Origin of the sequence: Kitasatospora phosalacinea, assembly GCF_000717185.1 — a bacterium.
Taxonomy (GTDB): Bacteria; Actinomycetota; Actinomycetes; order Streptomycetales; family Streptomycetaceae; genus Kitasatospora; species Kitasatospora phosalacinea_A.
Map to the genome: position 1 here is coordinate 1 of NZ_JNYE01000063.1, position 55,540 is coordinate 55,540.

Consider the following 55,540-nt stretch of genomic DNA (forward strand, 5'->3'; position numbering starts at 1 on the left):
GTCCTGGCCGCCCCGACCCCGGCCCCGCCCCCGCAGGCCCCGTCGGCCGCCCCCACCGCCCCGTACCCGGCGCCGCCGCCGTCCTTCGGCCCGCCGCCGAACCCGTACGCCGGGCAGACGCCCCCGGGCGCGTACCCGGCCCCGATCCCGAACCCGTACGCCGGGCAGACGCCGCCGGGTGCGTACCCGTACCCCGTGGTGGTGCAGCAGCCGTCGAGGCGGCGGGTGGGGCCGCTGGTGGCGACCGGGGTGGTCGCGGCGGTGCTGGCGGGGTTGGGGGTGTGGGCCGCGACGGGCGGGCCGGGCGGGTCGGGGAAGCCGTCGGCGGAGGCGTCGGGGAAGGCGTCCACACCGGCCGGGCACGACAGCGGGCGGGCCGAGGCGCCGCCCTCGCCCTCGTCCTCGGCGGAGGAGGACGGCGACGCGGTCGCGGAGGCGTTCCTGGGCACCTTCGAGGGGACGGTCAGCACGGCGGGCAACGGGCTGCAGATCGTCATGCGGTTCACCGTCCACCAGGGCGCGGTCGGCGACTCGATCGCCTACGTGGAGACCGACGGCGGCCTGGGCACCGGCCAGGTCATGTGCACCAACGAGGCGTCCCTGGTCTCCGCGACCCAGACCCGCCTGGTCGCCCGGACGGTCGTCGACACCCTCAGTGTGGGCTGCACCCCGCTCACGGGCGACGGCGTCGTCACCCCGAACAAGGACGGCTCGCTGCACTTCGTCCAGCAGGGCTTCACCGGCGACCTGGAGCGCGACTCCTGACGCCGGCGGGCCCGTTCGCGCATCAGATCGTCGTCCAGACCGGGTCGGTGACCAGGGCGGACAGCTGGTCGAGGGTGAGGACGGGCTCGCCGGGGCGTTCCCCGTCGCGGCCGGTGTCGGAGTTCCACAGGCGGATGTTCACCCGGGTGCCGTCGGGGAGCAGGGCGTCGGCGAGGTAGCCGCCGTCGGCGGTGCCCGGGGTGCTGCCGAGCGGGGTGGTGCTGACCATGGTGCCGTCGGGCCGGCGGTCGACGCTGCGGTGGGTGGCGGGGAAGGCGACGGCCGGATCGGTCGGGTAGCTGCGCCGCCAGCCGGGGGTGACGCCGAGCAGCAGGGCGCTGGTGCGGCCGTTCACCGTGACGTCGACCCGGATCCGGCCGGGCAGGTCGGTGCTGGTGCGGCCGGTGTCCAGGTGGGCGCCGTGCAGCAGCGGGGTCAGGGCGGCGAGCATCCGTTCCCCGCTCGGGGCGGGCCGGGCCGGGGGCCGGGAGGGGACGTCGCCGAGCGAGCCGAACACCCACTGCCACTGCGCGGCGGTCACGATCTCGGTCAACTTGGCCGTGTCCAGCGGCAGTTGCTGGACGCTCCGGTCGGCGGCGACCTCCTGGACGACCACCTGGCGGCCGGTGGCCGTGGTGTACGCCACGTTCAGGCTGTGCTCGTCGGTGCCGGAGCCGCCGTAGCTGCTGGTCAGCAGGTGCGAGCCGTCCGGCCGGGCGGCGGGCCGGCAGGTGGCGTTGCCGGGGACGATCGGCTCGTAGCAGAGCAGGCGCTGTGCGTCGGTGGTGACGGGGGTGGCCACCAGGTCGGTGGCGAGCAGGAGTTGGGCCTTCCCGCCGTGGCCGTCGTCGTAGTTCAGGAACGCCTGCGGGGCCTGGCCGGGCCCGTTCTGGTCGGGGCCGGAGCCCTGTCCGTCGCTGACGGTGCCGCCCGGGGGCAGCATCGCGGTCAGGGTGTCGAGCATGAACGCGCCGTCGACCCGGGGCGGCGTCGAGGCCGGGACGTGGGCGGCGGGCTTCCCGCGGTCGGGCAGCAGGGCGGGGACGAGCCCGGCTGCGGCGACCAGGGCCACCGTCGAGGCGATGCCCGCCCGGCGGCGCAGCACGCGGCGGCGGCCGCGGCGCTCGGCGCCCAGGGCGAACTCCTCGGTGGGCACCAGGGGCGCCAGTTCGGCACCGGCCCGCAGCGCGCGGGCGAAGTCTTCTTCGGAGGGCGAGGACGAGGGCGACGGCGAGGGCATGGGCGGGGCTCCGTGGCGTGCGACGGGAAGGTGCAGGGGCGGACGGACAGGCGAGCAGGCAACGAGCGGACGGGCGAGCGGACAGACGGGCGAGCGGACAGACGGGCGGACGGGCGGGCGGACGGGCGGGCGGACGGGCCCGGTTCAGGGACGGGCGAGGTCGTCGAGCTGGTCGCCGAGGCGGGCGCGCAGCCGCGCCAGGGCCCGGGAGGCGCGCGAGCGGACGGCGCTGGGGGTCAGCCGCAGCGCGGCGGCGGTCTCCTCGACGCCGAGGTCCTCCCAGTAGCGCAGGATGAGCACGGCCCGGTCCTGCTGCGGGATTTCGGCGAGCGCGCCGAGCAGGGCGATGCGCAGGGCGGGGTCGTCCCCGCGGCCGGGGGTCTCGACGAAGGTGTCGGTGACGTGCTCGCTGCTGCTGCGGCGCCGCCGGTGGCTGAGGAAGGTGTTGACCAGGACGGTGCGGGCGTACCCGGCCGGGTTCTCCATCCGGGAGACCCGGCGCCAGCCGGCGTACAGCTTGCCGAGCGCCTCCTGCGCGAGGTCCTCGGCGAGGTGGGCGTCGCCGCCGGTCAGCAGGTACGCGGTGCGGACCAGGTGGCGGGACCGGCCGGCGGCGAATTCCCGGAACTCCAGGGGGCCGCTGTCGGTGCCGGTCTTCGTCGGGCTCTCCATGCCCCTCTAACGCGGCAGGCCCGTCGTCTTGTCGCACCATCGGCTGATCATGCATCGGCTGGCCGGGGTGTCGGATCGGGCAAACCAGGACGAAGTGTGACGATGCCAGGGTGACCACCTCCAGCGAAGTCAGCCAGGCCGCCCCGCCCGTCCTCGACCGGCGGCAGCGGAACGTCGTGTTCGGCACCATCATGCTGGGCATGCTGCTGGCCGCACTCGACCAGACCATCGTGGGCACCGCGCTGCCCACCATCGTGGCCGACCTCGGCGGGGCCTCCCACATGTCGTGGGTGGTGACTTCCTACCTGCTCGCGGAGACCGTCACCACCGCGCTGGTCGGCAAGATGGGCGACCTGTTCGGTCGCAAGGTGGTCTTCCAGGTCTCCGCGATCGTCTTCATCGTCGGCTCCTTCCTGTGCGGCCTGTCCACCAACATGCTGCTGCTGATCATCTGGCGGGCCGTCCAGGGCATCGGCGCGGGCGGCCTGATGGTCACCTCGATGGCGCTGATCGCCGACGTCATCCCGCTGCGCGAACGCGGCAAGTACCAGGGCGCGATCGGCGCGGTCTTCGGCGTCGCCACCGTGGTCGGCCCGCTGCTCGGCGGCCTGTTCACCGACCACCTGTCCTGGCGCTGGGCGTTCTACGTGAACGTGCCGATCGCGATCGTGGTGGTCGTCGCCGCAGCCCGGAACATCCCGGTGGTCAAGTCCGGCATCCGCCCGGTCATCGACTACCTGGGCATCACCCTGGTCGCGATCGGCGCCAGCGCCCTGATCCTGGCCACCAGTTGGGGTGGCAACGAGTACGCCTGGGGCTCGGCCGTGATCATCGGCCTGTTCGTGATCGGCGTGGTCGCGCTCGCCCTGTTCTGCTGGGTCGAGACCCGGGCCCCCCAACCGACCCTGCCGATGCGGCTGTTCCGCAACCAGGTGTTCACCGTCTGCTCGATCCTCAGCTTCATCGTCGGCTTCGCCATGCTCGGTGCGCTGACCTTCCTGCCGACCTTCCTGCAGTACGTCGACGGAGACTCGGCGACCGTCTCCGGCGTCCGCACCCTGCCGATGGTGCTCGGCCTGCTGATCGCCTCGATCTTCTCCGGCAACGTGGTCTCCAAGACCGGCAAGTACCGGCTCTTCCCGATCGTCGGCTCGGTGGTGATGGGCGTCGGCCTCTACCTGCTCTCGCTGCTGGACGTCGGCACCAGCGCCTGGCTCGCCAGCCTCTACATGTTCGTGCTCGGCACCGGCATCGGCCTGTGCATGCAGGTGCTCACCATCGCCGTGCAGAACACCGTCGACTACACCGACCTGGGCACCGCCACCTCCGGCGTCACCTTCTTCCGCACCCTCGGCTCCTCCTTCGGCACCGCCGTCTTCGGCACCATCTACACCAACTCGCTGAAGACCAACCTGACCGCGGGCGTCGCCGAGGCCGCCCGGGCCACCGGCGCCGACCCGCAGCAGCTCGCCACCGCCGCGCAGAGCCCGCACGGCGTCCACGAACTGCCCCCCGAGCAGGCCGCGCCGGTCATCCAGGCGTACGCCGACTCGCTGCACACCGTCTTCCTGTGGACCGTCCCGGTCGCCCTGGTCGGCTTCGTCGTCGCGCTCTTCCTCAAGCAGGTCAAGCTCCGCGACTCCGCCCGGGCCAGCTCCTCCGACATGGGCGAGGGCTTCGCCCAGCCGTCCTCCGGCGACTCCGCCAAGGTCCTCGAACTCGCCGTCGCCAAACTCCTCGGCAGCGCCGGGCTCGACACCGCCCGACAGGTCGTGGGCTTCTCCGGCACCCGCCTCGACGTGGCCGGCAGCTGGGCCGTCATGCAGGTCGAACTCTTCACCCGCACCGTCGGCCACGCCAGCCTCAACCTGATCGCCGCCCGCCGCCGGATCCCCCCGGAGGTCCTCCAGCCGGTCTTCGACCGGATGGTCGTCGAAGGCTTCCTGGAGGCCCACAACGGCTTCTACCAGCACACCGAGGCCGGACGGCGCGAAGCCGCGACCATCACCCGGGCCTGGGCCGACTGGCTCAACCGACGCCTGGAGGAGGACCGCGGCCGCCCGCGCAGCGCCGAACTGCGCGCCGCAGCCGACACCATCGCCAAGCGCATGATCGCCGAGGACCTCGCCGAGGGCCTCCCGGAGAAGGGCGGCGCCCTCTCCGGCCGCCGCTGACGCCACGCCGCCGCTGACGCCACGTCACCCGCCCCGCGGAGGCCCACCGCTCCGGCCGCCGCTGACGCCACGCCGCCGCTGGCGCCACGTCACCCGCCCCGCGGAGATCCACCGCGGGGCGGCCCCGTCTCCTAGGCTTGCCCCCATGCTCCTGTACGCCCTCGCGCTCGTCTTCCTGCTGCTGTTCGGGGTCGGCGTGCTGCGCGACCGGCGACGCTTCGGCAACGCCGTGTGCCTCGGACTCGCCGTCGCCCTGTTCGCCCTCGCCCTGCTCGGCACCCTCCACCGGGCCGACTCGGTCGCCGCCGAGACCGTCCTGATCGTCGTGGTGCTGACCCCCGCGCTGGGCAGCCTGGTGCTGGCCGGGCTGCTCATCGCCAACGGCCTCAAGATGGTCCGCCGGGAGGGCCGCAGCCTCGGCAACCTGCTCGCCCTGCTGTCCGGACTCGGCATCCTGGCCGTCTTCGCCCTGCTGCTGGCCGCGACCCGCACCGACTCCGAGGCGCTGGTGGTGACCGCCCGCACCGTCTTCGTGCTCGCCTGCTACCTCTCCTTCCTGTTCACCTGCTTCGTCGGCTACGCCTACCTCTACGGCCGCCTCACCCCCCGCGAGGACGTCGACTACGTGGTCGTCCTCGGCACCGGCCTCCTCGACGGCAGCCGCGTCCCGCCACTGCTTGCCAGCCGCCTGGAACGCGGCCGCCGCCTGTACGACCGGCAGGTCGACCGCGGCCGCTCCCCGCTGATGCTCGTCTCCGGCGGCAAGGGCTCCGACGAGCAACTCCCCGAGGCCCAGGCCATGGCCGACCACCTGGTCGAACGCGGCTTCCCCGCCGACCGGATCATCCGCGAGGACCGCTCCCGCACCACCGAGGAGAACCTCCGCTTCAGCCACGCGATCATGGCCGCCGCCGACCCCGACTACCGCTGCGTCGTCGTCACCAACAACTTCCACGCCTTCCGCGCCGCCGTCTTCGCCCGCCGCGAGGGCGTCCGCGGCCACGTCGTCGGCTCGCCCACCGCCGCGTACTTCTGGCCCAGCGCCACCATCCGCGAGTTCGTCGCGGTGCTCGTCATCTACCGCTGGGCCAACCTCGCGGTGGGCGCACTGCTGGTGCTGGAGTCGCTGAGCCTCTGACCCCCCGCCGCGGCGGGCCCGGATCACGCCCCCTCCCAACCCCCGGCGAGGCGGCGGCGCCACCAGCGGTCGGCGCGCCACTGCCGCCGGGCGGCGAAGGGATCAGGCAGGGTGCGCCGGAGGTACGCGGCGTCCAGCACGGCCACCCGCCGCCCCAACTCGGCCCGGGCCCCCGGCGGCAGGGCCCGCAGCACCCCGTCGAGCACGTCCCGGGCGTGCCGCACGTCGTCGAAGGAGCACCCGCGGCACGAGCACAGCGCGTCCTGCGGGTAGCGGGGGCGGCGCCCCGGCGGCAGGGTGAACGCCCGGTACCGCCGCAACGCCCGGTCCGTGGCGCCGGGGTACACGTAGTAGTCGTCCGAGCGCCGTTCCACCCGGTGGACCGCCAGGCTGGTGCGGGTCGAGAGCCCGTGGAGGCGCCCAGGGGGCGGCTCGTCCCGGGCGAGCGGGGCAGGTCGCTGGTCGGCCCGGAGCCGACCGGGCCGGTTACGCGGCACGGGCCTTTCGGTCTGCGGTCATGCGGATCATGGTGCCAGTACCCCGGCGTGACGGTCCAGCCCCCGGGCCCGCTCGCCCGGCTAGGGCCCGCTCGCCCGGCTCAGGCCGGTTTGCGCAGCTCCAGCATCGACACCGGCAGCCACGGGCCGCCGTACCAGTACGCCGGGCCGAGGTCGCGGACGGTGCCCGCGCCCAGGTGGGCGGCGTAGCGGCGGACCATGGGGGAGATGTCGGCGAGCAGCAGTCGGCCGCCCGGGCGCAGGACGCGCAGGGCCTCGTCCACGGCGCGCAGGCGGGCGGGCACGGTGGGGATGTTGTGGATCACCAGGGCGGAGGTGACCAGATCGAAGTCCGCGTCGGGGAAGGGCAGTTCGGTGATATCGGCGGTGTGCACCTCGATCCGGTCCCGGACGCCGGCCGCGGTGGCGTTGGCCAGCGTCGCGGCCGGGGTGTTGCCGCTCTGGTCCTTCGACGCCCACAGGTCCACCCCGACCGCCCGGCCGCGCGGCAGCCGCCGGGCCGCCCCGATCAGCACCGCGCCGCGGCCGCAGCCCAGATCCAGCAGCCGCTCGTCGCCGCGCAGCTCCAGCGCGTCCAACTCGCGCTCCCACACCCGGAACTTCCCGTGCAACGTGGTGTGCAGGTACACCCCCGCCTGCACCAGCAACCCGGCCCCCAGCGCCGCCACCACCGCCCGGCCGCGGAACGGCCGGGCAGCGGCCGCGAGCGCGCAGGCCGCACCGAGCGCGGAGGTCGAGCCGACGAAGCCGGGCGCGTCGACGCCGTACCGGGACAGGGAGGTGAACAGGTTCTCGGTCATGCCCGCAGTCTCCCGGCGCGGGCCGGGCCGGGTCTTGGACGAATGTTCCGCGGCGTCGCGGGGCACGGTCCGGCCTCGGCGGGGCGGTCGCGTCGCGTCGTCCGTGGCCGCTTTCGACCCGGGCGATGGTTTTTCCGGGTTCGGGATCCGGTGCCACGACGCTGCCGAATAGTCTTCGGACGTATCGGACTCGTTTAGGCGGGGCGGTATTGCGGTGAAGTTTCCGGGACACCGCGTATGCCCGGTCGGCCCCTGCACCCGTCAGCCAGCAGCCCCTTGCATGCCGTGACCTTCATGTTTGGCTGATCTAGCCTCGGTTCAACTGTTTTGTCCAGATTATGACGCTTGGTCATTGATGGTCGTTTTCATGATTTGGACTTTCGTTTCGCATTCTGGAAGTTTCTACCTTTGACGGTCTTCTCATTGTTGGATGGCTCGCGATCGGCCATTGCCGACCCGGTAACGAAAGAACTGATCACGGACATCGACGTGTTCGAAGGGAGGGTCCTATGAGAGGGAAGAGCGTCGACGCCGACATCGGATTCTGGCTTACTGATCGTTTCAGAATGAATTGAGCCGTGGGTCTTGCACTGCATGTTCTTGGTCGGCAGGGTGCCCTCGTGAGTGTTGATCTTGTTCCGGACGGCCTGTGGGAGCGCCTGGCTCCGCTGCTTCCGCCCAGCCCCGAGCGGCGGCATCGTCATCCCGGGCGTCTGCGTGTTCCCGACCGTGCGGCACTCGCGGGCATCTTGTACGTGCTGCGGACCGGTGTCGCATGGCGCGATGTCCCTGCTGAGACTGTGGGTTGCTCGGGCGTGACGGCCTGGCGGCGGCTCCGGGACTGGACCGAGGCCGGTCTCTGGCCCCGCCTGCACGCCGCGCTGCTGGGCGAGCCGCGTCGTGCCGGCCTACTCGACCTGGACGACTGCGCCGTTGACGGCTCGCACGTCCGGGCGCGCAAAGGGGGGGATCATGTCGGTCCGTCGCCGGTCGACCGTGCTCGTCCCGGCTCGAAGCACCATCTGATCGTAGACTGCAGCGGAATCCCGCTTGCCGTGACGCTCACGGGCGGGAACCGGCACGACGTCACCCAACTCCTCCCGCTCCTGGACGCGGTGCCGCCGATCCGGGGCTTGCGAGGGCGACCGCGCCGCCGACCCCGACGGCTGTTCGCGGATCGGGGCTACGACTTCGACAAGTACCGCCGCCCGCTGTGGAAGCGCGGCATCAAGCCGGTGATTGCCCGATGCGGCGTCGCCCACGGATCCGGGCTGGGCAAGGTCCGTTGGGTGGTCGTGCGGACCTTCGCCTGGCTTCACCAGTTCAAACGGCTCCGTATACGCTACGAACAGTACGCCCACCTCCACCAGGCACTGCTGGAACTGGCCTGCGCCTCATCTGCCTCCGGCGTCTGCGAGCCGCCTTTCGAAGTGGCCGATGGGCACCGGCCGCCGACGGGGCGGCTCACGGCCGCTGGCTTTTCTTCCCTTTCGGGAGGGGAAGTTCGATGCCTCGCAAGGACGGCAGCAGCAGGGGCAGCAGCATGGCCAGCACCGTTACGGCACCGCCGGCAACGGCCACTGTTGCGGTGCCGAACACCCCGGCGAGGAGCGGAACGGAGATCTGGCCGGCGGGGATCGACGCGAAGGACCCGAACTCGTCGTAGGCACTGACCCGGGAGAGCAGCCGTTCGGGGACGTGGACGTGCCAGACCGTCGACCAGGCGACCGTGAAGAACTCGGCGGCCACCCCGGCGGCGAATGCCGCCGAAGCGAGCCAGGCGGTGCTCGCGTGAACGCCGAGGAGGACCATGGGCGCGCTGGCCAGGGTCATCAGGCACAGGGCCGGTGCCATCGGCCGCCGGACCAGCAGTTTCAGCGTTGCCACGGTGGCGAGCAGTGCTCCGGCGCCGCGGGCGCTGAGCACCAGGCCCCAGCCGTCGGCGCCGATTGTCTCGGAGGCGATGACCGGGCCCAGAATGTTCCAGACGCCCATGTTGACGGCGTTGAAGACGGCGAAGGCCAGGGTCACCGACCAGATCCACGGCCTGGCGCTGAAGTAGCGCCAGCCCTGCCGCAGTTCGCCGGACATGGTGGGGGAGTCTTCGCCGCGGGGCGGCGGATCGGGCAGTGACATTCGGGAGAAGCAGCCAGCCGCCAGCAGGAAGGAGCAGGCGTCCGCGGCGATCGCCCAACCGCCCCCGACGGAGACGGTCAGCAGCCCGGCCGCGCTCGGGCCGAGCAATCGGGTGGCGTTCCTGGCGGAAGCCAGCAGGGAGTTGGCCTGTTGGATGCCGCTCCCGCTGGTCAGTTGCGGGACGATGCCGCGCATCGTCGGGGTGGTCAGGGCTTGGAAGACGCCGTTGGAGGCAGACAGTGGGAGCAGCAGCGCGGGGTGCTGGTGGGTGAGGAGGACGAGTGCGACTCCGGCCTGGCTGGCGGCCGCGCCCAGACTGGTGAGGCACAGTACCGTGTCGCGGCGGTAGCGGTCGGCGATGCCGCCCGCGAGGATCATTGTTGCGATCATCGGGGCCATGGAGGCGATGAGGACCGCGGACAGCCAGGCGGTGCTGCCCGTGAGTTCCAGGACACCGAAGGCCAGTGCAAGGGGAGACATGGCGCTGCCCGCCACGGTGATCGACCAGCCGGCGAGGAACCACCGGAAGGTGGATGAACGGAGCGGTTGCTCTGATACGAGAGAGCTGCAGGAGGTCAGTGTTGCAGCGGCTTCGGAGGGGTTGGGATTTTGGTGTCCAGGCGCGTCTGCTTCGGGCACAAGAGGCGATGGTTCCAGTACCCGCGAAGTTCATCAAGCGGTTTCAGCGAGGACCAACCCCTCAACCTGACGGGCAGTTACACCTCGTGCGGACATGCTTCACAGCCGGAGCAAGCCCACGGGGACGATCGTGCGCAAGTCAGCGCCCGACCTTATTCTGAAACGATCAGTTACTCGCCCGAACCAGGACCAACGGTTCATCGACCTGGCCGAGAACCACATCCAGAAGCTCCGGGAAGCGAATCCGGGAGTCACCATCGTGACGAGGTGGGCGTAGTGGGACACCCTTTCCAGACCGCTGACGGATCGAAGATCCTGTGGTACCCGGCGTTGAGGGTCGGTCAGCTCTACGCGGCGTTCGCCGCCGAAGCCGGCACCCTGATGGGCGTGCCCACAGGGCTGACGGACAACGAGAGACTCGGTGGCACGGACGTGGACGTGGCCGTCTTCCAGCAGTTCACCCAGGCCCTCTACGACCGGCACCGCCGCAGTAACCACTTCGTCCTGCACGGGCTCCTGCGTGGAGTGCTCCTCCCGTCGATCGTGATGCTCGAGAACGGCGGAGGCTCGATCACCCGGACATTGCAGGGCGAAGCCGGTCTCTTCGATGACCACGACACCTACAAGCGGGGGATGTAACCAAGAACACCAGGTCGGGGGTCCGGCGGGCACCGAACCCACCAGGCCCCCGACCAGGGTGCGGTAGGTCAGCGCCCCCTCGCTGTCCTTTGCCGTTCCGGACGAGCTCCCGGCATCGCGGTGCCGCAGGTCTCATCACCTGTGTGGTTCAGTGCGGGCAGCGGCCCTGCTGGTGCTGCTCCAAGGCGGCCACCAAGTCCAGTGCCGCTTGTGCATGGCCGGACCATTGCCGACGCTCGGCAGCGGGTCCGGCCCGATCCCGCGGGTGCTGCTGCGGTGCTGTGCCCTCACGGAAGGAGGTTCTCGGGCCCGGCCCGTCACAGGGCGCAGGCCGGGCCCGGTGCTGCTTCACCGGCCGCTTCGCCTCGGTGCATGCGGGATGCCTCGAGCGGGGTGAGGGGCGGTCAGTTCCAGCCGGTGTCGGCAACAGGGCTGAACCCGCCCCCGTGGGCGTCAGCCTGTGCGATCCCGACCCAGGGGCTACCAGCCGGGACCGCGGGCCTCCGGAGACATCCCCGCCCGGGGCGATCCCGACCCAGGTGCTGTCGGCCGGCGCCCGGTTGTCCTCCGGGCGGTGAGTCGCGGCGCTCTTCCTGGTGGTGCGGTGGATCGTGGGCAGGCGACCGTAGATCTGTCCTGCCCGTTTGTCACCCCTGCTGCCCGCAGCTCAGCTGCTTAGGCGGCTGTCTTATTCGGGGTTGCTGTTTCGGACGGCTACGGGGTGAGGTCGAGGACGCGTACCGGCTGGCCCTTCCAGCGCTGCGGGTCGACGGTGGCGACGACCGCGCCCGCCGGGCGTTCGGGGGTCGGGGCGGCGGCGTAGCGGGTGTGGGCCTGGGCCCAGGTGGTGTCGGCGGCGAGGGCGAGGGCGAGGGCGGTGGGCAGGTCGAGGTCGAGGACGGTCAGGGCGGGCAGGGCGGCGAGGTGTTCGGCGGTGCCGGGGCGTTCGCGGTCGGCTTCGACGAGGGCGCAGGCGGGGGCGTAGAGGTGCCAGCCCGCTTCGGCGTGGGCGCGGTGGATGAGGCGGGAGGCCAGGAGGTTGCCGCGGCCGGCGGCGACCATGGCGGTGTCGTCGAGGACGACGTGCGTGTCGGTCACAGGTCGGAGGCCTGCCCGCGGCGGCCGCCGGTGCGGTGCCGCAGGAGCAGCCGGTCGCCCTCCTGGCTGCCGGGCCGCCCGGCAGCGGCAGGACCAGCGTCGCCGACCTGCTGCACGCGGTGTTGAACCGGCGCGGCGGTGCGGTGAGGACCGGCAGCGACCTCTACGAGGACGTGCCCCCGGCCTACCGGGCGCTGCGCGGGCGGGACGTCCGGGCGGCCGGGGCGGGGGTGCGGGCGGACGTGCGCTGGTGGCGGGCCGGGGTCGAGGAGTACGTCCGCGCCCACCACTCGGACGTGCTGATGGAGACCCGCGCTCGCCGATCCGGACACGGCCGCTCGCCGACCCGCAACGCGGCAGTGGTGTCTCTGCTCCCCTGCCCGCATCCGAAGCGTTCCGTCGAGTTCCGTCGAGTTCAGCCGCGCAGGTAGCCGGGGGACGACCAGGCGACGCCGTCGACCGAGAGCCACGGTTCGCGGGCCACTGCGGAGGGTGTCAGGCGGGCGAAGTCGGCGACCTCCCGGTGCAGGTGGGACTGGTCCGCGTAGCCCGCTTCCGCTGCGACGGCTGCCGGGTGGCCGCCTGCGGCGAGGCGGTGGGCTGCGTGGTCGAAGCGGACCAGTCGGGCCGCCTGCTTCGGGGGCAGGCCCACCTGGGAGCGGAAGCGTGACCAGAGGCGTTTGCGGCTCCAGCCGACCTCTGCGGCCAGTGCGTCCACCCGGGCGGTGCCGTGCGAGCGTGCCAACTCGCTCCAGGCGTACGCCACTTCCTTGTCCACCGGACGGCCCTCCGGGCGGCGGGCGGCCAGCGCCCCGGCCATCAGGGCGAAGCGCTCCTCCCAGGATGCGGAGGCCCGCAGCTGCTCCTCCAGCCGGGCGGCGTCCCGGCCCCACACCTCGTCCCACCCGGCGAGCGGGCTGCCTTCTGCGGCGAAGCCCTCCAGCACCGTGTGCGCCACCACCGGGGACAGGCGCACCTGGAGGCACTGCACCTCCCGTCCGCCGCCCCACAGGCCGCCCGGCGCCAGCCCGATCACCGCGCTGCCGCGCACCTGCCGCCCGCCGTCCGCGACCAGCAGCGGCTCCGGGCCCAGGTCGATGGCCAGCGTCACCGCCGGGAACGGCACCACCCCCAGGTCCGCCGTGCCCCGCGCCCGGAACCCGGCCATCGCGACCCCGGGCAGCCGCCAGGACGGCGACGGCGTCGCGATCTCCCACGGGGTCGGTGGCTGCACCCCTCCAGCCTAGGCAGGCGCAGCGGGAACGAACAGGGCCCGGGGAACGGCGCGGGCGTCCTGCTGCCTGTATTTGACGGAACCCGAGGCCGGTGCGGGCCTCGGCAGTGCACCCTCAGCAGTCCCGAACCCGCCGCTCCCCGGGCTCCTGATTTCGCAGGGCGGCCGCCGCTGCGCCGATCAGGCCCGCGTCGGGGCCGAAGTGGGCGGGGTGGAGGTGGATGCCGCGAGTGAAGGGGAGGCCGGCGTAGTGGGTGAGGTGGCGGGCGAGGGGGTCGAAGAGGAGCGGGCCGGACTGGGCCACGCCGCCGCCGATCACGACGGCCTGGAGTTCGACCAGGGCGGCGGTGCCCGCGATCGCGGCGGCCAGGGCCCGGGCGGCGAGGTCGAAGGCGGTCAGGGCGGCGCCGTCGCCGGTGCGGGCGGAGTCGGCCACGGCGCGGGCGGTGAGCGGGCCGCCCTCGGTGGGGCGCCAGCCGGCCGCGCGGGCGTGGCGGACGATCGCGGGGCCGCTGGCCAGCCCCTCCAGGCAGCCGCGTCCGCCGCAGGGGCACGGGTCGCCGTCCCACTGGATGCTCAGGTGGCCGATGTGCCCGGCGTTGCCGCTCGGGCCCGGGTGCACCCGGCCGTCCAGGACCAGGCCGCCACCGACGCCGGTGGAGACGACCATGCACAGCGCGTCCCGGTACCCGGCGGCGGCGCCCAGCCAGTGCTCGGCCTCGGCGAGCGCCACCCCGTCGCCGAGCAGGCGCACCGGCAGTGCGGTGCGCTCGGCGATCCGCCGGACCAGCGGGAAGCCGCGCCAGGACGGGATGTTGACCGGGGAGACCGTGCCCGCCACCGTGTCGACCGGCCCCGCGCTGCCCACGCCTACCGCCGCGATGCCGGGCCAGGCCGGGTGCCCGGCGAGCTCGTCCAGCACCCGGGCGACGCCCGCGAACACCGCCTCGGCGTCCCCGTCCGCGGCCGTCGGGCACTCGGCGCGGGCCAGCAGTTCGCCGGTGCCGGTGACGACCGCCCCGGCGGTCTTCGTCCCGCCCAGGTCGACGGCGGCCACCAGCGGGGACGAGGACGAGGGCGGGGGCGGGGAGGGATCGGCGGCCATGGTGCAGCGCTCCTGACATGTCCGACTCGGGGTGACTTGTCGGCCTGGCCAGGCTACCGGAAACCGCAGGTCGGCGGCCGGTTACGGGCCGGGACGGGCGCCTCGGCGGGCGGGCGGGCGGGCGCGGCCAGGGGCGAGGGGCGGCGGTGCCGTGCAGCAGGTGGACGGGGACGTCGCGGGTGGCGGTGCGCAGGTCGTCGAGCGGGACGGTGCGGGTGCTTGCCGCGGGGGTGTCGTACGAGCCGGTGAGGGCCGCCACCGCGTGCGGGCGCACCCCGTCGAACGCGGCCGGGTTGAGCGCGGCGGCGGCCCGGGTCGGCGGGGCCAGCACCTCGCGCTCGTCGGGGCCGCGGCCGGGCCGGAGCAGGACGGCGGGCAGCGGGCCGGGCGGGGTGTCCGGGGGTGCGGGCGGTGGACGTCGACGGCGTTGCGTTCGGGGCCGTAGGCGGGGGGGGTCGTGGTGGGGGCGGTGGGGGCGGTTACGGGGCGAAGGATGCCAGGTTGCCGATCCGGACGGCGGTCAGGGTGGCGCGCAGGCGGCGGTAGGCGGGGGCGTCGAAGTGGCCGGCCCTGGGGTGGAGGACGGTGGCGGCGGAGAGGGCGACCGCGTCGGGCAGGACGGCGGGCCAGCCCGCGTTGCCGGAGAGCCCCGCGGCGAGGGCGGCGACCACGGAGTCGCCCGCGCCGGTGGGGTTGCCGGTGACGGCGGCGGGCGGGGCGCAGCGCCAGGCGCCCTGGCGGTCGACGGCGAGCAGCCCGTCGGGGCCGAGCGAGGCGAGCACCGACTCGGCACCGCGGCGGATCAGCACCCGGGCGGCGTCCCGGGGGTCGGGCAGGCCGGTGGCGGCGGTGAGTTCGGCGGCGTTCGGCTTGATCACGGTGGGCCGGGCGGGGAGTGCGGCGAGCAGCGCCGGACCGTCCGCGTCGAGCACCACTGGCAGGTGGAACTGCCGTCCGAGGGCGACGAGTTGGCCGTAGCCGTCGGCGGGCGCTCCGGGCGGCAGGCTGCCGGCCAGGACCAGGACGGCGGCCTGCGGCAGCTGCCGGGCGGTCTCGCCGAGCAGGGCGTCCCACTCGGCGGCGGTCAGCACCGGGCCGGGTTCGTTGAGCACGGTGGCGTCGGCGCCGTCCGCGACGGTGACGGTGCGCCGGGTGTCGCCGCCGACCGGCACGTCGACGTGGTCGAGCCCGGCGGCGGCCAGATCGGCGCGCACCGTCTCCCCGGTGGGGCCGCCGAGCGGCAGGACGCAGCGCACCGGCCGTCCCAGCGCGGCGAGCACCCGGGCCGCGTTGACGCCCTTGCCGCCCGCCTGGGCGGCCACGTCGGCGACCCGGTGGCTGGTGTGCGGGCGGAAGCCGGGGACGGTGTAGGTGACGTCCAGTGCCGGATTCGGTGTGACGGTGAGGATCACGGCGGACGCCCCCCAGGATGTGCGTCGGAACGGTCATCGGAATGGCCGTCGGAATGGCCGTCCGATGGGATGAGTGAGTGAAGCTGCGTGATCATATCGGGTTTCGCGCAGCTTCGAGCACTAATGGGGGATTTGTGGAGATCGGGGAGGAGGGTGGTGGGGCTCAGGCGAGGGAGTCCAGGGCGGCGCCCAAGTGGCGTGCTGCGGTGGTGAGTTGGGCGTGGGTCTCGGCGGCGGCGAAGCCGGCCCGGATGCGGGGGGCGGGTTCGGCGGTGAAGTAGTTCGGGCCGGGGGAGAGGACGACGCCGTGGCGCAGGGCGGCGGTGGCGAGGGCGGCCGGGTCGAGGTGGGCGGGCAGCGGTAGCCACAGGTGGAAGCCGCCGCGGGGCAGGCGGGGCGGCAGCAGGGCGGGGGCGTGCCGGGTCAGGGCGGTGGCGAAGAGCTGGCGGCGGTCGGTCAACTCCCTTGCCAGGGTGCGCAGGTGGCGCGGCCAGTCGGGGGAGGTGACCAGTTCGAGGGCGGCCTCCTGGAGCGGGCGGGGGACGAAGAAGGAGTCCACCGCCTGGACGGAGCGCAGCCGGGCCAGCGCCGGGCCGCGGGCCACCAGTGCGCCCACCCGCAGGCTCGGCGAGGCCGCCTTGGTCAGCGAGCGGACGTGCACCACCGTGCCGTCCGGGTCGTCCGCGGCCAGTGGCGGCGGCAGTTCGCCCGCGTCGGCGTGGGCGAGCAGCCGGGCGAAGTCGTCCTCCACCACGAACGCCCCGGCCCGCTTCGCCGCCGCCAGCACGGCCCGCCGCCGCTCGGCGGGCAGAACGGCGCCGGTCGGGTTCTGGAACAGCGGCTGGCAGACGAACAGCCGCGCCCCCGACACCGCGAACGCCTCCGCCAGCCGCTCCGGGATCACCCCGTCCGCGTCCACCGGTACCGGCACCGGCCGCAGCCCCGCCGCCCGGGCGATCGCCAACAGGCCCGGGTAGGTGGGGGATTCGACCAGGACGGGCGCGCCGGGCGGCGCCAGCGAACGCAGCGCGCAGGTCAGCGCGCTCTGCCCGCCCGCGGTCACCAGCACCTCCGCCGCCGTCACCCCGCCGCCCAGCTCGCGGGCGAACCAGCCGCGCAGCTCCGGCAGCCCCTCCAGCGGCGGCCGCCCCCACGCGCCCGGGCGGCGGCCCGCCCGGGCCAGCGCGCCCGCCAGCGCCCGCTCCGGCAGCAGCGAGGCGTGCGGGTAGCCGCTGTTCAGGTCGACCACCTCCGGCGGGGCCATCGCCAGCGCCGCCAGCACCCCCGAGGCGTCCACCACCCGGGCGGGCGGCGCGCCCGCCTCCGCGCTGAGTGCCACCTCCTGCCAGGAGAAGTCGCCCTGCGCGGCGGGCGCGGGCCGGGGCTCGGCCCGGAACACCCCCGCGCCCGGCCGGGACACCACCACGCCCTCCGCGACCAGCTCCCGGATCGCCCGCGACACCGAGACCGGGCTGACCCGGTAGCGCTCCACCAGCTCCCTGCTACTGGGGATCCGCTCCCCCGATGAGTAGCGCATCACGGTGGCGCGCAGCGCGTCCGTCAGCTCCTGCACGCTCATTGACGACCCTTCCGGCGCGCGGGCGGCAACTGCTACCGTCCTGTATGACAGCACAGAATAGCGCTACCGGACTTCGCCCGATAGCGGTCGGCACGGCCGGGCCGCTCGGCGGCGCCGTGCAGGCCGCCCTCGGGGTGCTCGCCTTCTCCTTCAGCTTCCCCGCCACCGCCTGGGCCCTGGAAGGCTTCGGCCCCTGGACGGTCACCGGCCTGCGCGGCGTCCTCGCCGCCCTGCTGGCGGGTGCTTGCCTGCTCGCCAGCGGCGCCCGCGTCCCGCCCCGCTCCGCCTGGCCCGGCCTGGCGGCCGTCGCGGTGGGCTGCGCGGTCGGCTTCCCGCTGCTGTCCACGCTCGCGCTGCGGCTCTCCTCCACCGCGCACTCCGCCGTGGTGATCGGCCTGCTGCCGCTGGCCACCGCCGCGGTCGGCGCCCTGCGGGCCGGGTCCCGGCCGCCCCGGGCGTTCTGGCTCGCCGCGCTCGCCGGGGCCGCCGCCGTGCTCGCCTTCACCGTCCAGCAGAGCGGCGGCGCCGGGCTGACCACCGCCGACCTGTACCTGTTCGGGGCGCTGCTGCTCTGCGCCTTCGGCTACGCGGAGGGCGGGCGGCTGGCCCGCGACCTGCCCGGCTGGCAGGTGATCGGCTGGGGCGTGGTCGCCGCGCTGCCCGTCACCGCGCTCACCGGCGCGCTCGCCCTCGCCGTCGAACCCGTGCACTGGAACTGGCACGGCGTCACCGGGCTGGCCTACCTGGCCGCGGTCTCCCAGTTCGGCGGCTTCGTCGTCTGGTACCGCGGCATGGCCGCCATCGGCGTCCCCCGGGCCAGCCAACTCCAGCTCGCACAGCCCCTGTTGACGCTCTGCTGGGCCGTCCTGCTGCTCGCCGAGACGCTCCCCGCCACCGCCCTCCCGACCGCCCTCGCGGTGCTCGTCTGCATCGCGCTCACCCAGCGCGCGGGACGGCGGGAGGCAGGGCGCGCGGGACGGCGGCAGTAGCGGCGGCAGTAGCGGGGGCGGGAGCGGGGCGGGAGGGGCTCACTCGGTCAGGGCGCAGTACAGGTGCTGGCCGTCCTTCTGGGCGCGGCGGGCCAGGACGCCCAACTGGTGGATCAGGCGCATGAGTTCGATCCGCTCCACGCCCTTCAGCTCGTCGGTGCGGTTCCACTGGCTGGTCAGCTGGGGCAGCCGCTTGCGCTGGATGCCCGCCAGGGCGTCGCGGGTCTCGTCGGAGAGTTCGACCACCCACGGGCCGGTCATCCAGGGGTCCTCGAGGTCGACGGCGGCGGCCGGGGCCTCTGGGTGCCAGGGCTGCAGGCCGGTGGGCCACACCGAGCGGTCCGGGCCGTCCTTGACCGGGGAGCCCCCGCCCCGCAGGGCGGCCACCAGGTGGGGGAGCGAGACGGTCGGGTCGACCCCGCGGGCCTGCACCGATTCGAAGGCCTCGGCGGGCGGCTGCTGCCCGTGCTTCATCACCCTCTGCACGGCGGCCTCGTCGGCGGCTCGGAAGTAGTCGGTCCGCAGGTCCATGTCGCACGCTCCCCATCGCTCGGCAAGGCGCCCAGTGCATCACAGTCCGCGCGGCGGCGGGTACCGGGTCGCCGTCCTGTGATCTGCCTCGCAACCGTCAGCGGGGCTTTCCGCCACGGAAGTTCGGGTACTGGCTTTCGGTCGTGAGCCCTGTGCCGACGGCCTGGCGGAGCCCCGCGGGCCCCGCGAGCGGCCCGAACCGCCCGAGCGGCCCGAACCGTCCGCTGCGCGTCCTGCTGGGGGCGTCCGTGCTGGCCAACACCGGCGACGGCCTGCTGCGCACCGGCCTGCTGCTGGTGGTGGCGGCGCACCTGACCGGATCGGTGGGCGCCTCCTCGCTGGTGACGGCGGTGACCACGGTGCCGTGGCTGCTGTCCGGGATCCCCGCCGGGATGCTCGCCGACCGGGCCGGCCGCAATGTGTCGATGGTGGCGGCGGACGGGGCGCGGGCGGCGCTGGTCCTGGCGATCGGGGCCGCGGCCTGGGCCGGGGTGCGGTCGCTGCCGCTGCTGGGCCTGGCGTTCCCGGCGCGGCACCGGGCGCTCCGGGTGATCACCCTCGCCAGGGCGCTCACCACGCTCGCCAACACGTCCTTCCTGGCGCTGTTCGTGGTGTACGCGACCACCGGCCCGCTGCACCTCGGCGACGCGGCCCTCGGGGTGCTGCTCAGCTCGGTCGGCGTCGGCACCGCGGTCGGCTCGCTCACCGCGCACCGGGCCGAACGCCGCTTCGGCGCCGCGCCAGTGCTGTGCGCGACCCGGCTCGGCCGGGCGCCGGACCGGGCGCGGGGCCGGCCGCCGGGCCGGGCCCGGCGGAGGAGCGGGCGGGGCGGCACCCCCGCACAAGGAGCCGCGCCGCCCGCTCCGGTCAGTAGGTGCCGGGGACCCCGGCGTCCCTGCAGGCCTTGGCGAACTGCGGGGTGCAGATCTCCTCGGCCTTGTAGAGGCCGCCGTCGATGATCGTCTCGACGACCTTGGCCTTGGTGACGACGATCGGGGTGAGCAGCATCGAGGGGATCTGCAGGCCGTCCGACTCGGTCATGGTGGAGGCGACCGCGGTGATGTCGATGCCCTTCACCAGGTAGACCGCCATGTTGGCGGCCGCGTCGGCCTCCGGCTGGTACGGCTTATAGATGGTGTACGCCTGCTCGCCGGTGAGGATCCGGCGGACCGCGTCCAGCGAGGCGTCCTGCCCGCCGACCGGCACGTCGGTGCGGCCGGCCTTGTGCAGCTCGTCGATGATCGCGCCGGCCATGCCGTCGTTCGCCGAGTACACGGCCTGGAAGCCGTTCTTGCCGAGCTTGGAGATCGCCTCGTCCATCTTCGCGGCGGCGATCTCCGGCTTCCACTCGCCGGACTGCTCGTACGCGATCCGCTTGACCTTGCCGTCCAGCGACTTGTGGGCGCCGGCCTTGAAGTCGGCCGCGTTGGGGTCGGTCTCGGCGCCGTTGATCATGACGACCTCGGCGTCGGCGGCGTGCTTGCCCAGCGCCTCCAGCAGCGCCTGGCCCTGGAGTTCGCCGGTGCGCTGGTTGTCGAAGGAGATGTAGGCGGCGACGTTCCCGGCGGCCAGCCGGTCGTACGCGATGACCTTGGTGCCCTTGCGGTTGGCCTCCTCGACCCACGGGGCGGTGACGGCGGCGTTCACCGGGTCGAGCAGGATCACCTTGACCCCGCGGGAGAGTAGCGCGTCGAACTGCTCCTTCTGCACCTTCTCGTCGCCGTCGGCGTTGGCGTAGTCGAGGGTGCACTTGGTGCACATCCCGTTGACGGACGCCTCGATCAGCGGCTTGTCGAAGGCCTCGTAGCGGGTGGAGGAGGAGCGTTCGGGCAACAGCAGTCCGATGGACTGGTTGCCGTTGGACGACGAGGGCTTGTCGTCCCCGCAGGCGGCGAGCGACATCGCCATCGACACGGCGGCCGTGCCAATGACGAGTCGACGCGTCATCGAGTTCATGGTGGGTGGTGCCTCCCTGACAGCGCCGTGTCCCTACGGCGAGGTGAGGGGAGTCAAGCCCACCCGTCGTATGTCGTCAAGAAGTAAATCATTGGTCGAGAGGATTCGACCAAGTCGTTACCTTCTTGAATGCATAACGGGAGATTCGCTCACGGAGCGTTCAGCGCTCGTTACGTGCCACCAGGAACACCCCGCCGACCACGATCCCGCCGCCGAGCAAGATCGGCCAGGTCAGGGTCTCGGCGAGGAAGAGCCAGCCCAGGAACACCGCCACCACCGGATTGACGTACGCGTAGGTCGCCACCAACGGAAGCGGTGCACGCTGCAACAGCCAGGCGTAAGACGTGAACGCGACAATAGAGCCGAACAGCACCAGGTACACCAGCCCGCTCCACGAGGCCGCCGACACCGCCCCCGGATCGAAGCCGCCCGGCTCGCCGCGCGCGAACGACAGCGCCAGCGCGCCCAGCGAACCCGCCAGCATCTCGTACACGCTCGCCACGAACGGGTCCGCCGGCATCGGCAGCCGGCCCGCCAGCACCGAACCCAGCGCCCACACCACCGCCGCGCCCACCACCAGCAGCAGCCCCGACAACCCCACCTCGCCGGTCAACCCCGGCGCGGTCAGCACCACCAGGCCCGCCAGGCCCAGCAGCACGCCCGCCAGCGTCGCCCCGCCCGTCCGCGCCCCGAACGCCCGGCGCAGCAGCACCACCCACAGCGGCACGCTCGCCACCATCAGCGCCGCCAGCCCCGACGGCACCGTCCGCTCCGCCAGCACCACCAGCCCGTTGCCGCCGACCAGCAGCAGCACGCCCACCAGGAAGGCGGAGGCGAACTGACGTCGCGTCACCCGCAGCGCCCCCCACCCCTTACGGACCGTCAGGCCCGCACCGAGCAGCAGCGTCGCCGCGCCGAAGCGCAGCGCGCCCGACAGCAGCGGCGGCATCGTCTCCACCACCACCCGGATCGCCAGGTAGGTCGACCCCCACACCACGTACACGATGCCCAGCGCCGCCCACACCGCCGCCCCGAGCCCGGCCGGACGGGCGGCCGCGGCGGTGGTGGCGGTGGCCGCGGCGGTGGTGGTGGCGGCGGTGGCGGCCCGCGGTGCCGCCGCCACGGAGGGACAGTCGGGGTCGGCGTCGGCGGGGGACTGCGGAGCGGGCGTGGACACGGGTGTCTCCTCGTCTTGGTCCTGACAGGCGGTGTACGGCGGAATGACACCACACTCCGTCCGGCCCCGGAAGGCGCTTCCACCACCCGGTACGGCCCCTACGGGCAGACGCCGCCCGCCGCACGCCGGGCAGGGCCGACCGGATGAACCGGCGCACCACCGCGCCCCAGCCGCCCCGCACCGAGCGCGCCGAATGGTAGGGATGGGGACGGCCGAGCGCAGCCGACCAGAGGAGCGGCCGCATGGCGTGGTTCGCCGCCCCCGAGTACCGGCTCGCCCGCGAGCTGTTCCTGCGCCTGCTCGCCCTCGTGTACGCGTGCGGGTTCCTCGCCGCCGCCCGGCAGTTCCGCGCCCTGCTCGGCAGCCGCGGCATGCTCCCCGTCCCGCGCTTCCTGGCCCGCGTCCCGTTCCGCCGGGCCCCCAGCCTGTTCCACTGGCACTACAGCGACCGCCTCTACGCCGCCCTCGCCCGGACCGGCCTGCTGCTCTCCCTCGCCCTGCTCGCCGGAGCCGCGAACCTGCTCCCGCTCGGCGCGGCGATGGCCCTGTGGGCGCTGCTCTGGGTGCTCTACCTGTCGATCGTCAACACCGGCCAGACCTGGTACGCCTTCGGATGGGAGTCCCTGCTGCTGGAGGCCGGGGCCCTCGCCGTGTTCCTCGGCAACGACCGCGTCGCCCCGCCGCTGCTCCTCCTGTGGCTGCTGCGCTGGCTGCTGTTCCGGGTCGAGTTCGGCGCCGGACTGATCAAGTGGCGCGGCGACGAGTGCTGGCGCAAGCTCACCTGCCTCTACCACCACCACGAGACCCAGCCCATGCCCGGCCCGCTCAGCTGGTTCTTCCACCACCTGCCCCGCCCCCTGCACAAGGCCGAGGCCGCCGCCAACCACGTCGTCCAACTCGCCGTTCCCTTCGGCCTGTTCCTCCCCCAGCCGATCGCCTCCGGCGCCGCCCTGCTGATGATCGCCACCCAGCTGTGGCTGATCGCCTCCGGCAACTTCGCCTGGCTCAACTGGCTCACCGTCGCCCTCGCCCTCTCCGTCCTCGACACCGGCACCCTGCGCCACGCCCTGCCGCTCGGCCCCGACCCCGACCTCGCGTACGGGCCCCAACCCGCCTGGTACCAGGGGGCGGTGGCCGCCTACGTGTTGCTGGTGCTCGTCCTCTCCTGGCGCCCCCTGCGCAACCTGCTCTCCCCGCGCCAGCAGATGAACCGCTCCTGGGACCGCCTCCACCTGGTCAACAGCTACGGCGCGTTCGGCTCCGTCAACCGCGACCGGTACGAGATCGTCCTCGCGGGCACCCGCGACGCCCGCGGCACCGACGGCTGGCAGGAGTACGAGTTCCACGGCAAGCCCGGCGAACCGCGGCGCCTGCCACGCCAGTTCGCGCCCTACCACCTGCGCCTCGACTGGCTGATGTGGTTCGCCGCGATCTCCCCCTCCTACGCCCGCCCCTGGTTCCTCCCGCTGCTCGCCCGCCTGCTCACCAACGACCCCGACACCCTGCGGCTGCTGCGCCGCAACCCCTTCCCCGACGCCCCGCCCGCCCTCGTCCGCGCCGAACTCCACCACTACCGCTTCACCGACGCCCACGAACTCCGCACCACCGGAACCTGGTGGCACCGCCGCCGCGTCCGCACCTACCAGCGGCCGGTCGGAATCGACGACCTGCGGGCGTACGCCCCCGCGGCGGAGGGGCCGGGCGGCGGGCGACCGGGTGACGGGCGGTCCTGGCCGGGCGGCGGGCCGGGCGGCGGACGGAAGGGGTGGAAGGGGTGGAGGGGGCGTGGAGGACCGTGACCACCCCACCCAACTCCCGGCCCCCACCCGGCCGGGGCGTACTGTCGGTGCCGCTCCCTACCGTACGGACCGTGCGGACGGGCCCCGCGCCCCCCACCAGCGGTCCACCACGGGCCACCGCGGCCCGGCGGAACCCACGGAGGTCCGGTGCGTGCACGGCTCGAACGCGCACCCGTATTCTGGCCTCCCGCGACGCCACCGCCGCCGCAACCACCCCACCCGCCCCGCCAGTCCCACTGCCCGCCAAACGCCACGAACCGGACTTTCACATGACAGTGCGCACCCTGAACGACGCCGACGACACCGCGTCCGACACCGCGGCCACGACGGACGGCGAGACCCGCCAGAGCACCCGTGAGGAACTCGGCCGCTTCGCCGAGCAGGGCGGCTTCGCCCTCACCGCGGACACCAACCCCTGGCTGGAGGCCGCCGAAACCGTCACCGGCCCCGAGGACGCCCGCGCCGCCTCCACCGTCCTCGCCGAACTCCGCAGCCGCGACACCCGCGCCGTCGGCCAGGCCGCCAACGCCATCGCCACCAAGGCCGGCCTCGACATCCCCGACACCCTCGGCGGCCTCACCACCCTGCTCGACCTCCTCCAGCGCGTCCACGCGACCTCCGCGACGCTGCGCACCGAGGCCTACGAGCAGGACCTCGCCGAACTCGCCGCCGCCACCGGCAGCTCCGCCTACCGCAAGGAGAACGGCGCCAAGCTCGGCTGGAACCGCCGCCGCCAGCTCCGCGGCCGGGCCCGCGCCCTCGCCGCCGCGGGCACCCGCCCCGGCCGCGCCGACCTGCACACCGCCCTGGTCGCCGCCGCCGACGCCCACCGCGACTGGACCGCCCTCTCCAACGGCACCTCCCGCCCCTCCGTCCCCGTCGACGGAGCCCTCCTCACCGAGACCGCCAACGTCGTCGAATCCCTCGCCGACGCGGTCCGCTCCCTCACCCGCCTCCTCCCCGAACGCGCCCTCGACGCCCTCCCGCTCACCGAACTCGCCGACCTCGTCGACCGCCTCGCCGCCGACGAAGGCACCCTCTACCGGCTCTCCGCGCTGCGCCAGCTGCGACTGGAACTCGCCGAGCAGGGGCTCACCGAGCTGCTGGGGGAGCTGAACGAGCGGCAAGCCGACAAGGACGCTGCGCTGGCCGCGTACGACCGGCACGTCGCCGCGAAGGCCGCGCTGGCGGCGGGGCCGCGCCAGGGCGAGGCCCCGGTCGAGGAGACGGTGGCCGAGACCGAGGTCGTCGAGGACGAGCCCATGGTTGAGGTTGAGGTTGCTGTCGAGGAGCCGGTGGCTGAGGTTGAGCCGGTGGTCGAGGCTGTGGTGACTGAGGAGCCCGAGGTCGAGCCGGAGCCCGAGGCTGCGGTGGAGGCCCCGGCTGTTGAGGTTGAGGTCGCTGTCGAGGAGCCGGTGGCCGAGGCTGCGGTGGAGGCGCCGACCGTTGAGGCTGAGGCTGCTGTCGAGGAGGCGGCGGCTGAGGTCGAGCCGGAGCCCGAGGCTGCGGTCAAGGCCCCGGCTGTTGAGGTTGAGGTTGCTGTCGAGGAGGCGGTGGCCGAGGTCGAGCCGGAGGTTGTCGTCGAGCCGGTGGCCGAGGTCGAGGTTGCCGTTGAGGAGGCGGCGGCTGAGGTTGCCGTTGAGGCGGAGGCTGTCGTCGAGTCGGAGCCTGAGGCTGTGGTGGAGGCCCCGGCTGTTGAGGTTGAGGTTGCTGTCGAGGAGGCGGTGGCCGAGGTGCGGCTGAGGTTGCCGAGCCGGCTGCTGTCACGGTGGTGGCGGGGTGGGCCAAGCCCGAGCTGGTGCCGGGGAAGCCGATCACCGGGTACTCCGCGGAGGAACTGGTCGCGCTGGTGGGCTGGTTGGACTCGGACGGGGAGGAGCGCAGCGATGACGAGTTGCTGCGGGCGGCGATGAAGGAGCTCGGGTTCGCCCGGCTCGGGCCGCGGATCAAGGAGGCGCTGGGCGCCGCGGTGGCTTCCGTCCGCGCCTGACGTTTCGTCAAGTAGGGTGCTTCCGCCCGCCGTTGTGCTTCGTGCGCAGCGGCGGGCGGTGTCATTCGCCGATGTCCTCGTGCCAGAGGTCGGGGCGGGCGGTGACGAAGTCGGTCATCAGGCGTACGCAGCGCGGGTCGTCGAGCAGGGTGATGCCGGTGCCGTGGGCGGCGAGCCAGTCGTGGCCGCCGGTGAAGGTGGTGGATTCGCCGATGACGACGTGGCCGATGCCGAACTGGCGGACCAGGCCCGAGCAGTACCAGCACGGCGAGAGGGTGGTGACCATCACGGTGTCGCGGTAGCCGCGCAGGCGGCCGGCGGCGCGGAAGGCCGAGGTCTCGGCGTGCAGGGAGGGGTCGCCGTCCTGGACGCGTCGGTTGTGTCCGCGCCCGAGCAGTTCGCCGTCGAGCCGGAACAGGGCCGCCCCGATCGGGATGCCGCCCTCGGCGAGTCCGGCTTCCGCCTCCGCCACGGCGACGTCCAGCCACGCCCGGGCCCGTTCCGCCGTCACCTGACCGTCCATCGGTCACCTCCTCGCCGTTCACTCTCCCCACCCGCCTGCCGTGGTGCACCCCGCCACGCCGTCAGGGGATCGGGGCGGTGTCCGGCGGGTTTGACGTTTCCTTTAAGGTGCGGGGATGCGAGATTTCGGGGCGGGACTGCGGTTCCTGTTCAGCGGGCAGCGGTGGGTGGCGCGGCACGGGCGGTGGTGGGGCTTCGGGATGATCCCGGCGCTGATCGCCCTGGTCGGGTACGTGGCCGCGCTGGTGGTGCTCGTCGTGTACGCGGGGGACCTGGCCGAGTGGGCCACGCCGTTCGCGGACGGGTGGAGCGAGCTGTGGCGGGACGTGGTGCGGACGGTCGTCGCGGTGGTGGCGGTCGGCGCGGGCGGGCTGCTGGCGATGCTGACGTTCACGATGGCGACGCTGCTGATCGGCGAGCCGTTCTACGAGTCGCTGTCGGCGAAGGTCGAGGAGACCGAGGGCGGCGGCCCGCCGGAGCTCGACCTGCCGCTCTGGCGGGAGCTGTGGGTGGCGGCGCGGGACAGCCTCGCGGTGCTGCTGCGAGCGGCGGCGTTCGGGATCGTGCTGTTCCTGTGCGGGTTCATCCCGGTGGTGGGGCAGACCGTGATCCCGGTGCTGGCGGTGTGCGTGTCCGGGTTCTACCTGACCGTCGAGCTGACCGGCACGCCGCTGCAGAAGCGCGGCCTGTCGCAGAAGGAGCGGCTGCGGCTGCTGCGCTCCCGGCTGTCGATGACGCTCGGCTTCGGGACCGGTCTGACGCTGCTGTTCCTGGTCCCGGGCCTGACGGTGCTGGCGATGCCCGGCGCGGTGGCCGGTGCGACGCTGCTGGCGCGGGAGGTCTCCCCGTACGAGGTGGCGGGCGCGGACGAGGACGGCGACGGCGACGGCGGCGACGGGGAGGACGGCGAGCAGCCGAATCCGTACCAGCAGGGCCCGTACCCGTACCAGGGCGGGAATCCGTACCAGGGCGGGAACCCCCATCAGGGCGGGAACCCGTACGCCGTTGACCCGCAGGTCGGATGATCGAACCTGCTACCGGACGCTACCGGGATTTGACGTAGCGTCACCGACTGCGCGATAACGTCCCCATGGCCGTATCCGTATCCGTGGACGCCGCCTCGCGCGGCGTCGATCTCGGTGACCCCGTGTTCTGGCGGTTGCCCGAGGAGGCGCGGGCCGTGGCGTTCGCCCGGCTGCGCGGGCGTTCCGGCCCGGTGGGGTTCACCGACCGGGCGACGGGGCGGCGGTGCTGGGCGCTCGTCCGGCACGCGGACGTGACGGCGGCGAGCCGGGCGCCCGAGGTGTACCTGTCCGGGCCGGGGGTGACCACGCCGGAGCCGGCCCGGTGGGTGCGGGCGGTGTTCGGCGACTCGATGGTCAACCTGGACGACCCCCGGCACGCCGACCTGCGCCGGGTGGTCGGCCGGGCGTTCGCGCCGCGGCTGCTCGCCGAGGTCGAGCGGGACATCCGGGAGACCGCCGTCGAGCTGGTCGACCGGCTGGAGCGGGAGCGCCCCGCCGACTTCGTCACCGCCGTCGCGGCCGAGCTCCCGTTCCGGGTGATCTGCACGATGATGGGCATCCCGCCGGAGCAGCGCCGCCGGATCCTGGCCCGGATAAACCTCGCCGCCGCCCCCTCCGGGGTGGCCCGCCGCGGGCTGCGGGTGCCCGGGCGGGGCCTGCGGGCGCTGGCCGCGATGCAGCTGACGGTGGCCGCGCTGGGCCGCGAGCGGCGCCGCCGCCCGACCGGAGACCTGATCTCCGCCCTGGTCACCGCCGACGTGGACGGCCGCCGCCTGAACTCCCGCGAGCTCGGCGCGTTCTTCTCGCTGCTGCTGGTCGCGGGCGTGGAGACCACCCGCAACGCGCTCGCCCACGGCCTGCACCTGCTGACCGTCCACCCCGAGCAGCGGGCCCTGCTGCTCGGGGACCTCGACGCCCGCCTGGGCGGCGCGGTGGAGGAGGTCGTCCGGTACTCCACGCCGATCGTCCAGTTCCGCCGCACCGTGGCCGTCGACCACCGGCTGTCCGGGATCCGGCTCGCCGCGGGAGACAAGGTGGTGCTGTTCTACGGCTCCGCCAACCGCGACGAGGCGGTCTTCCGCGACCCCGACGCCTTCGACATCACCCGCTCGCCCAACCCCCACCTCGGCTTCGGCGGCGGCGGCCCGCACTTCTGCCTCGGCGCCCACCTGGCCCGCCAGGAGATGCGGGTGCTGCTGCGCGAGCTGTTCACCCGCCTCCCGGAGATCCGCTCCACCGCCGCGCCCGAGACCGTCCCGTCCTCCTTCGACCACCGCGTCCGCTCGCTGCCGTTCACGTTCTGACGGCGGCGAGCGGCGAGCGGCGGATCGGGATCTAGGACGGGTGGCTGCCCACCGTGTCGTGGATCTCCGCGCCCATCACGCTGTTGGCGCGGGCGCAGTGGGCGCCGCAGAAGAAGCGCCCGGCGACCTCGACGCCGTGGCCGACGATGCGGACGGTGCACTGCTCGCAGCGTGGGGCGAGCTTCTCCATCGCGCACTCGAAACTGTCGAAGACGTAGGTGTCGCCGGTGATCGTCTTGATCTCGAAGGACAGCCAGTAGTCGTTCTGGCACACCACGCAGACCGCCATGTCGGGCTCCTCTCGTCGTACGGGTCCACCGCCGAGTCTCCGGTCGCGACGCGCGGGCGGCAATCGGCGGCGGTCCGAACGGACAGATCGGGGCGGATCCGGACGAAAAACCGGCGCGCCGTCCGATAATGGTCAGCAGGGTCCGGGGTTCAGCCGAGGAGGCCGAGATGATCATCCGAATCTGGGAGGCGCAGGTCGCCCCGAACCGCGCCGAGGACTTCTGCGCCAGGCTCGCCACGACCGTGCTGCCCGGCCTCGGCCGGTGGGACGGCTTCCTCGGCGGCGAACTGCTCCGGGCCTGCTCCGACGGCGACCACCGGGTGCAGATGATCACCCGCTGGCGCGACGAGGAGGCCCTGCGGGCGTACGCCGGACCGATGTGGCGGATCCGGCCGGTCTGGTCCGAGGGCGAACTGCACGAACTGGAGCACCCGCCGACGGTCGTCCACTTCCACTCGCTGAGCCGACTCGACCACGCCTCCGAACGACCCACCGCCGCGGCCTGACCGGCCCCCGGGGGAGTCAGGACACGGGGATGCCCGTGTCGGCCTTCACCTGCTTCATCGTCAGGTGCGAGTGCACCTGCGCGATCCCCGGCAGCCCGGAGAGCACGTCCGTGACGAAGCGCTCGTACGCGGCCAGGTCGGCCACCGCGACCCGCAGCAGGTAGTCCGGGTCGCCGAACAGGCGGTGCGCCTCCACCACCTCCGGCAGCTCCGCCACCCGGCGCTCGAACTCGCCGACGGTGGCCCGGTCCTCGTGCCGCATCACCACCGTCACGAACGGCTGGAAACCGCGCCCGACGGCCACCGGGTCGAGCAGCGCCCGGTAGCCGCGGACCACGCCCCGCTCCTCCAGGTGACGCACCCGGCGCAGGCACGGGGACGGGGTCAGGCCCACCCGCTCGGCCAGCTCGGCGTTGCTGATCCGGCCGTCCTGCTGGAGCTCGTGGAGGATTCTGCGGTCAAGGCGGTCCATGGCGCAACATTCTGCCAGAAGGTGCCCTTGACCAGCGAAAACGGGACATCGGCTGCCAGGCGTGGACCGCTAGCGTCCAGGGGCTGGGATTTCCCCCTCCCGTTCCCCGACCCGAAGGTGCCATGGACCCGCACGCCCTGCTGCTCTTCCTCGGCGTCGACGTGCTGCTGGTCTGCACGCCCGGCCCCGACTGGCTCCACATCGCCGCCCGCGGCCTCGGCCAGGGCCGCCGCGCCGCGCTCACCGCCGTCATCGGCGTCTGCGCCGGGTACGCCGTCCACACCCTGCTCTCCGCCGCCGGCCTCGCCGCCGCCCTGCGCGCCGTCCCCGCCCTGCTCCCCGCGCTGCGCCTGGCCGGCGCGGGCTACCTGGCCCTCCTTGCCGTCGGCATGCTGCTCGCCCTCCGCCGCGGCGGCACCGGCCGGGCCGTGACCGCCGCGAGCGGGCCGCAGCCGACGCGGACGGTGCTGCGGCAGTCGCTGCTGACCGCCCTGCTCAACCCCAAGGGGCTGCTGCTCTACCTCTCGCTCGTCCCGCAGTTCGTCACCCCGGACGGGAGCCTCCCCGTCGGCGGGCAGGTCGCGGCGCTCGGCGCGCTCAACGTCCTGTGCTGCGCCGCCGTCTACTCGGCCGTCGCCCTGGGCGCGGCCCGCCTCGGCGGGCGGCTCGGGTCGACCCCGGCGGCGGCGCGACGCCTGTCGGCGGTCTCGGCGGTCCTGCTGCTGGCGGTCGCGGGGGTCACCGCGGCAGCCTGACAGCAGGCGGGGCGGAGGCGCATGCAGGGGCCCGGGGAACTGTCGGGCACACGGGCATGCACGTCAGGGGCCCGGGGAACGGCGGGCTCGGGGCTGCTGGCGGTGCACTGCCGGTGCGTGCCGTTGCTCCGGGTTCTGTTCAGGCGGCCCGGAGCAGCACGGACGCATCGGTGGGCTCCGGCCGTCAGCAGCTCGGAGTCGCCGTTCCCCGAGCCCCTGACGGGGCTCCTGTGTCGTGGGCGGCCAGGGCCGCTCGCAGGGTGAGGAGGTCGGGACCGCGGACGGCGTCGAGGCCGGTGAGGTCGGCGGCGCGGCGCAGGCGGTAGTCGACGGTGTTGGGGTGCACCTGCAGCCTCGCGGCGGTGCGGCGGCGGTCGAGGCCGCTGGTGAGGAACGCCCTCAGGGTGGAGAGGAGTTCGGGGCGTCCGGCGAGGGGGGTGAGCAGGGCGGCGAGGGCGTCGCGGGCCGGGCCGGGGCGGCTGAGCTGGTACTCGACGAGGACGTCGTCGAGCAGGTGCGGGCCGGGGCCGCGGCCGGTGGCCTCGGCGACCCGGCGGACGTCGGCGGCCAGGCGGGCGGCGTCGGCGACCTCCGCGGGGGCGGCGGTGGTGGCGGCGGCGGTCAGTTCGGCGCCGCAGGCGCGGGCGAGGCGGTCGAGCAGGGCGGCCAGGGCGGTGCGGTCGGGGGCCGGGGCGGGGGAGTCGTCGGGGAGCAGGACGGGGCCGCCGTCGGCGGCCAGCGCGGCCAGTGGCACGCCGTCCGTGCGGCGTTCCAACTCGGCGCGCAGGCGCCGGAGTTTGCGGCGGGCGGCGACCGAGCGGTTGACGCCGGGGCGGGACTCGTCGGGGTGCGGGCCGATCGCGAGGGAGAGCACCAGGTAGCGGGCGGGCAGCCGGATCCCGGCCCGGTCGGCGGCGGCGCGCGGGTCACCGCCCTCCAGCAGGCGGGAGAGCAGGGCCTGCCGGGAGACCTGTTCGTCGCCGAGCGCGGCCTGCCGTTCCTGCACGTACCCGGCGGCGACGGCGCAGCTGACCACCCGCAGGTAGCCGAGCAGGCGGTCCTGGGCGGTGGCGACGTCGGGCAGGTCGGCGGGGGCGGCCTCGGCGAGGAGGCGGGCGGCGCACAGCTGGGCGCCCAGGTGGTAGGCGCCGACCACCGACTCCAGCGGGACGCCCTCGTCGGCGCGGCGGGCCGCGGACTCGCGGATCCGGGCGAGTTCGGGCTCGCCGGGCAGCACGCCGGTGCGCATCACCTCGACGAAGGCCCGGATGCCGCGCTCGACCTGGCGGGTGATCTCGCCGCGCAGCTGCTCGGGCGGCAGCGCGTGGTAGTCGGGGAGCCGGTCCAGCAGCCGGACCATCACCTCGGTGGCGAGGGCGGGGGCCAGGGCGAGCAGCCGCCGGTGGACCGGTCGGCCGCCGAACCTGGGCCCTTCGGTGGGGAGTTCGGCGTTGGGTGCGGTCACAATCCACCTCGCGAATCTCTGGGCGGCGGCCCGGCGACGGGGGCGGGCGGCGCGTTCATCATGGTTCCCCGGAGGTTACCTACCCGTAGGTAACTCCCGTGATCCCCCACCTTGTTCAGGTCGCGCGCCCCCACCCCCCCCAGTCAGAGACGGGAACCGCCATGAACCGAGCCGCCCGGTTGATCGCCGCCGCCCTCGCCGCGGCCGCGGTCGCCACCGCCGCCCCCGTGGTCACCGCCGCCACCGCCACCGCCGCGAGCGCCACCGACCCGTTCTACGCGTACGACGGCATCGTCCCGCTGTCCTCGATCGCGCCCGGCACCGTGCTCAGGACCCGCACCCTCTCGTACCACCTGCTCGGCCTGCCGACCCCCGTGCAGGCCGTCCAGCTGCTGTTCCGCACCACCGACGCGCAGGGGCGCCCCAGCGCGGGCGTCACCACCGTGGTGCGCGGGCTGGGCAGCGACGGCAGCCGGGCCGTCTCGTACCAGTCCTTCTACGACTCGCTGAACCCCGCCGACGGCCCCTCCCGGGCGGTCGCGGGCGACGTCAGCCTGGGCGGGGCGATCGCCAACGCGGAGGCGCTGTTCGTCGTCCCGTTCGTGCTGCAGGGCTACGACGTGGTGATCCCCGACACCGAGGGGCAGAGCGCCGACTTCGCCGCCGGGCCCGAGTACGGCACCACCACGCTCGACTCGATCCGGGCCGCCTCGGCCTCCCCGGCGACCGGCCTGCGCGCGGACACCCGGTTCGGCATGATCGGCTACTCCGGCGGCGCGATCGCCACCAACTGGGCCGCCGCCCTCGCCCCCTCCTACGCCCCCGACGTCAACCGCCGCCTGGTCGGCTTCGCCGAGGGCGGCCTGCTGGTCGACCCCGCGCACAACCTGAAGTACGTGGCCGGGGGCGTGGTGTGGCCCGGCGTCATCCCGATGGCGATCACCGGCGTCGCCCGCGCCTACGGCTTCGACCTGCAGCCCTACCTGAGCGACTACGGCAAGCAGGTGTTCGCGAAGATGCAGGACGCCTCGATCGTCAACGCGCTCGGCCAGTACCCCGGCCTGACCTGGCAGAAGCTCGCCAAGCCCGCCTACGCGAACCCGAACTCGATCCCCGAGTACCTGGCCGCCGTCAACAAGGTCAACCTCGGCTCCGCCCCCACCCCCACCGTCCCCGGCTACATCGCCCAGGGCAACGGCGGCGTCCTGGAGGGCACCTTCAGCAACGTCCCCGGCATCGGCACCGGCGACGGCGTGATGGTCGCCGGGGACGTCCGCGCCCTGGCCCGGCAGTACTGCGCCACCGGCAACGGCAGCATCAGGTACCAGCAGTACGACCTGCTCAGCCACCTCGGCGCGGCCGTCCCGTGGGCGCCCACCGCCGTGCTCTACCTGAACGACCGCTTCGCCGGGAAGGCCGCCCCGTCCGACTGCGGCCGCATCCCGGCGGGCAACTCGCTCGCCCCCGAGCGGCCCGCCGCCGCCGGGCAGTGAACCACCGGGCCGCCCCGCCCCGACCCCCGCGCGGGGCGGGGCGGCCCGTCGCGCGGCCCGCTACCAGACGACGGCGACCACGACCTCGGCCGCCGTGAGCGTGGCCACCGTGAAGAACGGCCACGGCTTGCGGTTGCGCATCCCGACCAGGGCGACCGCCGCGACCAGCACGTCCAGGGCGAGCTTCACGCCCATCTTCGGGTCCGACACCGGCAGGTCCAGCGCGTGCCGGGTCCAGATCAGCCCGACGCCGGTGACCAGCTGCACCACCGCGCTGGTCACCACGTAGCCGCCCGTCACCGGGTCCTTCCCGCGCAGCTGGTAGAAGATCCCGCCCAGGATCGCGGCGAACCCGAACAGGTGGAACACCAGGAACACGTACCGCAGGATCTCCATGCCAGTGAATCCCTCTCCAGGACCGGAACGAGGTTGGGGCCTCCGGTGCATGAGAGGGGCCGACGGCCCCGGGTGTGACATCCCCGGGGCCCGGCGGCACGAGAGCTGCGTCACACCGCGTCGGCGGCGCCGCGCGGCCGGGCGCTCACGCGGGGTGCCGGAGGCCCGCGACGGTGCGGGCGAAGCCCCCCGGCCCGCGACGGTGTGGTCGCCGCCGTCGACGACCTCGGCGCACCCGGCGAGCCCGCCGGTCACCGCGGTCGGCCACGGTGCGGCCAGCGCCGCGGAGCGGCCCGCGGACACCCCCGCCGGTGCCAGCACGGCCGCACCCTGCTCGAACCCCGCGAAACACCACGTACACCGCCGACAGCGGCGCGAAGTCGTGGAGCGACGCCAGCCCCGCGTCCTCGCCGAAGCAGGTGCTCTCCGCCCACCGGTCGAGCAGCGCCGCGTGCTCGCGGAACACCGCCTCAAAACCGCTGTACAGGGTGGAACGGTACGGACCAACAAGTCGGGTACCCACCGGAAGGCGGGTACCCGGGGTGGGAGCTCGGGTGGCGGGAGGCGCTCAGAGGTCCCGCGGGTACTGCTTGGCCCCGCTGCGGATCCGCAGCGCCGCCACGATCTCGGTGATGCCGATCAGCAGCAGGCCGCAGGCCGCCAGCACCGCCAGCGCCGTGATCGAGTGGGCCGGCCAGACCATCAGCACGATGCCCGCCACCACGCTCAGGCCGCCGACGAAACCCTGCCAGCCGCGGGCCGGCATCATCGGGTCCGAGGCCACCGCCGCCAGGTGCGTGATGCCGCGGAACAGCCAGCCGATGCCGATCCACAGCGCCAGCAGCAGCACCGACTGCGCCGCCGACCGGAAGCACAGCAGGCCCAGCAGCACGCAGATCGCACCGCTGATGAACGCCAGCACCCGCAGCGCCGTCGACGCGTGCGTGCCGAACGCCCCCACCAGCTGCACCACGCCGATCACCAGCAGGTACAGGCCGAACAGCACGCCGATCACCCACAGCGTCTGCTTCGGCCACACCAGCACGATCACCCCCAGCGCCAGCGAGATCAGCCCGCCCGCCAGCACCGCCTGCCAGGCCACCCGGGCCAGCTGCTGGAACGGCCCGGGCAGGTCGTCGCGGGAGTCGATCCGGTACGGGGCACTCATGGCTCCTCCGAGGGGACGGGACGGAACGGACACGGCACAACCCCAGCCTCCGCGCCCCACCACCCCCGCGGCGCGGCGGGTTCCGCCGGACGGACGAACCGGGCCGCCCCGTTCGCACCCGGATCCGCTACCGTCCGTTCACCCGTGGGTGCTGACGGGCGGTCTACCATCGGACGCTATGACGGACCAGGGGCGGGGGAGCCCGGCGGACGGGGCGGGAACGGTCGGCGGGGCGGCAGGCGGGGCGGACGAGGGCGCGGGCGGCGGGACGGCAGGCGGGGCGGTGGCCGTTCCCGGGCAGCGCGGGGCGGCAGGCGGGGCGGACGAGGGCGCGGGCGGCGGGCACTACATCGTGTGCGGCGGCAACTCGCTCGCGCACCGGCTGATCCTGGAGCTCACCGAGCAGTACGAAGTCCCGGTGGTCGCCGTGGTGCCGGACCGCTCCCGCGAGCACGGGCCCGCGATCGCCGCGCTCCCCGGCGTCCGCGCCGTGCTGGAGCACTCCACCGTCACCGGCGAGGCGCTCGCCGCGGCCGACGTCGAGCACGCCCGCGGGATCGCGCTGATGGACGGCACCGACCAGGAGAACATCCACGCCGCGCTCGCCGCCGAGAACCGCAACCCCGGCGTCCGGATCGTGCTGCGGATCTTCAACCAGCGCCTCGGCGAGCACCTGGAGAAACTGCTGCCCAACTGCGCGGCGCTCTCCGGCTCCGCCACCGCCGCCCCCGCCTTCGCCAACGGCGCCCTCGGCCGCCCGCACACCGTCGAGGTCGGCGGACGGCAGCTGTACGTCGCCCACGACGGCGACATCCGGCCCGACCAGCTCTGCCTGGTCGCCGACCGGATCGACCGCCGGGACCTCAGCCGGCTCCGGCTGCTGCCGGAGACCGGCGGCCGGGCCGCCGACTTCATCCGGATCGCCGAACTCATGGGCGGCGGCGAGCGGTTGGGCGACACCGGCCGCCCCGACCCGGCCTCCGGCCGCTCCGGCCGCGAACCCGGCGGCCTGGCCGCCCTGCAAGCCCTGGACGCCGAACCGCCGCTGCGCCAACCGCTGCGCAAGCGGCTCAAGTGGTGGCTGCTCGACGGCCTCAAGCACTTCACCAACACCCGGCTGCGAATGATCCTGATCACCGCGTTCGCGGCGATCGTGCTCGGCGGCCTGGTGCTGGCCCGGCACACCACCCACTCCGGCGGCTTCGGCTGGACGGTGTACTTCACGCTGCTCGACGCGGCCGGCGCCGTCCAGCCCGACGTGCCCGGACAGCAGGTGCTCGGCGACTCCTGGGCCCGGGCCGCCCAGGTGCTGATCACCTTCTGCGGCATCACCTTCGTCCCCGTCGCCACCGCCATCGTGGTCGAGGCCCTGGCCAGCGGCCGCCGCGGCGTCCCCCGCCCGCCCGGGGCCCGGACCAGGGACCACGTCATCGTGGTCGGGCTCGGCAACGTCGGCACCCGGGTCGCCGCCCTGGTGCACGCCACCGGCCTGCCCGTGGTCTGCCTGGAGCGCGACCCGCAGGCCCGCGGCATCGCCGCCGCCCGCGCCCTCGGCATCCCCGTCCTGATCGGCGAGGGCCCGCTGGAGGCGCAACTCAAGCAGGCCCGGGTCAAGCACGCCCGCGCCGTGGTCGCCGTCACCTCCGACGACGCCGCCAACCTGGAAGCCGCCCTGGAGGCGCGCGCGGTGCGGCCCGAAGTCCGGATCGTGGTCCGGCTGTTCGACGACGACTTCGCCCACCACGTGTACGCCACCCTCGGCAACGTCGCCTCCCGCTCGCTCTCCTACCTGGCCGCGCCCGCCTTCGCCGCCGCCCTGATGGGACGCGAAGTCCTCGGCACCCTCTCGGTCTTCCGGCACGTGCTGCTGATCGCCGAACTCACCGTCGAGGAGGGCTCCGGACTGGACGGCCGGAACACCGGCGACCTGGAGGGCCCCGGCGGCGTCCGCGTCCTCGCCGTCCGGCTGAACCGCCGCCCGCAGGACCACCTGTGGAACTTCGCCGACCGCTCCCGGCGGCTGGTCCCCGGCGACCGGATCGTGATCGCCGCCACCCGGGCCGGACTCGCCCGCGTGATCCAATGACGGCAGGATCCCGCGGAGCGGATCGTTCGGTGGCGGACAATTCGCTGACGCCTCGTCACGTACTGTGCTCCTGAGGGGCCTCGGCCGTTCTGCTCGCCCACTGGTGCGCGCGGCCAAGGCTGTTCACCGTCCTGTGCGGCGTCGCGCCGGCGGCCGGGCCCGTCGGTGCCGCCGGTTAGGGTGCCGGTCGACCGTACCGCCGACGCCGTGGAGAGCGCCCGTGCCGCCCCAGCAGCCCACCGACCGACTGGCCGCCGTCCGGAAACTCGCCGACTCCGGAAGCCTCCAGGCCCTCGACCGGTACCTCTACCGGGAGAACGCCGACCACCGCGGCGACTGGACGCTGGACGGCGGCGGACTGGTCCGGCTGCTGCAGGGGATGCCGGTCGAGCGCCGGGTCGGGCTGCTGTGCCGGATGAGCGAAGGGCTGGAGGAGACGGCCGTGCACGCCCCACCGGCGTGCCGCGGCCTGGCCACGCTCAACGTGCTGCTGGCGCAGGGGCTTTCGGCCGAGCAGCTGGCGCCGTGGCGGGAGCCGCTGATGGCCGAGGCGGCCGGGAGGCTGGTGGTCTGGGAGGGCTGGCGGCTGACCGCCCTGCTGGAGGCCGACCTCGCCGCGGGGCGGGAGCTGCCCGCCGCGGTGCTGGCAACTGCCCGGCGCACGGCCCTGATCGCCGGTGTGCCGGGCGGACTGCCGTCCGTGGTGGGTCAGTTCAGCGGCCCGGTGCTCAACCCCGGTGAGCCGTGGGCCGACCGGGCCCTCGCGGACCTCGCCGGGGAGCGGGACGACGCCGACTGGCGGGCCCTGCTCGGCCACGCGCTGACCGCCACCGGGGCCAGGCCCGGCGCGAAGTGGCTGCGGGCCGGGGGGCCGCTGGTCGACGCGGTCGGGCCGCACCGGCTGCGGGCGGCCGCCGCGCGGTGGTTCGCCCTGGTCGGGCAGCCGCGTCGACAGGCGGTCGCGGCCTTCGCGCACTCCGGCCCGGCCCTGCACGACCCCGACCCGTACAACTGGCGCGCCCTGCAAGGCCTGGCGGCCCTGCTCGCGCTGACCCCGCCGCACCCCGAGGCGGCCGAGGCCCTCGGCGCCCTGGTGGAGGCCGCCCTGATCCGGATCCGCGGCTTCGGCCCGCGCTCCCCGCTGACCGCCTCCGCCGCCGTCCGCGCCCTCACCGCGCTCGGCGGCCCGGACGTCCGCGCCGAACTGGAGCGCCTCGTCCCGGTGGTGACGGCCGGGCCGCTGGCGTACAGGCCGACGGCCAAGGCGGTCGCGGCGGCGCTCTCCGGCGGGTGAGCGCCGCGGGCCGGGCGGGCGGCCGGATTCCGTCACTTTCCGCACCCGCGCGCGCACGTCTTGTTAGTATCCGTACGGTTCGATGCGCGTCCACCCGTACCCGAGGAGTCTGCGTCATGCTGAAGCGACGGATCGCCGTGGCCGTGGGAGCCGCCGTGCTGGCCCTGACGGCCGGTGCCGTGCCCGCCCACGCCACCAACGAGGTCAACTTCGTCGAGTGCCTGTTCGTCGGCGACTACTTCACCCTCGGCATCACCAACGACAACGGCACCGGCTTCCGGCGGTGCTTCGCGAACGCCGGCGACATCTGGATCGACCAGTCGTCGGTGACGAGCTTCAGCAGCGGCAACAACGCGGGCTACTTCGAGTACGAGCCCGGCGACGGCTACCTCTACCGCCACGCCTTCGGCAAGAACGAGGCCCTCACCAGGAACTACGGCACCATCACGACGCTCCACATCAACTGACCCCCCGGCCCCGGGTCCTGCGCGGTGCGGAGCGCGGAGGGCCCGGGTCGGCGGTGAGGTCAGCCGTTGGTGAAGGCCGCGGGGCGCTTCTCGGCGAAGGCGGCCATGCCCTCCTTCTGGTCGGCGGTGGCGAAGGCGGCGTGGAAGAGGCGGCGTTCGAAGCGGACGCCCTCGGCGAGGGTGGTCTCGAAGGCCCGGTTGACGGACTCCTTCATCATGACGGCGGCGGGCAGCGACATCGCGGCGACGGTCTCGGCGACGGCGAGGGCCTCGGCGAGCAGCTGCTCGGCGGGGACGACGCGGGAGACCAGGCCGGCCCGCTCGGCCTCCTCGGCGTCCATCATCCGGCCGGTCAGGCACAGGTCCATGGCCTTGGCCTTGCCGACGGCGCGGGTCAGCCGCTGGGAGCCGCCGATGCCGGGGATGACGCCGAGCTTGATCTCGGGCTGGCCGAACTTCGCGGTGTCGGCGGCGATCAGGACGTCGCAGAGCATCGCCAACTCGCAGCCGCCGCCCAGCGCGTAGCCCGCGACGGCGGCGACGACCGGCTTGCGCAGGCGGCCCAGTTCGTCCCAGGGGCCGAGCCAGTCGTCGAGGTAGACGGCGGGGAAGCGGTTGTCCTGCATCTCCTTGATGTCGGCACCGGCCGCGAAGGCCTTGGCGGAGCCGGTGACGACCAGCGCGCCGATCTCCGGGTCGCGGTCGAAGTCCTTGGCGGCCGCGACCACTTCGTTCATCAGCCGGGTGTTGAGCGCGTTGAGCGCCTCGGGCCGGTTGAGGGTGATGATGCCGACCCGGCCCTTGCGGTCCACCAGGATCGTCTCGTACTCGGTCATCGCCGCTTCTTCCTCTCCACGCTGAGCGGAACCTCTGACGGTGGATACGATCTCCGAACACCGCCCCGGACGCCAGTCTCGACAGGCGAGACGATGGTCACCCCGCGAGCCCCAGGTCGCCGTCGGCGGGGGTCTCGAAGAAGCGGGCGACGTCGGCGGCGGTGACCTGCTCCGGGGCGGCGGGGTGCCAGTGCGGGTCGCGGTCCTTGTCGACGACCTGGGCGCGGATGCCCTCGACCAGGTCGTGGTGGGCCAGGGCGGCGCAGGAGATCCGGTACTCCTGGTCGAGGGTGGCGGCCAGGGAGGGCAGGGTGCGGGCCCGGCGCAGCGCGGCGAGGGTCACCTTGAGCATGGTGGGGGACTTGCCGAGCAGCTGTTCGGCGGCGTCCTTCGCGGCGGGCAGGCCGGTGGCGCGCAGCCGTTCCAGGACCTCCTCGACGCTGTCGGCGGCGTAGCAGTGGTCGATCCACTCGCGCTGGGCGGCGAGTTCGGAGGCCGGGGCGGGGGCGGCGAGCGCGGCGACGGCGGCGGCCGGGTCCTCGCCCGCGGCGAGCCGGGCGGTGAGGGCGGGCAGCGCGGCGGAGGGCAGGTAGTGGTCGGCGAAGCCGCAGTGCAGGGCGTCGGCGGCGGTCATGGTGGCGGCGGTGAGGCCGACGTGGGTGCCGAGCTCGCCGGGGGCGAGGGCGAGCAGGCGGCTGCCGCCGACGTCGGGGACGAGGCCGATCCGGGTCTCCGGCATGGCGACGGCGGAGCGCTCGGTGACGATCCGGGTGTTCGCGTGCGCGGAGAGGCCGACGCCGCCGCCCATGGTGATGCCGTCCATCAGGGCCACGTACGGCTTGGGGTAGCGGGAGACCAGTTCGTTGAGCGGGTACTCGACGCGGAAGAACGCCCGGGTGCCCGCGCCGCCGAGCTTGGCGTCGTCGTGGACGGCGCGGATGTCGGCGCCCGCGCACAGGCCGCGCTCGCCGGCGCCGGTGAGCAGGACGGCGGTCACGGCGTCGTCCGCGGCCCAGGCGTCCAGGGCGGCGCGGACGGTGACGAGCATCGCGCGGGTGAGGGAGTTGAGGGCGCGCGGCCGGTTGAGGGTGATCCGCCCGAGCGGGCCGGTCCGCTCGATCAGCACGTCCTGCTGGGCCGCTGGGGTCGCCATGGTCGTCACTCCCGCCTGTCGGTTGGTACGAAGATCCTCCGCTGCACCGTACCGGGCCCGCCCGACGGGTCGGCAGGCCCGGTACGGCGGCGGGCGGCCGGTCAGCAGGGGCGCAGCGGCGTGGCCAGCAGGACGGGGGCGGCGGGCAGGTGCGGGCGCGGGGCGAAGCCGCAGAGCGTCACGGGGTGCGGGAGCAGCGGGACGGCCTGGGCCTGCGGGACGGGCATCAGCAGGTTGGCGGCGGCGAGCGCGGCTCCGCAGACCAGGGTGCGCAGCTTCATCATCGGGGTCCTCCGGGGAAGAGAGTTGTCCACGAACGGTTGCGGCCCGCCCCTTCGGCGCCGGGCGTGGGCGGCCCGGCTCGGGGGGAGGTCGCTGGTTTTCTGTCGGGACAACTTCTAGTGGCGGAGGGGTTTGCGGCCCCGGAATCTCACCCGTTCGGCGGCGTGCTGCGGACGCGCCATTGACGGTTCGGGGCCGTCGTGGCGCGTCCGCGCGGGAGGTCAGCCGGTGATCGTGCCGGTGACCTCGCCGAACCCGACCCGCAGGACCCCCGGCCCGGGGGCGGTCGCGGTGATGGAGACCTCGTCGCCGTCCTCCAGGAAGGTGCGCACGGTGCCGTCGGGCAGTTCGAGGGGCTGCTCGCCGTTCCAGGTCAGCTCGATCAGCGCGCCCCGGGTGTCCGGCTCGGGGCCGGAGACGGTGCCGGAGGCGTACAGGTCGCCGGTGCGCAGGCTGGCGCCGTTGGCGGTCAGGTGGGCGAGCTGCTGGGCGGCGGTCCAGTACATGGTGGCGAACGGCGGCCGGGAGACGAGGTGCCCGTTCAGCGACACCTCCAGCGCCAGGTCCAGGCCCCAGGGCTCGGACTTGCGGTCGTCCAGGTACGGCAGCGGCTCCACCTCGCGCTCCGGCGGGGCGACCCGGGCGTGCTCCAGCGCGTCCAGCGGCACCACCCAGGGGGAGAGCGAGGTCGCGAAGGACTTGCCGAGGAACGGGCCGAGCGGCACGTACTCCCAGGCCTGGATGTCGCGCGCCGACCAGTCGTTGAGCAGGCAGACGCCGAACACGTGCTCCGCGAAGCCGTCCAGCGCGACCGGGCTGCCCATCGCGCTGGGCGTGCCGACCACGAAGGCGACCTCGGCCTCGATGTCCAGGCGGCGGGACGGGCCGTGGCTCGGCGCCGCGTCGGAGGGGGCCTTGCGCTGGCCGTGCGGGCGGACCACCGGGGTGCCGGAGACCACCACGGTGCCGGAGCGGCCGTGGTAGCCGATCGGCAGGTGCTTCCAGTTCGGGGTCAGCGGCTCCTGCCCCGGCCGGAAGATCTTCCCGAGGTTGGTGGCGTGGTGCTCGGAGGCGTAGAAGTCGACGTAGTCGGCGACCTCGAACGGCAGGTGCAGCCGGACGTCCGCCAGCGGCAGCAGGCAGGGCTCGACGGCCGCCCGGTGCGCCGGGTCGGTCAGCCAGGAGGTGAGCGCCGCGCGCACCGCCCGCCAGGTCGGACGGCCGGACCCCATCAGCGGGTTGAGGTTCTCCGCGTCCAGCAGCACGGACGGCGCGCCGACCGCCCGGGCGGCCGCCCCGGCGTCCAGCACCAGGTCGCCGATCCGGACGCCGATCCGCCGTCGGCCGGGCCGGTCGGCGGCGGTGAACACGCCGTAGGGGAGGTTGTGGACGCCGAACGGGGAGTCGGCGGGCAGGTCGAGCCAGGTGGTGGTGCTCAAGGGGTCTCCAGGAGGCCGAGTCGGGCGAGGTCTTCCAGCGGCTCGGCGATGCTACAGGTGCCGAAAGAAGTGAACGAGGCGCGGACGGACGCGATCTGATGCTCCGTCAGGGACTCGACGGCGGTGGCCAGTCGGGCGCCGTCCCGCTCGGCGAGCAGCTCGATGGCCTGCGAGCGGTCGGAACTCCCGGCCGCCAGCAGCAGGTTGAGGAAGCCGTGGTGCTCGTACCCGGTGCCCAGGTCGGTGTGCCGCACCGCGTGGTGCAGCCCCGCCGTGCACTTGTACGGCAGCGCGCGCTCGGCGCAGCCCAGCAGGAAGGCGGCCAGCTCGGTGACGGACGGGAAGGACGCGTAACCCAGGCCGCCGGTGCGGTACTTGGCGCGGTAGCGGGTGCCGGCCAGGGCGTCCAGCCCGTCCTCCGGCCGCTCCGAGCGCGGCAGTTCGACGGCCGCGCCGACGCCCTCCGGCAGCAGCGCGTCCAGCTCCGCCACCGCCGCCCGGACGTCCTCGCCCGCCGCGTACTCGACGGCGGCCACCCGCAGGCCGTCCGCCGCCTCCAGAGCCTCGGCCAGCCGGCCCGGGCCGACCACCAGGCCGACCGCGAACTCCGGCTTCAGGGAGCGCAGTTCGGCCAGCTTGTCGACCGGCGCCAGCAGCGGGCCGACCGCCTCCGCGTACCAGGCGGCGCGGTGCGCCCGGTGCGCGGGGACGGCCCCGGCCAGCGGCAGGTCGCCGGGCGGGAAGACCGCCGCGTCGTCGAACAGCCCCCGGTACAGCTCGGGTACGTTCATCGCCTCGCCCAGGTCCACGCGTAGTCCGGGTCCTCGCTCGCGGTGGCGGCCTCGCCGAGCTCCAGCGGGCGGAAGGTGTCCACCATCACCGCCAGCTCGTCGAAGAACTCCACGCCGATCGAGCGCTCGTACGCGCCCGGCTGCGGGCCGTGGGTGTGGCCGCCCGGGTGCAGCGAGATCGACCCCTGTCCGATGCCGGAGCCCTTGCGGGCCTCGTAGTTGCCGCCGCAGTAGAACATCACCTCGTCGCTGTCCACGTTCGCGTGGTAGTACGGCACGGGGATCGACAGCGGGTGGTAGTCCACCTTGCGCGGCACGAAGTTGCAGATCACGAAGTTGGTGCCCTCGAACACCTGGTGGGCCGGCGGCGGCTGGTGCACCCGCCCGGTGATCGGCTCGTAGTCCGCGATGTTGAACGCGTACGGGTACAGGCAGCCGTCCCAGCCCACCACGTCGAACGGGTGGTTCGGGACGGTGTAGCGCGTCCCGGCCACGCCGCCCGGGCCGCGGTGCTTGACCAGCACGTCCACCTCGCCGCCCTCGACCAGCAGCGGGCCGTCCGGGCCGCGCAGGTCCCGCTCGCAGAACGGCGCGTGCTCCAGCAGCTGGCCGAACTTCGACAGGTAGCGGCGGGCCGGGGTGATGTGGCTGTTCGCCTCGATGCAGTACGCGCGCAGCGGCCCGTCCCCGGTCGGCACCCAGCGGTGGGTGGTCGCCCGCGGGATCAGCACGTAGTCGCCCGGCCCGGCCGTCAGCGTCCCGAACACCGTCTCCAGCACGGCCGTCCCGGACTCCACGTACACGCACTCGTCGCCCAGCCCGTTGCGGTACAGCTCGCTGGGCGCGCCCGCCGCGACGTAGGAGATCCGCACGTCCGCGTTGCCGAGGACGAGCCGGCGGCCGGTGACCGCGTCCGCCGACTTCCACTCCTCGCCCGGGAACAGCCCGTGCAGCTTCAGGTGGCGGGGCAGCAGCGGGAGGTTGGCGGTGGTCGACTGGTCCGGCAGCTCCCAGACCGCGGCGGCCGTCACCGCCGAGGGGATGTGCCGGTGGTACAGCAGCGAGGAGTCCGAGGAGAAGCCCTCCTCGCCCATCAACTCCTCGTAGTACAGCCCGCCTTCGGGGGTGCGGTGCTGGGTGTGCCGCTTGGGCGGCACCGAGCCCAGCTGCCGGTAGTACGCCATCGCCCTACTTCTCCCTGTCGCCCGTCGTGCTCCGTCAGAGGTTGCCGCGCCGGTCCTGCTCGCGCTCGATCGCCTCGAACAGGGCCTTGAAGTTGCCCTTGCCGAAGCCCAGCGAACCGTGCCGCTCGATGAACTCGTAGAAGACCGTCGGCCGGTCGCCGATCGGCTTGGTGAAGATCTGCAGCAGGTAGCCGTCCTCGTCGCGGTCCACCAGGATGCCGCGCGACTGCAGCTCCTCGATCGGCACCCGGACGTGGCCGATCCGCTCGCGCAGCTCCGGGTCCTCGTAGTACGAGTCCGGGGTGGACAGGAACTCCACGCCGCGCGAGCGCAGCACGTCCACCGTGGTGAGGATGTCGTTGGTGGCCAGCGCCATGTGCTGGCAGCCCGGGCCGGTGTAGAACTCCAGGTACTCGTCGATCTGCGACTTCTTCTTCGCCACGGCCGGCTCGTTCAGCGGGAACTTCACCCGGTGGTTGCCGCTCGCCACGACCTTCGACATCAGCGCCGAGTAGTCGGTGGCGATGTCGTCGCCGACGAACTCCGCCATGTTCACGAAGCCCATCACCCGGTTGTAGAACGACACCCACTCGTCCATCTTGCCGAGCTCGACGTTGCCCACCGCGTGGTCCAGCGCCTGGAACAGCCGCTTCGGCGCGCCCTCGGGGCGGACCACCGTCGACTCGCGGGCCACGTACCCCGGCAGGTACGGGCCGGTGTAGCGGGAGCGGTCGACCAGGGTGTGCCGGGTCTCGCCGTACGCGGCGATCGCGGCGCGGCGCACCGTGCCGTGCTCGTCCGAGACGTCGTTCGGCTCCTCCAGGACCGTGGCGCCCTGGGCGCGGGCGTGCGCGATGCACCTGTCCACGTCCGGGACCTCCATCGCCAGGTCGACCACGCCGTCGCCGTGGCGGCGGTGGTGGTCCAGCAGCGGGCTGTCCGGCGACACGCCGCCCTCGATGACGAAGCGGCAGGAGCCCGAGCGCAGCACGAACGACTTGCGGTCGCGGCGGCCGGTCTCCGGGCCCGAGTAGGCGACCAGCTCCATGCCGAACACGGACTGGTAGAACTGCGCCGTCTGGGTCGCGTTGCCCACCACGAAGACGACCGCGTCCTGCGCGGTCACCGGGAACGGGTCGGTCGAGGCGTCGTACTCCACCAGACCCACCAGGGTGCGCAGCTGCTCGGCCGTCAGACCGGCCTGCAACTCCTCGGGGGTCAGTTCAACAGCGGCGTCGGCGGTCATGGGGCATTCCTCCACGTCGAGGTCGGTTGCGCAGAGCTTGCTCCTGCTCGGTGAGGTGGGCAACAGGTCCGAATCCGGCTGCTCAATGTGTACAAGATGAGCAGCCGGGGGGTGCTTCGACTGTACGGATTGCTCAGTGCCGCGCCCGATCGCTTCCTCGGCCGGGCGGGAACCAGCGGACGAACCAGTGCGCCGCCAGGTCGGCCACCGCCGCCAGCGCCCCCGGCTCGGCGAACAGGTGCCCGGCGCCCGGGACGACCTGCAGCGCGCTCGGGCCGCGCAGCTCGGCCGCGGCCCGCCGGTTCAACTCCACCACCTCCCCGTCGGCGCCGCCCACCACCAGCAGCGTCGGGGCGGCCACCAGCGACAGCCGGGCCGCCGCCAGGTCCGGCCGGCCCCCGCGCGAGACGATCGCGGCCGGGGCGGTGTCCGGCTCGGCCGCGGCCCACAGCGCCGCCGCCGCGCCCGTGCTCGCCCCGAACCAGCCGTACGGCAGGCCCGCCAGCGCGTGGTGGCGCAGCACCGTCCGGGTCGCGGCGGCCAGCCGCCCGCCCAGCAGGCCCGGGTCGAACACCTTCCGCGGCTGCTCCGCCTCCCCGGGCGTCAGCAGGTCGAACAGCACCGTCGCCAGCCCCGCCCGGTGCAGCCGCTCCGCCACCGCCCGGTTGCGCGGACTGCCCCGCCCCGAACCGCTGCCGTGCGCGAACACCACCACGCCCAGCGGGTCGGCCGGCACCGCCAGCTCGGCCGGACCGGCGGCCAGCGGCACCTCGTACCCGGCGCACCCGCTGCTCCCCGGGCCCCGGGAGGGCTCCAGCGCGGCCAGCACCTCGGCGTCCGTGGTCTGCCGGAAGTCCCGGTAGAACTCGCCGACCGAACGGAAGCCCTTCGGCGCGTGCACGGCCACGTACGCGTCGGCCGCGCCGCCCAGGCGCTCCGCCCAGTCGTGCGGGGCCACCGGCACCGCCAGCACCACCCGCGCGGCACCGCGCGCCCGGACGATCCGGCAGGCCGCCAGTGCGGACGACCCCGTCGCCACCCCGTCGTCCACCACCAGCACCGTCCGCCCCGCCAGCGGCACCGGCACCCGTCCCCGGCGGTAGGCGGCCGCGCGCCGGGCCAGCTCGGCGCGCTCGCGGACCTCGACCGCGGCGAAGTCCTCCGGCGGGACGCCCGCCGCGTCCACCACCTGCTGGTTCACCACCCGCGCGCCGTCCTCGCCGACCGCGCCCATCGCGACCTCCGGCTGCCCCGGCACGCCCACCTTCCGCACCACGCACACGTCCAGCTCCGCGCCCAGCGCGGCCGCGACCTCGGCGGCGACGGGGGCGCCGCCGCGCGGCAGGGCGACCACGACGGCCCCCCGCAGGCCGGGGGCCTCGGACAGCAGGGCCTCGGCGAGGCGGCGGCCCGCGTCGGCCCGGTCGGTGAAGTGCATGGCGGAACCTCTCCGCTTCCCACGGTACGCGCCCGGAGGCCTGGATAAGGAAAAAATAAGGACAAACCCGTGGGTAGCGTTACATACCGCCCAGGGCGGGTAGCGACCAAGTGGCTCGCATGTCCTGACTACGAGGAGGTGGTCCCGGTGTCGACCCACATGTCGTCGGGCATGGAACACCATCCGGACATCCTGGCCCTGCGTGAACACGCGGAGCGCGTCACATCCACCACCGCCGGGCAGGGGACGGAAGCACTCGCCATCTGCGCCGGCCTCTTCCTGGCCATCTCCCCCTGGGTGGTCGGCTTCTCCGGCTTCACCGGCCTGACCGTCAGCAACCTGGTGCTCGGCATCGCCTACGCCGTCCTGATGGCCGGCTACGGCTCCGCCTTCGGCCGCACCCACGCCCGCGCCTGGGCGTGCGTGGCGATCGGCGCCTGGACGGTCATCGCCCCCTGGGCGGTCAACGGCGGCGCGCACGTCCGCCGCACCATCCTGACCAACGTCATCACCGGCGGGGTCATGACCTGCCTGGCCCTGGCCGCGGTCGGCATGGCCTTCGCGGGCATGACGGCACGCCACAGCAGGTAGCGCCCCCGGAGGAGCACGAGGGCACCGGGCCCCGGCGGGCCCGGTGCCCTCGCGGCGTCTTCGCGCCAAAGTGCGGGCGCGCGGCGCGAACGCGCGCGGACGCCCGCCGGGTGCGGCCGACCGGTGGTTCGTGGACGCCCGGGAGCAGGAGCGTTCCCCGGTTCCGGCGCTGAAACATCGGCCCGGCCGACCGCCCGGGAACGGACACCCGGGCGCGAGCGCCCGGTGGGGCGGACGAGCAGGTCGGGGCGGGCGGGGAGGGGGGTGGCGGAGTGCGGGGGGAGGTTGGCCGGGACGGCACTCACCACATCGTGGGAAGCCGGGAAAAAGTGGTGCCCGCACCGGACCGAACCACCGTTCGGTCCGGGCGCCGCCCGGAACACCGCCCCGGGCGCACCCACGAGCCCTCAGGAGGGGACATGCGCACCGAGATCACCCTGCAGGCCGACACCGCCGAGCTCGACCTGGACCTCCGCATCGCGGACGTCACGGAGCAGACCCAGGAGCTCGGCCAGGGCACCTACACCTCGCCGAGCAGCTACGCCATCGGCACCCGCTGCCCGGTCTGCTGCTGACCCTCCGTCAGCGGTCCTCGCGCGGGGCGGGCCACGGCCCGCCCCGCGCCCCCGTTCCACCCTCCCTCCTCCCACCCGCGACCCCGAGGGGCACCACCGACGTGCGCGCAGAGCTGGACCTGTTCGAGGTCAGGGAACCGGTGCTGGTCCGGACGGCCGGCACGCCCCGCACCGGCACCGAGACCCGCATCGACCCGGCGGACCCCGCCCCGGGCGCGCGCCGCCTCGCCGCGGACCCGCTGCTGCGCCAGGCCGTCGAGGTCGCCAGCGGCAGCCTCGCCCTCGCCCTCCAGCGGCTCGGCGAACCCGGCGGCGCCGCCGCACTGGGCCGCAAGCGCACCGTCAGCGCCGCCCGCACCCTGACCCGCTACGCCCGCCGCTCGGGCGGCCGACCCACCCCGTTCGGGCTGTTCGCCGGCGTCGGCCGGGCCCGCTTCGGCGCCGCCGCCAAGATCCCGCCCGCCGGGCCGGGACGCGTCCGGGTCCGGCTGGACGGCGGCTGGCTGCACCGCCGGGTGCTGGACTGGCTCGCCGTGCCCGAAGTCCGCCGCCGGGTCGACGTGGTCCTCGACGACCTGTGCGTGCTGCGCGACGGCCGCCTGCTGCGCCACACCGGCGAACGCGAGGTCTCGGTGCGCGACAACGCCCTGGTCGCCCGGGTGCGGGAGGCCGCCGCCCGACCGGTCGGGTACGCCGCACTGCTGGCCGACCTGGCCGCCCGCTTCCCGCAGGTCACCGCCGAGCGGATCGACGGCCTGCTCGCCGGACTCGTCCAGCACGGCTTCCTGCTCACCTCGCTCACCCCACACCGGATCGACGACGCCCTGCTCGACCGGATCGGGACGGCCGTCGACGGCGCCGTCCCCGGGGCCGCCGAAGGACTGCGCGCCGTCCGCGCGGCCGCGGCCGCCCACGAGCGCGACCGCCCCGGCGAGGGCCTGGAGTCCTGGCGGCACCTGCTGGAGCGGGTCCGGGCCCTCGACCCCGCCGACCGGACCGGCGACCGCCCGCCCGTCCAGGTCGACCTGCACACCGGGGCCGACCTGGTGCTGCCCGAGGCGGTCGGCGCCGAGGCGGCCCGCTACGCCGCCGCGATCTGGGCCGTCACGCCGGAGTGGACCACCCTGGCGCACCTGCGCGACTACCGGGACCGGTTCGTCGAGCGCTACGGCACCGCCAGCGCCGTCCCGCTCGCCGACCTCGCCGACCCGCACCGCGGCCTGGGCCTGCCCCCCGAGTACGGCGGCGGCGCGCCCGCGCACTCCCGCTCCGGGCCCGGCGACGACGCCGACCGGCCGCGCCGCAACGCGGTCGCCGAACTCGTCCAGCAGGCCGTCCTGTCCGGTACCGACCTGGTGCTCGACGACGCCGACATCGCCCGCCTCGCCGACGCGGCCGGCCACGCCCCGGGCAGCAGCCGCCCGCCGCGCACCCTGGAACTCTGCTTCCAACTCCTCGCCGACTCCGCCGCCGCCCTCGACCGCGGCGAGTTCCTGCTGCTCGGCAGCGCGCACACCGGCTCCTGGACGGCCGGGGCCACCGCCGGCCGGTTCGCCGACCTGGCCGGACTCACCGACGGCCTCGCCGCCCTCGCCGCCGGGCCCGCCGACGACGGGGCGCTGCCCGTCCAGGTCGAACTCGCCCCCCGCGACCCGCGCTCGCTCAACATCGTCCAGGTGCCGCCGCTGCTGCCGCACCGCCTGCCGATCGGCGTCGCCGCCGACCGCGGCGACCCGCACTGCCTGGACTGGCGCACCCTGCTGGTCGCCGCCGGCGAGGACGGCCTGCGCCTGCTCCACCCGGAGACCGGCCGCCCGGTCGTCCCCGTCCTCCCGCACATGCTCGCCCTGGACGCCCAGGCCCCGCCCGTCGCCCGCTTCCTGGCCGACCTGGCCGCCGCCCGCCCCCGGGTCTGGTCCGGCTGGGACTGGGCGGGCCTCGACACCCTCCCCTACCTGCCCGCCGTCCGCTACGGCCGGGTCGTCACCGCCCCGCGCCGCTGGCTGCCCGGCCGCCGCCTGCGCGACGCCGCCCGCACCGCGGGCCCCGCCGCCTGGACGGAAGGGCTGCGCGCCTGGCGCGAGCGCTACCGGGTGCCCGACCGGCTGCAGATCGCCAGCAACGACCGGACGTTCCCGGTCGACCTGCGCGAGAGCTGGGACACCGACCTGCTGCGCGCCGAACTCACCGCCCCCGAACCGCGGTTCCAGCTCTTCCAGGACCTCACCGCCGACGGCGCCGGACTCGGCTGGAACCACGGCCGCAGCACCGAGATCGTCGTCCCGCTGTTCCGGGCCGCCCGCCCCGCCACCGGCACTGGCAGCGGCACCGGCACCGGCCGGGCCCCGCTCGCCAGGTCCGCCGTCCGCACCGCCCCGACCCGCGTCCACCTCCCCGGCGAGGACTGGCTGTACGCCAAGCTGTACGCCGAACCCGGCACCCACGACGCGCTGCTGGCCGACCACCTGCCCGCGCTGCTCGCCGACGTCGAGGGAGACGTCGACCGCTGGTTCTTCCTCCGCTACCGCGACCCCGAACCCCACCTGCGGCTGCGCCTGCACGGCGACCCGGCCACCCTGGCCGACCGCGTCCTGCCGGCCCTCACCCGGCACGTCCGCCGACTCGTCGAGGCCGGCGCGCTGCGCACCATGGCGCTCGACACGTACCGGCCCGAGACCGACCGGTACCTCGGCCCGGACGCCCAGGAGGCCGCCGAACTGCTCTTCCGGACCGACAGCCGCTCCGCGCTGCTCCACCTGCGGGCCCGCCGCGACGCCACCGCGGCCGTCCCCGACGAGGTGCTCGCCGCCGTCGGCCACGCCGTGCTGCTCGACTCGCTCGGCGACTGGGACTGGTGCGCCTGGGTGGTGCACCTCTTCGACAAGGGCGCCGACCACCCCGTCTACCAGCGCCACCGCCGGCTGGTGGACCGGCTGGTCCGCCCCGGGGACGCCGCCCGGCACGCCGCCGAACAGCTCGGCGTGCCCGGACTGGCCGCGCTCTGGACCGACTCCCCGGAACCGCGCGACTTCGGACGCCTGCTGCTCGCCGCGCCGGAGGCCGACCGCGACGAGGCCCTCGTGTCACTGCTGCACATGCGGCACAACCGCCAGTTCGGCATCGACCCGGCGGCCGAGGCCCGCGGCTACGCCGTCCTGCGCGGCGCCGCCCGCACCCTGCTCAGCCGCCGCTCCCGCGGGGCGGAGGGACGGTGACGGCGAGCCGGGCGGGGGCAAGCTCCGCCCTGCCTCGGGAGGCTGCGGGGGGTGACCGGGGCAGGAGGGTCGGAGGGCCGCCGACCGGTCAGGGCCGTTCCACCGGGGCCCGTTCCGTCGGGGCCCGTCCGGTCACCGGCCGTCCGGTCACTGGCTGTTTCGTCACCGGCTGTTTCGGCACCGGTCGTTCCGGCACCGGTCGGAGCGACCGATGACCGGCACCGCGCCGGGCGGGGGTAGCTCCGCCCGGCCTCGGGAGGTTGCGGGGGTGCCCGGGGCGGGAGGGTCGGAGGGCCGCCGACCGGCCAGGTCCCGTTCCGCCACCGACCGTTCCGCCGGGGCCCCTTCCGCCACCGACCGTCCCGTCACTGATCGGAGCCATCGATGACCGACACCGCCCCGACGACCACCGCGCCCTCCGAGCGGGTCCGGATGCGGGAGGCGGCCGGGCAGTTGTCCGACCTGATCCTGGACCGGCTCGCCGACCCGGCCGCGACCGCGGCCGCCACCCGGATCCCCGCCGAGGCCGCGGACGACGGCGCGGCCGAGGGCGTCTGGGCCGAGCTGACGCTCGGCAGCGGCAGCCCCGGACTGTCCCTGGCGTTCAGCGGCGGTGCCCGGCCCGGCACCGACCGGGCGGCCCGGGCCCACGGGTACCTGGCGGTCGCGACCCGGGCCGCCGCCGACGGCGGCAGCGAGCCCAGCGGGATCTTCAAGGGCCCCGGCGCGCTGGCCTTCGCCGTGCTGGCCGCCCACCGCGCCACCGGGGGCTACACCACCGCGCTGCACCGGCTCGACGCCTACCAGCGGCAACTGGTGCGCACCGCGCTGCCCCCCGTCCCGGACGGCCCGCTGGCCACCATCGGGCACTACGAGGTGGTGCGCGGCATGACCGGCGTCGGCCGCTACCTGCTGGCCCGCGCCGAGACCTGCGACGGGGAGCTGGCGCAGGTCCTCGGCTACCTGATCGCCCTGGCCCGCGGCACCACCGTCCACCGCGGGGCCCGCGTCCCGCGCTGGTGGGCGCTGGACGCGCCGCGGGTCGGCTCCGAGCACCTGCTGCCCGACGGCCACCTCAACCTGGGCCTGTCGCACGGCGTCGCGGGCCCGCTGATGCTGCTCGCCCTGGCCTGGCGCGACGGCGTCCGGCTGCCCGGCCACCGGGAGGCGCTGGAGGACACCGCCGACCTGCTGGTGCGCTGGGCGGTGCGCGACGAGCACGGCACGTACTGGCCGGGCTACCTGGACCTCGCCGAGTACCTGGCCGGACCCGGCGCGTACCGGACGCCCGCCGGGTGGCCGTCCTGGTGCTACGGCGCGCCCGGCGTCTCGCGCGCCCTCCAGGTGGCCGGGGCCGTCCTGGGCCGGGCCGACTGGACGGCGACCGCCCGCGACTCGGTCGAGCGGCTGCTGCGCGTCCCGCTCGACGGGTGGGGCGTGACCGACCACGCGCTGTGCCACGGCTGGGCCGGTGCGCTGCACCAACTCGGGCGGCTGAACGAGCAGTTCGCCGACGAGCGGATCGAGCGGCGGCGCGACGAGGTGGCCGCCCGGCTGGTCGACGCCTTCGACCCGGACGCCCCGTTCGGCCTGCGGTTCACCATGACCCGCCGGCCGTTCGCCAGCGACGTGTCCGGCTACCTGGACGGGGCGGCCGGCGTCGCGCTCGCCCTCGACTCGTACGCGTCCGGCGGCACCCCGCGCGACTGGGACATGCCGCTGCTGCTGTCCTGACGCCCGGCGCCCGGCGCCCGGCGCCCGGCGCCCGGTGCCAGGCCGTCAGGCCGCGTCAGTCGGCGTCAGTCGGCGTCCTGCGGGCGGGTCATCCGCAGGACGTCCAGGGCCTCGTCGAGCTGGGCCTCGGTGAGCAGGCCGCGGTCGACGTAGCCGCGGTCGAGGACGACCTCGCGGATGGTCCTGCGTTCGGCGAGGGACTGCTTGGCGACCTTCGCCGCCTCCTCGTAGCCGAGGTAGCGGTTGAGCGGGGTGACGACGGAGGGGGAGGACTCGGCGTACTCGCGGGCGCGCTCCGCGTTGGCGGTGATGCCGGAGACGGTGCGGTCGGCGAGCAGGCGGGCGGAGGTGGTGAGGAGGCGGACGGACTCCAGCACGTTGCGCGCGATGACCGGCAGCATGACGTTGAGCTCGAAGTTGCCGCTCGCGCCGGCCACCGTGACGGTGGTGTCGTTGCCGATGACCTGCGCGGCGACCATCAGGACCACCTCGGGCAGCACGGGGTTGACCTTGCCGGGCATGATCGAGGAGCCGGGCTGCAGGTCGGGGAGGTTGATCTCGGCGAGGCCGGTGCGCGGGCCGGAGCCCATCCAGCGCAGGTCGTTGGCGATCTTGGTGAAGCCGGTGGCGACCGTGCGCAGCTGGCCGCTGAGCTCGACCAGGCCGTCCCGGGCGCCCTGGGCCTCGAAGTGGTTGCGGGCCTCGGTCAGCGGCAGGCCGGTGGCGCGGGCGACCTCGGCGATCACGGCGGCCGAGAAGCCGGGCGGGGTGTTGATGCCGGTGCCCACGGCCGTTCCGCCGAGCGGGAGTTCGGCGACCCGGGGGAGCGTCGCGCGCAGCCGCTCGACCCCGTACCTGACCTGGGCCGCGTAGCCGCCGAACTCCTGGCCGAGGGTGACGGGGGTGGCGTCCATCAGGTGGGTGCGGCCGGACTTGACGACCTCCGCGAACTCCGCGGACTTGGCCTCCAGGGCCTGCGCCAGGTGCTCCAGGGCCGGGACCAGCCCGTGCAGGACGGCGCCCGTCGCGGCGACGTGGATCGAGGACGGGAAGACGTCGTTCGAGGACTGCGAGGCGTTGACCTGGTCGTTGGGGTGCACCGGGCGGCCCAGGCGCTCGGCGGCCAGCGTCGCGATCACCTCGTTGGCGTTCATGTTGGACGAGGTGCCGGAGCCGGTCTGGAACACGTCCACCGGGAACTGGTCGTCCCAGCGGCCCTCGGCCACCTCCTCGGCGGCGGACCGGATCGCCGCCGCGGTCTCCCCGTCCAGCACGCCCAGTTCGGCGTTGACGACGGCCGCCGCGGCCTTGATCCGGGCCAGCGCCGCGATGTGGGCGCGCTCCAGGCGCTGCCCCGACACCGGGAAGTTCTCCACAGCCCGCTGGGTCTGCGCCCGCCACTTGGCCGCCGCCGGGACGCGGACCTCGCCCATCGAGTCGTGCTCGGTCCGCCACCGCTGGTCCTGCTGCTGGTCCTGCCGCTGTTCCTGCTGCCGCTGTTCCTGCTGTCCGTCCGCCATGGTCGGTGCACCTCCTGGACCGGTCAGCCTTCCACGGGCGCCCGGCATTCCCGGTGCGCCGCGGCCGCGTGTCGGCGCGCCCGGCCCGCCGCGGCGCCCTTGACCGCGCGGCCTACCGGGCGGTAAGGACGGCGGTGGCACACCCGCCCGCACCCTCCGAGGAGCCCACCCATGGCCACCGCCCCCGACCCGCTCGACCTGCTCGGCGTCGACGACCTGCTCACCGAGGACGAGCGGCTGGTCCGCGACAGCGTCCGCGCCTTCACCGACCGGCACGTCCGCCCGCAGCTCGCCGAGTGGTACGAGCGGGGCACCTTCCCGGTGCGCGAACTCGCGCCGGAACTCGGCAGGCTGGGCGTCCTCGGGATGCACCTGGAGGGCTACGGCTGCACCGGGTCGACGGCCACCGAGTACGGGGTCGCGTGCATGGAGCTGGAGGCCGCCGACTCCGGGCTGCGCAGCTTCGTCTCGGTGCAGGGCTCGCTGGCGATGCGCTCGATCCACGCCTTCGGCTCCGAGGAGCAGAAGCTGCGCTGGCTCCCGGAGTTGGCCGCCGGACGGGCCGTCGGCTGCTTCGGCCTGACCGAGCCGGAGGCGGGCTCCGACCCGGGGTCGATGCGCACCCGGGCCCGGCGCGACGGCACCGACTGGATCCTGGACGGCGCCAAGGCGTGGATCACCAACGGCTCGGTCTCCGACGTCG

At 74.4% G+C, this 55,540-nt stretch carries 50 protein-coding genes and 2 pseudogenes (1 of these 52 cut by a window edge); 23 read left to right on the plus strand and 29 right to left on the minus strand.

Annotated features, from left to right (window positions below):
- A pseudogene (locus OO57_RS24515) lies at positions 1–497 on the minus strand (hypothetical protein); the annotation flags it as partial.
- Between OO57_RS24515 and OO57_RS24520 the strand changes: the two are divergent.
- Positions 496–765, plus strand: coding sequence for a hypothetical protein (locus OO57_RS24520; protein WP_033254803.1), 270 nt, complete (start codon positions 496–498; stop codon positions 763–765). The pseudogene OO57_RS24515 and the gene OO57_RS24520 sit on opposite strands and share 2 nt — an antisense overlap.
- A 22-nt stretch (positions 766–787) precedes the next feature.
- Here the strand turns inward: OO57_RS24520 and OO57_RS24525 are convergent, their stop codons facing one another.
- On the minus strand, positions 788–2,005 hold the full coding sequence (locus tag OO57_RS24525) for a hypothetical protein (RefSeq protein ID WP_033254804.1): 1,218 nt from the start codon (positions 2,003–2,005) through the stop codon (positions 788–790).
- A gap of 144 nt (positions 2,006–2,149) precedes the next feature.
- Entirely contained in the window at positions 2,150–2,677 is a 528-nt protein-coding gene (locus OO57_RS24530) for a SigE family RNA polymerase sigma factor (RefSeq protein ID WP_051778196.1), read from the minus strand.
- 110 nt (positions 2,678–2,787) lie between these two features.
- Between OO57_RS24530 and OO57_RS24535 the strand changes: the two genes are divergently transcribed.
- Together OO57_RS24535 and OO57_RS24540 are read left to right on the plus strand one after the other, a co-directional pair.
- Positions 2,788–4,851, plus strand: a complete 2,064-nt coding sequence (locus OO57_RS24535) for an MDR family MFS transporter (RefSeq protein ID WP_033254805.1) — start codon at positions 2,788–2,790, stop codon at positions 4,849–4,851.
- Positions 4,852–4,996: 145 nt separating this feature from the next.
- Positions 4,997–5,989 (plus strand): YdcF family protein, encoded by a 993-nt coding sequence (locus tag OO57_RS24540; RefSeq protein WP_033254806.1) that lies wholly within the window; start codon positions 4,997–4,999, stop codon positions 5,987–5,989.
- Between the two features lie 23 nt (positions 5,990–6,012).
- Here the strand turns inward: OO57_RS24540 and OO57_RS24545 are convergent, their stop codons facing one another.
- Positions 6,013–6,363, minus strand: a complete 351-nt coding sequence (locus OO57_RS24545; RefSeq protein WP_051778197.1) for a hypothetical protein — start codon at positions 6,361–6,363, stop codon at positions 6,013–6,015.
- A gap of 224 nt (positions 6,364–6,587) precedes the next feature.
- Positions 6,588–7,307 carry a class I SAM-dependent methyltransferase gene (locus OO57_RS24550; protein ID WP_033254808.1) on the minus strand — a complete coding sequence of 240 codons (720 nt, stop codon included), beginning with the start codon at positions 7,305–7,307 and terminating at the stop codon, positions 6,588–6,590.
- A gap of 620 nt (positions 7,308–7,927) precedes the next feature.
- On the opposite strand from OO57_RS24550, the pseudogene OO57_RS41445 reads away from it, so the two are divergent.
- A pseudogene (locus OO57_RS41445) lies at positions 7,928–8,701 on the plus strand (IS5 family transposase); the annotation flags it as partial.
- A gap of 70 nt (positions 8,702–8,771) precedes the next feature.
- Here the strand turns inward: OO57_RS41445 and OO57_RS24560 are convergent.
- Positions 8,772–10,082: an MFS transporter gene (locus OO57_RS24560; RefSeq protein ID WP_158715216.1), complete on the minus strand. Its 1,311-nt coding sequence runs from the start codon at positions 10,080–10,082 to the stop codon at positions 8,772–8,774.
- Positions 10,083–10,349: 267 nt separating this feature from the next.
- Here OO57_RS24560 and OO57_RS24570 point away from each other — a divergent pair, with 267 nt between their 5' ends.
- Positions 10,350–10,721 (plus strand): DUF6086 family protein, encoded by a 372-nt coding sequence (locus tag OO57_RS24570; RefSeq protein ID WP_158715217.1) that lies wholly within the window; start codon positions 10,350–10,352, stop codon positions 10,719–10,721.
- Between the two features lie 714 nt (positions 10,722–11,435).
- Here OO57_RS24570 and OO57_RS24575 read toward each other — a convergent pair.
- On the minus strand, positions 11,436–11,783 hold the full coding sequence (locus OO57_RS24575) for a hypothetical protein (protein ID WP_051778203.1): 348 nt from the start codon (positions 11,781–11,783) through the stop codon (positions 11,436–11,438).
- 71 nt (positions 11,784–11,854) lie between these two features.
- Here OO57_RS24575 and OO57_RS24580 point away from each other — a divergent pair, with 71 nt between their 5' ends.
- Positions 11,855–12,250 (plus strand): zeta toxin family protein, encoded by a 396-nt coding sequence (locus tag OO57_RS24580; protein ID WP_033254813.1) that lies wholly within the window; start codon positions 11,855–11,857, stop codon positions 12,248–12,250.
- Here OO57_RS24580 and OO57_RS24585 read toward each other — a convergent pair.
- The 4 genes from OO57_RS24585 to OO57_RS24600 form a co-directional block, all read right to left on the minus strand.
- Complete coding sequence (locus OO57_RS24585) at positions 12,235–13,053, minus strand: helix-turn-helix domain-containing protein (protein ID WP_033254814.1); 819 nt, start codon at positions 13,051–13,053, stop codon at positions 12,235–12,237. The genes OO57_RS24580 and OO57_RS24585 overlap by 16 nt on opposite strands.
- Before the next feature lie 115 nt (positions 13,054–13,168).
- Entirely contained in the window at positions 13,169–14,158 is a 990-nt protein-coding gene (locus tag OO57_RS24590; protein ID WP_051778199.1) for an ROK family protein, read from the minus strand.
- A 479-nt stretch (positions 14,159–14,637) separates the two neighbouring features.
- Positions 14,638–15,570: a 1-phosphofructokinase family hexose kinase gene (locus OO57_RS24595; protein WP_033254815.1), complete on the minus strand. Its 933-nt coding sequence runs from the start codon at positions 15,568–15,570 to the stop codon at positions 14,638–14,640.
- 163 nt (positions 15,571–15,733) lie between these two features.
- Positions 15,734–17,149 (minus strand): PLP-dependent aminotransferase family protein, encoded by a 1,416-nt coding sequence (locus OO57_RS24600; RefSeq protein WP_033254816.1) that lies wholly within the window; start codon positions 17,147–17,149, stop codon positions 15,734–15,736.
- Between the two features lie 44 nt (positions 17,150–17,193).
- Here OO57_RS24600 and OO57_RS24605 point away from each other — a divergent pair, with 44 nt between their 5' ends.
- Complete coding sequence (locus OO57_RS24605; protein WP_033254817.1) at positions 17,194–18,138, plus strand: DMT family transporter; 945 nt, start codon at positions 17,194–17,196, stop codon at positions 18,136–18,138.
- A 39-nt stretch (positions 18,139–18,177) separates the two neighbouring features.
- Here OO57_RS24605 and OO57_RS24610 read toward each other — a convergent pair whose 3' ends face one another.
- Positions 18,178–18,669, minus strand: a complete 492-nt coding sequence (locus tag OO57_RS24610) for a hypothetical protein (RefSeq protein ID WP_033254818.1) — start codon at positions 18,667–18,669, stop codon at positions 18,178–18,180.
- 143 nt (positions 18,670–18,812) lie between these two features.
- Here OO57_RS24610 and OO57_RS44075 point away from each other — a divergent pair, with 143 nt between their 5' ends.
- Positions 18,813–19,628, plus strand: coding sequence for a hypothetical protein (locus OO57_RS44075; protein WP_158715218.1), 816 nt, complete (start codon positions 18,813–18,815; stop codon positions 19,626–19,628).
- Here the strand turns inward: OO57_RS44075 and OO57_RS24620 are convergent.
- The gene (locus tag OO57_RS24620) at positions 19,537–20,625 is read right to left on the minus strand and encodes a sugar ABC transporter substrate-binding protein (protein ID WP_033254820.1); all 1,089 of its coding nucleotides are present in this window, start codon (positions 20,623–20,625) and stop codon (positions 19,537–19,539) included. The genes OO57_RS44075 and OO57_RS24620 overlap by 92 nt on opposite strands.
- Before the next feature lie 160 nt (positions 20,626–20,785).
- Positions 20,786–21,802, minus strand: coding sequence for an EamA family transporter (locus OO57_RS24625; protein WP_081973930.1), 1,017 nt, complete (start codon positions 21,800–21,802; stop codon positions 20,786–20,788).
- Between the two features lie 242 nt (positions 21,803–22,044).
- Here OO57_RS24625 and OO57_RS24630 point away from each other — a divergent pair, with 242 nt between their 5' ends.
- Both OO57_RS24630 and OO57_RS24635 read left to right on the plus strand, forming a co-directional pair.
- The gene (locus OO57_RS24630) at positions 22,045–23,601 is read left to right on the plus strand and encodes a lipase maturation factor family protein (RefSeq protein WP_081973931.1); all 1,557 of its coding nucleotides are present in this window, start codon (positions 22,045–22,047) and stop codon (positions 23,599–23,601) included.
- 269 nt (positions 23,602–23,870) lie between these two features.
- The gene (locus OO57_RS24635) at positions 23,871–25,514 is read left to right on the plus strand and encodes a hypothetical protein (RefSeq protein WP_033254821.1); all 1,644 of its coding nucleotides are present in this window, start codon (positions 23,871–23,873) and stop codon (positions 25,512–25,514) included.
- Between the two features lie 138 nt (positions 25,515–25,652).
- Here OO57_RS24635 and OO57_RS24640 read toward each other — a convergent pair whose 3' ends face one another.
- Positions 25,653–26,114 (minus strand): nucleoside deaminase, encoded by a 462-nt coding sequence (locus OO57_RS24640; RefSeq protein ID WP_033254822.1) that lies wholly within the window; start codon positions 26,112–26,114, stop codon positions 25,653–25,655.
- A gap of 115 nt (positions 26,115–26,229) precedes the next feature.
- Between OO57_RS24640 and OO57_RS24645 the strand changes: the two genes are divergently transcribed.
- The gene (locus tag OO57_RS24645; RefSeq protein WP_033254823.1) at positions 26,230–27,138 is read left to right on the plus strand and encodes an EI24 domain-containing protein; all 909 of its coding nucleotides are present in this window, start codon (positions 26,230–26,232) and stop codon (positions 27,136–27,138) included.
- A gap of 65 nt (positions 27,139–27,203) precedes the next feature.
- Positions 27,204–28,442, plus strand: a complete 1,239-nt coding sequence (locus tag OO57_RS24650) for a cytochrome P450 (protein ID WP_033254824.1) — start codon at positions 27,204–27,206, stop codon at positions 28,440–28,442.
- A gap of 31 nt (positions 28,443–28,473) precedes the next feature.
- On the opposite strand, the gene OO57_RS24655 is transcribed toward OO57_RS24650, so the two are convergent.
- Entirely contained in the window at positions 28,474–28,731 is a 258-nt protein-coding gene (locus OO57_RS24655; protein ID WP_033254825.1) for a hypothetical protein, read from the minus strand.
- Positions 28,732–28,898: 167 nt separating this feature from the next.
- Between OO57_RS24655 and OO57_RS24660 the strand changes: the two genes are divergently transcribed.
- A complete protein-coding gene (locus OO57_RS24660) occupies positions 28,899–29,237 on the plus strand; it encodes an antibiotic biosynthesis monooxygenase family protein (RefSeq protein ID WP_051778200.1) in 339 nt (112 codons plus the stop codon).
- A 16-nt stretch (positions 29,238–29,253) separates the two neighbouring features.
- On the opposite strand, the gene OO57_RS24665 is transcribed toward OO57_RS24660, so the two are convergent.
- Positions 29,254–29,709 carry an Lrp/AsnC family transcriptional regulator gene (locus tag OO57_RS24665; RefSeq protein ID WP_033254826.1) on the minus strand — a complete coding sequence of 152 codons (456 nt, stop codon included), beginning with the start codon at positions 29,707–29,709 and terminating at the stop codon, positions 29,254–29,256.
- Between the two features lie 122 nt (positions 29,710–29,831).
- Here OO57_RS24665 and OO57_RS24670 point away from each other — a divergent pair, with 122 nt between their 5' ends.
- The gene (locus tag OO57_RS24670) at positions 29,832–30,464 is read left to right on the plus strand and encodes a LysE family translocator (RefSeq protein ID WP_033254827.1); all 633 of its coding nucleotides are present in this window, start codon (positions 29,832–29,834) and stop codon (positions 30,462–30,464) included.
- A 184-nt stretch (positions 30,465–30,648) separates the two neighbouring features.
- Here the strand turns inward: OO57_RS24670 and OO57_RS24675 are convergent, their stop codons facing one another.
- Positions 30,649–31,929, minus strand: coding sequence for a helix-turn-helix domain-containing protein (locus OO57_RS24675; protein ID WP_051778201.1), 1,281 nt, complete (start codon positions 31,927–31,929; stop codon positions 30,649–30,651).
- A gap of 161 nt (positions 31,930–32,090) precedes the next feature.
- Here OO57_RS24675 and OO57_RS24680 point away from each other — a divergent pair, with 161 nt between their 5' ends.
- On the plus strand, positions 32,091–33,422 hold the full coding sequence (locus OO57_RS24680) for a lipase family protein (protein WP_033254828.1): 1,332 nt from the start codon (positions 32,091–32,093) through the stop codon (positions 33,420–33,422).
- A gap of 60 nt (positions 33,423–33,482) precedes the next feature.
- Here OO57_RS24680 and OO57_RS24685 read toward each other — a convergent pair whose 3' ends face one another.
- Positions 33,483–33,818, minus strand: a complete 336-nt coding sequence (locus OO57_RS24685) for a hypothetical protein (protein WP_033254829.1) — start codon at positions 33,816–33,818, stop codon at positions 33,483–33,485.
- A gap of 568 nt (positions 33,819–34,386) precedes the next feature.
- Entirely contained in the window at positions 34,387–34,986 is a 600-nt protein-coding gene (locus OO57_RS24690) for an HdeD family acid-resistance protein (protein WP_033254830.1), read from the minus strand.
- Between the two features lie 178 nt (positions 34,987–35,164).
- Here OO57_RS24690 and OO57_RS24695 point away from each other — a divergent pair, with 178 nt between their 5' ends.
- The 3 genes from OO57_RS24695 (at position 35,165) to OO57_RS24705 (ending at position 38,833) form a co-directional block, all read left to right on the plus strand.
- Positions 35,165–37,072, plus strand: coding sequence for an NAD-binding protein (locus OO57_RS24695; RefSeq protein WP_158715219.1), 1,908 nt, complete (start codon positions 35,165–35,167; stop codon positions 37,070–37,072).
- A gap of 220 nt (positions 37,073–37,292) precedes the next feature.
- The gene (locus OO57_RS24700) at positions 37,293–38,366 is read left to right on the plus strand and encodes a hypothetical protein (protein ID WP_033254832.1); all 1,074 of its coding nucleotides are present in this window, start codon (positions 37,293–37,295) and stop codon (positions 38,364–38,366) included.
- A 116-nt stretch (positions 38,367–38,482) separates the two neighbouring features.
- On the plus strand, positions 38,483–38,833 hold the full coding sequence (locus OO57_RS24705; RefSeq protein ID WP_033254833.1) for a beta/gamma crystallin domain-containing protein: 351 nt from the start codon (positions 38,483–38,485) through the stop codon (positions 38,831–38,833).
- A gap of 59 nt (positions 38,834–38,892) precedes the next feature.
- Here the strand turns inward: OO57_RS24705 and OO57_RS24710 are convergent, their stop codons facing one another.
- The 8 genes from OO57_RS24710 to OO57_RS24745 form a co-directional block, all read right to left on the minus strand.
- Positions 38,893–39,669 carry an enoyl-CoA hydratase gene (locus OO57_RS24710; protein WP_033254834.1) on the minus strand — a complete coding sequence of 259 codons (777 nt, stop codon included), beginning with the start codon at positions 39,667–39,669 and terminating at the stop codon, positions 38,893–38,895.
- Between the two features lie 97 nt (positions 39,670–39,766).
- Positions 39,767–40,822, minus strand: a complete 1,056-nt coding sequence (locus tag OO57_RS24715) for an enoyl-CoA hydratase/isomerase family protein (protein ID WP_033254835.1) — start codon at positions 40,820–40,822, stop codon at positions 39,767–39,769.
- A 101-nt stretch (positions 40,823–40,923) separates the two neighbouring features.
- Entirely contained in the window at positions 40,924–41,106 is a 183-nt protein-coding gene (locus OO57_RS24720; RefSeq protein WP_033254836.1) for a hypothetical protein, read from the minus strand.
- A gap of 219 nt (positions 41,107–41,325) precedes the next feature.
- Positions 41,326–42,543, minus strand: a complete 1,218-nt coding sequence (fahA, locus tag OO57_RS24725; protein ID WP_033254837.1) for a fumarylacetoacetase — start codon at positions 42,541–42,543, stop codon at positions 41,326–41,328.
- Entirely contained in the window at positions 42,540–43,352 is an 813-nt protein-coding gene (locus OO57_RS24730; RefSeq protein ID WP_199811316.1) for a hypothetical protein, read from the minus strand. Before OO57_RS24730 ends, fahA begins: the two co-directional genes overlap by 4 nt.
- Positions 43,331–44,518, minus strand: a complete 1,188-nt coding sequence (locus OO57_RS24735) for a homogentisate 1,2-dioxygenase (protein WP_033254838.1) — start codon at positions 44,516–44,518, stop codon at positions 43,331–43,333. Before OO57_RS24735 ends, OO57_RS24730 begins: the two co-directional genes overlap by 22 nt.
- A 34-nt stretch (positions 44,519–44,552) precedes the next feature.
- On the minus strand, positions 44,553–45,764 hold the full coding sequence (gene hppD / locus OO57_RS24740; protein ID WP_033254839.1) for a 4-hydroxyphenylpyruvate dioxygenase: 1,212 nt from the start codon (positions 45,762–45,764) through the stop codon (positions 44,553–44,555).
- A gap of 133 nt (positions 45,765–45,897) precedes the next feature.
- Positions 45,898–47,202 (minus strand): phosphoribosyltransferase family protein, encoded by a 1,305-nt coding sequence (locus tag OO57_RS24745; RefSeq protein ID WP_033254840.1) that lies wholly within the window; start codon positions 47,200–47,202, stop codon positions 45,898–45,900.
- Between the two features lie 171 nt (positions 47,203–47,373).
- Here OO57_RS24745 and OO57_RS24750 point away from each other — a divergent pair, with 171 nt between their 5' ends.
- From OO57_RS24750 to OO57_RS24760, 4 genes are all read left to right on the plus strand, one after another.
- Positions 47,374–47,793 (plus strand): SPW repeat protein, encoded by a 420-nt coding sequence (locus tag OO57_RS24750; protein ID WP_234337489.1) that lies wholly within the window; start codon positions 47,374–47,376, stop codon positions 47,791–47,793.
- A 419-nt stretch (positions 47,794–48,212) separates the two neighbouring features.
- Positions 48,213–48,368, plus strand: a complete 156-nt coding sequence (lanA, locus tag OO57_RS40445) for an SCO0268 family class II lanthipeptide (protein ID WP_063737636.1) — start codon at positions 48,213–48,215, stop codon at positions 48,366–48,368.
- A 101-nt stretch (positions 48,369–48,469) separates the two neighbouring features.
- Entirely contained in the window at positions 48,470–51,583 is a 3,114-nt protein-coding gene (locus tag OO57_RS24755; RefSeq protein WP_033254842.1) for a lantibiotic dehydratase, read from the plus strand.
- Positions 51,584–51,967: 384 nt separating this feature from the next.
- Positions 51,968–53,317 carry a lanthionine synthetase C family protein gene (locus OO57_RS24760; RefSeq protein ID WP_033254843.1) on the plus strand — a complete coding sequence of 450 codons (1,350 nt, stop codon included), beginning with the start codon at positions 51,968–51,970 and terminating at the stop codon, positions 53,315–53,317.
- Positions 53,318–53,382: 65 nt separating this feature from the next.
- Here the strand turns inward: OO57_RS24760 and OO57_RS24765 are convergent, their stop codons facing one another.
- Entirely contained in the window at positions 53,383–54,750 is a 1,368-nt protein-coding gene (locus tag OO57_RS24765; RefSeq protein ID WP_051778205.1) for a class II fumarate hydratase, read from the minus strand.
- Positions 54,751–55,008: 258 nt separating this feature from the next.
- On the opposite strand from OO57_RS24765, the gene OO57_RS24770 reads away from it, so the two are divergent.
- Positions 55,009–55,540, plus strand: the start of a protein-coding gene (locus tag OO57_RS24770) for an acyl-CoA dehydrogenase family protein (protein WP_033254844.1). It continues 641 nt past the right edge of the window; the window shows 532 of its 1,173 coding nt (coding positions 1–532); its start codon is at positions 55,009–55,011; its stop codon lies beyond the right edge, outside the window.

What these genes read in the sequence shown, in the direction of transcription:
- OO57_RS24750 (WP_234337489.1), top strand. Translation starts at nt 47,374, where the DNA reads ATGGAACACCATCCGGACATCCTGGCCCTGCGTGAACACGCGGAGCGC.
- OO57_RS24645 (WP_033254823.1), top strand. Translation starts at nt 26,230, where the DNA reads ATGCGAGATTTCGGGGCGGGACTGCGGTTCCTGTTCAGCGGGCAGCGG.
- OO57_RS24680 (WP_033254828.1), top strand. Translation starts at nt 32,091, where the DNA reads ATGAACCGAGCCGCCCGGTTGATCGCCGCCGCCCTCGCCGCGGCCGCG.
- OO57_RS24520 (WP_033254803.1), top strand. Translation starts at nt 496, where the DNA reads ATGCGGTTCACCGTCCACCAGGGCGCGGTCGGCGACTCGATCGCCTAC.
- OO57_RS24710 (WP_033254834.1), bottom strand. Translation starts at nt 39,669, where the DNA reads ATGACCGAGTACGAGACGATCCTGGTGGACCGCAAGGGCCGGGTCGGC.
- OO57_RS24670 (WP_033254827.1), top strand. Translation starts at nt 29,832, where the DNA reads ATGGACCCGCACGCCCTGCTGCTCTTCCTCGGCGTCGACGTGCTGCTG.
- hppD (WP_033254839.1), bottom strand. Translation starts at nt 45,764, where the DNA reads ATGACCGCCGACGCCGCTGTTGAACTGACCCCCGAGGAGTTGCAGGCC.
- OO57_RS24765 (WP_051778205.1), bottom strand. Translation starts at nt 54,750, where the DNA reads ATGGGCGAGGTCCGCGTCCCGGCGGCGGCCAAGTGGCGGGCGCAGACC.
- OO57_RS24590 (WP_051778199.1), bottom strand. Translation starts at nt 14,158, where the DNA reads ATGGCCGCCGATCCCTCCCCGCCCCCGCCCTCGTCCTCGTCCCCGCTG.
- OO57_RS24525 (WP_033254804.1), bottom strand. Translation starts at nt 2,005, where the DNA reads ATGCCCTCGCCGTCGCCCTCGTCCTCGCCCTCCGAAGAAGACTTCGCC.
- OO57_RS24605 (WP_033254817.1), top strand. Translation starts at nt 17,194, where the DNA reads ATGACAGCACAGAATAGCGCTACCGGACTTCGCCCGATAGCGGTCGGC.
- OO57_RS24760 (WP_033254843.1), top strand. Translation starts at nt 51,968, where the DNA reads ATGACCGACACCGCCCCGACGACCACCGCGCCCTCCGAGCGGGTCCGG.
- OO57_RS24635 (WP_033254821.1), top strand. Translation starts at nt 23,871, where the DNA reads ATGACAGTGCGCACCCTGAACGACGCCGACGACACCGCGTCCGACACC.
- OO57_RS24530 (WP_051778196.1), bottom strand. Translation starts at nt 2,677, where the DNA reads ATGGAGAGCCCGACGAAGACCGGCACCGACAGCGGCCCCCTGGAGTTC.
- OO57_RS24610 (WP_033254818.1), bottom strand. Translation starts at nt 18,669, where the DNA reads ATGGACCTGCGGACCGACTACTTCCGAGCCGCCGACGAGGCCGCCGTG.
- OO57_RS24630 (WP_081973931.1), top strand. Translation starts at nt 22,045, where the DNA reads ATGGCGTGGTTCGCCGCCCCCGAGTACCGGCTCGCCCGCGAGCTGTTC.
- OO57_RS24690 (WP_033254830.1), bottom strand. Translation starts at nt 34,986, where the DNA reads ATGAGTGCCCCGTACCGGATCGACTCCCGCGACGACCTGCCCGGGCCG.
- OO57_RS24660 (WP_051778200.1), top strand. Translation starts at nt 28,899, where the DNA reads ATGATCATCCGAATCTGGGAGGCGCAGGTCGCCCCGAACCGCGCCGAG.
- OO57_RS24620 (WP_033254820.1), bottom strand. Translation starts at nt 20,625, where the DNA reads ATGAACTCGATGACGCGTCGACTCGTCATTGGCACGGCCGCCGTGTCG.
- lanA (WP_063737636.1), top strand. Translation starts at nt 48,213, where the DNA reads ATGCGCACCGAGATCACCCTGCAGGCCGACACCGCCGAGCTCGACCTG.
- OO57_RS24735 (WP_033254838.1), bottom strand. Translation starts at nt 44,518, where the DNA reads ATGGCGTACTACCGGCAGCTGGGCTCGGTGCCGCCCAAGCGGCACACC.
- OO57_RS24720 (WP_033254836.1), bottom strand. Translation starts at nt 41,106, where the DNA reads ATGATGAAGCTGCGCACCCTGGTCTGCGGAGCCGCGCTCGCCGCCGCC.
- OO57_RS24695 (WP_158715219.1), top strand. Translation starts at nt 35,165, where the DNA reads ATGACGGACCAGGGGCGGGGGAGCCCGGCGGACGGGGCGGGAACGGTC.
- OO57_RS24600 (WP_033254816.1), bottom strand. Translation starts at nt 17,149, where the DNA reads ATGAGCGTGCAGGAGCTGACGGACGCGCTGCGCGCCACCGTGATGCGC.
- OO57_RS24655 (WP_033254825.1), bottom strand. Translation starts at nt 28,731, where the DNA reads ATGGCGGTCTGCGTGGTGTGCCAGAACGACTACTGGCTGTCCTTCGAG.
- OO57_RS24640 (WP_033254822.1), bottom strand. Translation starts at nt 26,114, where the DNA reads ATGGACGGTCAGGTGACGGCGGAACGGGCCCGGGCGTGGCTGGACGTC.
- OO57_RS24665 (WP_033254826.1), bottom strand. Translation starts at nt 29,709, where the DNA reads ATGGACCGCCTTGACCGCAGAATCCTCCACGAGCTCCAGCAGGACGGC.
- OO57_RS24685 (WP_033254829.1), bottom strand. Translation starts at nt 33,818, where the DNA reads ATGGAGATCCTGCGGTACGTGTTCCTGGTGTTCCACCTGTTCGGGTTC.
- OO57_RS24650 (WP_033254824.1), top strand. Translation starts at nt 27,204, where the DNA reads ATGGCCGTATCCGTATCCGTGGACGCCGCCTCGCGCGGCGTCGATCTC.
- OO57_RS24540 (WP_033254806.1), top strand. Translation starts at nt 4,997, where the DNA reads ATGCTCCTGTACGCCCTCGCGCTCGTCTTCCTGCTGCTGTTCGGGGTC.
- OO57_RS24550 (WP_033254808.1), bottom strand. Translation starts at nt 7,307, where the DNA reads ATGACCGAGAACCTGTTCACCTCCCTGTCCCGGTACGGCGTCGACGCG.
- OO57_RS24745 (WP_033254840.1), bottom strand. Translation starts at nt 47,202, where the DNA reads ATGCACTTCACCGACCGGGCCGACGCGGGCCGCCGCCTCGCCGAGGCC.
- OO57_RS24575 (WP_051778203.1), bottom strand. Translation starts at nt 11,783, where the DNA reads ATGGTCGCCGCCGGCCGCGGCAACCTCCTGGCCTCCCGCCTCATCCAC.
- OO57_RS24705 (WP_033254833.1), top strand. Translation starts at nt 38,483, where the DNA reads ATGCTGAAGCGACGGATCGCCGTGGCCGTGGGAGCCGCCGTGCTGGCC.
- OO57_RS24715 (WP_033254835.1), bottom strand. Translation starts at nt 40,822, where the DNA reads ATGGCGACCCCAGCGGCCCAGCAGGACGTGCTGATCGAGCGGACCGGC.